The 57671-nt window shown below is 65.1% G+C and carries 47 protein-coding genes and 1 tRNA gene (2 of these 48 only partly in view); 18 read left to right on the forward strand and 30 right to left on the reverse strand.

Going from position 1 to position 57671, the window contains the following annotated elements; genetic code table 11:
• Positions 1-1529, reverse strand: the 5' portion of a protein-coding gene (gene aceF / locus LDZ27_RS09125; protein WP_244813794.1) for a dihydrolipoyllysine-residue acetyltransferase. The gene continues 127 nt to the left of window position 1, outside the view; 1529 of the gene's 1656 nt are visible here — the first part of the coding sequence; the start codon lies at positions 1527-1529; the stop codon falls past the left edge of the window.
• Positions 1530-1608: 79 nt separating this feature from the next.
• Positions 1609-4302 carry a pyruvate dehydrogenase (acetyl-transferring), homodimeric type gene (gene aceE, locus LDZ27_RS09130; protein WP_244813795.1) on the reverse strand — a complete coding sequence of 898 codons (2694 nt, stop codon included), beginning with the start codon at positions 4300-4302 and terminating at the stop codon, positions 1609-1611.
• 280 nt (positions 4303-4582) lie between these two features.
• On the opposite strand from aceE, the gene fixL reads away from it, so the two are divergent.
• The 6 genes from fixL (at position 4583) to LDZ27_RS09160 (ending at position 13741) form a co-directional block, all read left to right on the forward strand.
• Positions 4583-7126 (forward strand): oxygen sensor histidine kinase FixL, encoded by a 2544-nt coding sequence (fixL, locus tag LDZ27_RS09135; RefSeq protein ID WP_244813796.1) that lies wholly within the window; start codon positions 4583-4585, stop codon positions 7124-7126.
• Entirely contained in the window at positions 7123-7761 is a 639-nt protein-coding gene (gene fixJ / locus LDZ27_RS09140) for an oxygen response regulator transcription factor FixJ (RefSeq protein ID WP_244813797.1), read from the forward strand. The genes fixL and fixJ overlap by 4 nt, the downstream gene beginning before the upstream one ends.
• A gap of 394 nt (positions 7762-8155) precedes the next feature.
• Positions 8156-9463, forward strand: coding sequence for a DUF3300 domain-containing protein (locus LDZ27_RS09145; RefSeq protein ID WP_370653287.1), 1308 nt, complete (start codon positions 8156-8158; stop codon positions 9461-9463).
• Positions 9464-9509: 46 nt separating this feature from the next.
• The gene (locus LDZ27_RS09150; RefSeq protein WP_244813798.1) at positions 9510-10406 is read left to right on the forward strand and encodes a DUF2950 domain-containing protein; all 897 of its coding nucleotides are present in this window, start codon (positions 9510-9512) and stop codon (positions 10404-10406) included.
• 197 nt (positions 10407-10603) lie between these two features.
• Positions 10604-11458: a bifunctional methylenetetrahydrofolate dehydrogenase/methenyltetrahydrofolate cyclohydrolase FolD gene (folD, locus tag LDZ27_RS09155; RefSeq protein WP_244813799.1), complete on the forward strand. Its 855-nt coding sequence runs from the start codon at positions 10604-10606 to the stop codon at positions 11456-11458.
• A 159-nt stretch (positions 11459-11617) separates the two neighbouring features.
• The gene (locus LDZ27_RS09160; protein ID WP_244813800.1) at positions 11618-13741 is read left to right on the forward strand and encodes a M3 family metallopeptidase; all 2124 of its coding nucleotides are present in this window, start codon (positions 11618-11620) and stop codon (positions 13739-13741) included.
• A 56-nt stretch (positions 13742-13797) separates the two neighbouring features.
• Here LDZ27_RS09160 and LDZ27_RS09165 read toward each other — a convergent pair whose 3' ends face one another.
• On the reverse strand, positions 13798-15072 hold the full coding sequence (locus LDZ27_RS09165; RefSeq protein WP_244813801.1) for an amidohydrolase family protein: 1275 nt from the start codon (positions 15070-15072) through the stop codon (positions 13798-13800).
• Positions 15073-15562: 490 nt separating this feature from the next.
• On the opposite strand from LDZ27_RS09165, the gene LDZ27_RS09170 reads away from it, so the two are divergent.
• Entirely contained in the window at positions 15563-16948 is a 1386-nt protein-coding gene (locus LDZ27_RS09170; protein WP_244813802.1) for a hypothetical protein, read from the forward strand.
• Here the strand turns inward: LDZ27_RS09170 and LDZ27_RS09175 are convergent.
• The 7 genes from LDZ27_RS09175 to LDZ27_RS09205 all read right to left on the reverse strand — a co-directional run bounded on the left by LDZ27_RS09175 (position 16901) and on the right by LDZ27_RS09205 (position 25698).
• Positions 16901-18133, reverse strand: a complete 1233-nt coding sequence (locus tag LDZ27_RS09175; protein WP_244813803.1) for a glycoside hydrolase family 55 protein — start codon at positions 18131-18133, stop codon at positions 16901-16903. The two genes, LDZ27_RS09170 and LDZ27_RS09175, sit on opposite strands and share 48 nt — an antisense overlap.
• Before the next feature lie 93 nt (positions 18134-18226).
• On the reverse strand, positions 18227-20980 hold the full coding sequence (locus tag LDZ27_RS09180; protein ID WP_244813804.1) for a sensor histidine kinase KdpD: 2754 nt from the start codon (positions 20978-20980) through the stop codon (positions 18227-18229).
• A gap of 39 nt (positions 20981-21019) precedes the next feature.
• Positions 21020-21598: a potassium-transporting ATPase subunit KdpC gene (kdpC, locus tag LDZ27_RS09185; protein WP_244813805.1), complete on the reverse strand. Its 579-nt coding sequence runs from the start codon at positions 21596-21598 to the stop codon at positions 21020-21022.
• Positions 21599-21626: 28 nt separating this feature from the next.
• A complete protein-coding gene (kdpB, locus tag LDZ27_RS09190) occupies positions 21627-23756 on the reverse strand; it encodes a potassium-transporting ATPase subunit KdpB (protein WP_304656712.1) in 2130 nt (709 codons plus the stop codon).
• Positions 23757-23771: 15 nt separating this feature from the next.
• A complete protein-coding gene (gene kdpA, locus LDZ27_RS09195; RefSeq protein WP_244813806.1) occupies positions 23772-25502 on the reverse strand; it encodes a potassium-transporting ATPase subunit KdpA in 1731 nt (576 codons plus the stop codon).
• A complete protein-coding gene (locus tag LDZ27_RS09200) occupies positions 25499-25594 on the reverse strand; it encodes a potassium-transporting ATPase subunit F (RefSeq protein ID WP_244813807.1) in 96 nt (31 codons plus the stop codon). Before LDZ27_RS09200 ends, kdpA begins: the two co-directional genes overlap by 4 nt.
• On the reverse strand, positions 25591-25698 hold the full coding sequence (locus LDZ27_RS09205) for a potassium ABC transporter ATPase (protein WP_244813808.1): 108 nt from the start codon (positions 25696-25698) through the stop codon (positions 25591-25593). Before LDZ27_RS09205 ends, LDZ27_RS09200 begins: the two co-directional genes overlap by 4 nt.
• Positions 25699-25890: 192 nt before the next feature.
• Here LDZ27_RS09205 and xth point away from each other — a divergent pair, with 192 nt between their 5' ends.
• Positions 25891-26670, forward strand: a complete 780-nt coding sequence (gene xth / locus LDZ27_RS09210) for an exodeoxyribonuclease III (RefSeq protein WP_244813809.1) — start codon at positions 25891-25893, stop codon at positions 26668-26670.
• Between the two features lie 21 nt (positions 26671-26691).
• Here the strand turns inward: xth and ntrC are convergent, their stop codons facing one another.
• The 3 genes from ntrC to glnA all read right to left on the reverse strand — a co-directional run bounded on the left by ntrC (position 26692) and on the right by glnA (position 31042).
• Complete coding sequence (gene ntrC / locus LDZ27_RS09215) at positions 26692-28182, reverse strand: nitrogen regulation protein NR(I) (protein WP_244813810.1); 1491 nt, start codon at positions 28180-28182, stop codon at positions 26692-26694.
• 126 nt (positions 28183-28308) lie between these two features.
• Positions 28309-29451 carry a nitrogen regulation protein NR(II) gene (gene glnL / locus LDZ27_RS09220; RefSeq protein WP_244816098.1) on the reverse strand — a complete coding sequence of 381 codons (1143 nt, stop codon included), beginning with the start codon at positions 29449-29451 and terminating at the stop codon, positions 28309-28311.
• Positions 29452-29626: 175 nt separating this feature from the next.
• Positions 29627-31042 (reverse strand): type I glutamate--ammonia ligase, encoded by a 1416-nt coding sequence (gene glnA / locus LDZ27_RS09225; RefSeq protein ID WP_244813811.1) that lies wholly within the window; start codon positions 31040-31042, stop codon positions 29627-29629.
• Positions 31043-31387: 345 nt separating this feature from the next.
• On the opposite strand from glnA, the gene LDZ27_RS09230 reads away from it, so the two are divergent.
• A complete protein-coding gene (locus tag LDZ27_RS09230; protein ID WP_244813812.1) occupies positions 31388-31852 on the forward strand; it encodes a rhodanese-like domain-containing protein in 465 nt (154 codons plus the stop codon).
• 19 nt (positions 31853-31871) lie between these two features.
• Here the strand turns inward: LDZ27_RS09230 and LDZ27_RS09235 are convergent, their stop codons facing one another.
• From LDZ27_RS09235 to hrpA, 6 genes are all read right to left on the reverse strand, one after another.
• Positions 31872-32570: a copper homeostasis protein CutC gene (locus LDZ27_RS09235; protein WP_244813813.1), complete on the reverse strand. Its 699-nt coding sequence runs from the start codon at positions 32568-32570 to the stop codon at positions 31872-31874.
• Positions 32567-33388 carry a molybdopterin-binding protein gene (locus LDZ27_RS09240; protein ID WP_244813814.1) on the reverse strand — a complete coding sequence of 274 codons (822 nt, stop codon included), beginning with the start codon at positions 33386-33388 and terminating at the stop codon, positions 32567-32569. The genes LDZ27_RS09235 and LDZ27_RS09240 overlap by 4 nt, the downstream gene beginning before the upstream one ends.
• 30 nt (positions 33389-33418) lie before the next feature.
• Positions 33419-34255, reverse strand: a complete 837-nt coding sequence (locus LDZ27_RS09245) for an EI24 domain-containing protein (RefSeq protein WP_244813815.1) — start codon at positions 34253-34255, stop codon at positions 33419-33421.
• A gap of 66 nt (positions 34256-34321) precedes the next feature.
• Entirely contained in the window at positions 34322-35338 is a 1017-nt protein-coding gene (locus LDZ27_RS09250) for a sterol desaturase family protein (RefSeq protein ID WP_244813816.1), read from the reverse strand.
• 104 nt (positions 35339-35442) lie between these two features.
• The gene (locus LDZ27_RS09255; protein WP_244813817.1) at positions 35443-36465 is read right to left on the reverse strand and encodes a beta-propeller fold lactonase family protein; all 1023 of its coding nucleotides are present in this window, start codon (positions 36463-36465) and stop codon (positions 35443-35445) included.
• A gap of 177 nt (positions 36466-36642) precedes the next feature.
• The gene (gene hrpA, locus LDZ27_RS09260) at positions 36643-40899 is read right to left on the reverse strand and encodes an ATP-dependent RNA helicase HrpA (RefSeq protein WP_370653289.1); all 4257 of its coding nucleotides are present in this window, start codon (positions 40897-40899) and stop codon (positions 36643-36645) included.
• A 562-nt stretch (positions 40900-41461) separates the two neighbouring features.
• Between hrpA and argA the strand changes: the two genes are divergently transcribed.
• From argA to proP, 3 genes are all read left to right on the forward strand, one after another.
• Positions 41462-42832, forward strand: a complete 1371-nt coding sequence (argA, locus tag LDZ27_RS09265; protein ID WP_244813818.1) for an amino-acid N-acetyltransferase — start codon at positions 41462-41464, stop codon at positions 42830-42832.
• Positions 42833-42884: 52 nt separating this feature from the next.
• Positions 42885-43157: an oxidative damage protection protein gene (locus tag LDZ27_RS09270; RefSeq protein ID WP_061134749.1), complete on the forward strand. Its 273-nt coding sequence runs from the start codon at positions 42885-42887 to the stop codon at positions 43155-43157.
• Between the two features lie 647 nt (positions 43158-43804).
• Positions 43805-45277, forward strand: coding sequence for a glycine betaine/L-proline transporter ProP (gene proP / locus LDZ27_RS09275; RefSeq protein ID WP_244813819.1), 1473 nt, complete (start codon positions 43805-43807; stop codon positions 45275-45277).
• A gap of 60 nt (positions 45278-45337) precedes the next feature.
• On the opposite strand, the gene LDZ27_RS09280 is transcribed toward proP, so the two are convergent.
• Positions 45338-45790: a metallophosphoesterase family protein gene (locus LDZ27_RS09280; protein ID WP_244813820.1), complete on the reverse strand. Its 453-nt coding sequence runs from the start codon at positions 45788-45790 to the stop codon at positions 45338-45340.
• 6 nt (positions 45791-45796) lie between these two features.
• Entirely contained in the window at positions 45797-46381 is a 585-nt protein-coding gene (locus LDZ27_RS09285; RefSeq protein WP_244813821.1) for a TMEM175 family protein, read from the reverse strand.
• A gap of 183 nt (positions 46382-46564) precedes the next feature.
• On the opposite strand from LDZ27_RS09285, the gene LDZ27_RS09290 reads away from it, so the two are divergent.
• The 3 genes from LDZ27_RS09290 (at position 46565) to LDZ27_RS09300 (ending at position 49255) form a co-directional block, all read left to right on the forward strand.
• Positions 46565-46649 (forward strand) — tRNA-Leu (locus LDZ27_RS09290).
• Between the two features lie 74 nt (positions 46650-46723).
• Positions 46724-47749, forward strand: a complete 1026-nt coding sequence (locus tag LDZ27_RS09295; protein ID WP_244813822.1) for a DUF1254 domain-containing protein — start codon at positions 46724-46726, stop codon at positions 47747-47749.
• 75 nt (positions 47750-47824) lie between these two features.
• A complete protein-coding gene (locus tag LDZ27_RS09300; protein WP_244813823.1) occupies positions 47825-49255 on the forward strand; it encodes a DUF1254 domain-containing protein in 1431 nt (476 codons plus the stop codon).
• Positions 49256-49347: 92 nt separating this feature from the next.
• On the opposite strand, the gene LDZ27_RS09305 is transcribed toward LDZ27_RS09300, so the two are convergent.
• Together LDZ27_RS09305 and LDZ27_RS09310 are read right to left on the reverse strand one after the other, a co-directional pair.
• Positions 49348-49560, reverse strand: coding sequence for a hypothetical protein (locus LDZ27_RS09305; protein ID WP_244813824.1), 213 nt, complete (start codon positions 49558-49560; stop codon positions 49348-49350).
• Positions 49561-49715: 155 nt separating this feature from the next.
• Positions 49716-49997: a hypothetical protein gene (locus LDZ27_RS09310; RefSeq protein WP_244813825.1), complete on the reverse strand. Its 282-nt coding sequence runs from the start codon at positions 49995-49997 to the stop codon at positions 49716-49718.
• A 171-nt stretch (positions 49998-50168) separates the two neighbouring features.
• On the opposite strand from LDZ27_RS09310, the gene LDZ27_RS09315 reads away from it, so the two are divergent.
• Positions 50169-51407 (forward strand): MFS transporter, encoded by a 1239-nt coding sequence (locus LDZ27_RS09315; RefSeq protein ID WP_244813826.1) that lies wholly within the window; start codon positions 50169-50171, stop codon positions 51405-51407.
• Positions 51408-51446: 39 nt separating this feature from the next.
• Here LDZ27_RS09315 and LDZ27_RS09320 read toward each other — a convergent pair whose 3' ends face one another.
• The 5 genes from LDZ27_RS09320 to LDZ27_RS09340 form a co-directional block, all read right to left on the reverse strand.
• Entirely contained in the window at positions 51447-51890 is a 444-nt protein-coding gene (locus LDZ27_RS09320) for a response regulator (RefSeq protein ID WP_244813827.1), read from the reverse strand.
• Between the two features lie 22 nt (positions 51891-51912).
• The gene (locus LDZ27_RS09325; protein ID WP_244813828.1) at positions 51913-52545 is read right to left on the reverse strand and encodes a response regulator transcription factor; all 633 of its coding nucleotides are present in this window, start codon (positions 52543-52545) and stop codon (positions 51913-51915) included.
• Positions 52546-52634: 89 nt separating this feature from the next.
• Positions 52635-53210, reverse strand: a complete 576-nt coding sequence (locus LDZ27_RS09330; protein ID WP_244813829.1) for a bacterioferritin — start codon at positions 53208-53210, stop codon at positions 52635-52637.
• Between the two features lie 219 nt (positions 53211-53429).
• Positions 53430-53591: a DUF1328 domain-containing protein gene (locus tag LDZ27_RS09335; RefSeq protein WP_040048814.1), complete on the reverse strand. Its 162-nt coding sequence runs from the start codon at positions 53589-53591 to the stop codon at positions 53430-53432.
• Between the two features lie 117 nt (positions 53592-53708).
• A complete protein-coding gene (locus tag LDZ27_RS09340; protein WP_159835737.1) occupies positions 53709-53885 on the reverse strand; it encodes a DUF1328 domain-containing protein in 177 nt (58 codons plus the stop codon).
• Between the two features lie 168 nt (positions 53886-54053).
• Between LDZ27_RS09340 and LDZ27_RS09345 the strand changes: the two genes are divergently transcribed.
• Both LDZ27_RS09345 and LDZ27_RS09350 read left to right on the forward strand, forming a co-directional pair.
• Positions 54054-55568, forward strand: a complete 1515-nt coding sequence (locus tag LDZ27_RS09345; RefSeq protein ID WP_244813830.1) for a sensor histidine kinase — start codon at positions 54054-54056, stop codon at positions 55566-55568.
• Positions 55569-55737: 169 nt separating this feature from the next.
• Positions 55738-55872 carry an entericidin A/B family lipoprotein gene (locus LDZ27_RS09350; RefSeq protein ID WP_244813831.1) on the forward strand — a complete coding sequence of 45 codons (135 nt, stop codon included), beginning with the start codon at positions 55738-55740 and terminating at the stop codon, positions 55870-55872.
• A gap of 170 nt (positions 55873-56042) precedes the next feature.
• Here the strand turns inward: LDZ27_RS09350 and LDZ27_RS09355 are convergent, their stop codons facing one another.
• Together LDZ27_RS09355 and LDZ27_RS09360 are read right to left on the reverse strand one after the other, a co-directional pair.
• Positions 56043-56825, reverse strand: a complete 783-nt coding sequence (locus LDZ27_RS09355; RefSeq protein WP_244813832.1) for a DUF4397 domain-containing protein — start codon at positions 56823-56825, stop codon at positions 56043-56045.
• A 303-nt stretch (positions 56826-57128) separates the two neighbouring features.
• Positions 57129-57671, reverse strand: the 3' portion of a protein-coding gene (locus LDZ27_RS09360) for an EamA family transporter (RefSeq protein WP_244813833.1). Its footprint extends 396 nt past the window's final position; the window shows 543 of its 939 coding nt (coding positions 397-939); its start codon lies off the right edge, out of view — the gene reads right to left on this strand; the stop codon is at positions 57129-57131.

Genomic DNA, 57671 nt, shown 5'->3' on the forward strand with positions numbered 1-57671 from the left:
AACTGCTTGCCGTCCCACACGGGCTTCTGCTGGCCGCGCGACAGACCGAGGATCGCGACTTCAGGCGCGTTGATGATCGGCGTGAAGTGCGTCCCGCCGATGCCGCCCAGCGACGAAATCGAGAAGCAGCCGCCCTGCATCTGGTCCGGCTTCAGCTTGCCTTCGCGCGCGAGCTTCGACAGGTCCGTCATTTCCTTCGCGATGTCGACGAGGCCCTTCTTGTCCGCGTCGCGAATCACCGGAACGACGAGACCGTTCGGCGTATCGGCCGCGAAACCGACGTGGTAGTACTGCTTGAAGACGAGATTGTCGCCGTCGAGGCTCGCGTTGAAGGTCGGGAACTTCTTCAGCGCCGCGACCACGGCCTTGATGACGAACGCGAGCATCGTGAACTTCACGCCCGCTTTCTCGTGCTCCTTGTTGAGCTTCACGCGCAGCGCCTCGAGGTCCGTGATGTCCGCTTCGTCGTTGTTCGTGACGTGCGGGATCATCACCCAGTTGCGATGCAGGTTCGCGCCCGAAATCTTCTTGATGCGCGACAGCGGCTTCGGATTGACAGGGCCGAACTTCGAGAAGTCGACCTTCGGCCACGGCAGCAGACCCAGCTCGCCGCCGCCACCGCCGGCCGGAGCCGCCGCTGCGGGCGCTGCGCCCTGACCGCTCATCACGCCCTTCACGAACGCGGTGACGTCGCCCTGCGTGATGCGGCCCTTGGGACCCGTGCCCTTGACGCGCGTGACATCGACGCCCAGTTCGCGCGCGAACTTGCGCACCGACGGCGACGCATGGCTCGACGTGCGCGTGCCGTCGCCGGCCGGCATGACGGGCGCCTGCGCGAGCGCGGACGGCGCTTCCTTCGAAGCGGGCGGCGCGGCCTTCGCGGGCGCATCGGGCGGCGCCTGGACAGCCTTCTGCGCTTCCTGCTTCGCGGGCGCCGGGGCGGCAGCCGCGCCGCCGTCGCCGCCTTCGAGCACGAGAATCAGCGATCCTTCGGAGACCGTATCGCCGATCTTGACCTTCAGTTCCTTGACCGTGCCCGCGGCGGGGCTCGGCACATCCATCGTCGCCTTGTCGGATTCCAGCGTGACGAGCGACTGCTCCTTTTCCACCTTGTCGCCGACCTTCACCGCGATCTCGATGATCGGAATGTCCGTGAAGTCGCCGATATCCGGCACCTTTACGTCGACCGATCCGCCGCCGCCCGAGGCTTGCGCGGGCTGCGATTGCGTCTGCGTCTGCGCGGGCGCTTCCTGCTTCGCGGGCGCGGCGGACGACGCCGCGGCGTTCGCGCCGCCTTCCAGCACGACGATCAGCGTGCCTTCCGACACGTTGTCGCCCACCTTGACTTTCACTTCCCTGACCGTGCCCGCTGCCGAACTGGGCACGTCCATCGTCGCCTTGTCGGATTCGAGGGTGACGAGGGATTGTTCCTGCTCAACGACATCGCCGGCCTTGACCAGAACCTCGATCACCGGAATGTCCTTGAAATCGCCGATGTCCGGCACTTTGACTTCGATCGCTTGACTCATTATTAGTGTCTCCTGGGTTGCACACGGCCTCTTTCCGCTTCGGAAAGAGGCCGCGTCACAACGCTCGGGGGCGATGCCTTTAGACGGTCATCGGGTTGGGTTTGGCCGGGTCGAGGTTGTACTTCGCGATCGCGTCCGCGACGACCTTGCGCTCGATCGCGCCTTCGTCGGCGAGCGCGTTGAGCGCCGCGAGCGTCACCCAGTAGCGGTCGACTTCGAAGAAGTGGCGCAGCGCCTCGCGCGTATCCGAGCGGCCGTAGCCGTCGGTGCCGAGCACGACGAACTTGCCCGGCACGTAGCCGCGAATCTGGTCGACGAGCGCGCGGATATAGTCCGTCGATGCGATCACCGGGCCTTGAGCGCCCTTCAGCAGCTTCGTGACGTGCGGCACGCGCCGCTCTTCGGTCGGATGCAGCAGGTTCCAGCGTTCGCAGTCCTGGCCTTCGCGCGCGAGTTCGGTGAAGCTCGGCACGCTCCAGAGGTCCGCGGAAACGCCCCAGTCGTTCTTCAGCAGATCGGCGGCGGCGATGACCTCGTTGAAGATCGTGCCCGCGCCCATCAACTGAACGTGCGCCTTGGCGGGCGCGTCGGCCTTCTTGAACGCGTACATGCCCTTGATGATGTCCGCCGCGACCGATTCGCCTTGCGGGATCGCCGGATGCTCGTAGTTCTCGTTCATCACGGTGACGTAGTAGTACACGTCCTCCTGCTCCGCGACCATGCGGCGCAGGCCGTCCTGCATGATGACGGCGAGTTCGTAGCCGAAGGTCGGGTCGTAGCTCACGCAGTTCGGAATCGACGCGGCCCACATGAGCGAGTGGCCGTCTTCGTGCTGCAGGCCTTCGCCGTTGAGCGTCGTGCGGCCAGCGGTGCCGCCGAGCAGGAAGCCGCGCGAGCGCATGTCGCCCGCGGCCCACGCCAGATCGCCGATGCGCTGGAAGCCGAACATCGAGTAGAAGATGTAGAACGGGATCATGATCTCGCCGTGCGTCGAGTACGACGTCGCCGCCGCGATCCAGTCGCACATGCCGCCCGCTTCGTTGATGCCTTCCTGCAGAATCTGGCCGCTCTCCGTTTCCTTGTAGAACATGAGCTGGTCGGAATCTTCCGGAATGTACTTCTGACCGTCCTGATTCCAGATGCCGATCTGACGGAAGAGCCCTTCCATGCCGAAGGTGCGCGACTCATCCGGGACGATCGGCACGACGCGCTTGCCGAGCGTCTTGTCCTTGAGCAGGATGTTGAGAATCCGCACGAAGGCCATCGTCGTGGAGATTTCGCGGCCTTCGCCCGTGCCCTTCAGCAGCGGCTCGAATGCCGACAGTTCCGGCACCGGCAGCGATTCCGCCTTCTCGCGGCGCGCCGGCAGATAGCCGCCCAGGTCCATGCGCTTCTGGCGCATGTATTCGAGTTCCTTCGAACCTTCCTCGAACGTGAGATACGGCACGTCGGCGATCTGCTCGTCGGTGAGCGGCAGACGGAACTGGTCGCGGAATTTCTTCAGCGTGTCGATCGGCAGCTTCTTCTGCTGGTGCGTGATGTTCATCGCCTGGCCGTGCTCGCCCATGCCATAGCCCTTGATGGTCTTGGCGAGGATGACGGTCGGCGCGCCCTTGGTCCGGGTCGCTGCGTCGAAAGCTGCGTAGATCTTGTGCGGATCGTGGCCGCCGCGGTTCAGGTTCCAGATGTCGTCATCGGACCAGTCGGCGACGAGCGCCTTCAGTTCCGGCGTGTTGAAGAAATGCTCGCGCACGAACGCGCCCGATTCCGACTTGTACGTCTGGTATTCGCCGTCGACGACTTCCATCATGCGGCGCATGAGCGCGCCCGTCTTGTCGCGCGCGAAGAGCGCATCCCAGCGGCTGCCCCACACGACCTTGATGACGTTCCAGCCCGCGCCGCGGAACTCGCTTTCCAGTTCCTGAATGATCTTGCCGTTGCCGCGCACCGGGCCGTCCAGACGCTGCAAATTGCAGTTAATGACGAACACGAGGTTGTCCAGACGCTCGCGGCCGGCCATGCCGATCGCGCCGAGCGATTCCGGCTCGTCCGTTTCGCCGTCGCCGAGGAACGCCCAGACCTTGCGGCCTTCGGTCTTCGCGATGCCGCGCGCCTGCATGTACTTCATGAAGCGCGCCTGGTAGATCGCCATGATCGGGCCGAGGCCCATCGAGACGGTCGGGAATTGCCAGAAGTCGGGCATCAGCCACGGATGCGGATACGACGAAATGCCTTCGCCGCCCACCTCCTGACGGAAATTGTCGAGCTGCTTCTCGGTCAGGCGGCCGAGCAGGAACGCGCGCGAGTACACGCCCGGCGACGAGTGACCCTGCACGAACACGAGATCGCCGCCGTGCTCTTTGGACGGCGCATGCCAGAAGTGGTTGAAGCCGACGTCATACAGTGTCGCGGCCGACGCGAACGACGCGATGTGCCCGCCGACGTTGGTGTCCTTGCCCGCGCGCAGCACCATCGCGATGGCGTTCCAGCGCGTGTACGAGCGGATGCGGTGTTCGACGTCCTGGTCGCCCGGAATCTTCGCCTGCGATGCGACCGGAATCGTGTTGATGTACGGCGTGTTCGCCGAGAACGGCAGGTGCTCGCCGTGCACGCGAGCGAATTCGATCTGTTTCTCGATCAGGTAATGCGCGCGGTTCGGACCGACCGCGGAAATCACGCCATCGAGCGCTTCCAGCCATTCGGCGGTTTCCTGGGGATCGTCGTCCTTGGCATTGGCGACATATTTCAGAACTTCGTCGGGTACAGCGGACATGCTCGTCTCCTGATATGAGGAACGCTCTATGAACAGCCAACACACGCCCGCAGGTGATCGGGCACTGGCCGCGTGCCGGCAATTCTAAAGAGGGTCCAGACCTTGTAGCAAGGAATTTTTCGAATCATGAGACTCGATCTCATGATGTGAAAAAATGCTGCAATGCACCGTCCGATATAGGTTTTGGTTCTGACGTTTCTCCTCCTTTTCCCGCGTTCGAGGCTTCTTCACCGTCTTTTTACGCCAATTAACAATCGGGTGCTGCGTTACAATCGCTCCCATGTTGACTGACCGGCTGATCAAACGCTCGGCGCGAGTCCCCAAGAAGCCGACCGACTCGTCGCCCTCCCGCTGGCACCACGGACCGTGGTGGTCGAACTCCTATTTACTCACGCCGCTCATTTCGATCCTCGTTTTTCTGGTCGTCATGAGCCTGATTTTATGGAGCCTCAACCGGCGCGAACAGCAGCAGCAGGAAGACACGCTCTACCGCAACGTCGCCTGGGCCCAGCAGCAAATCCGTCTTTCGATGACGGGTGCGCAAGAACAAATCCAGGCCCTTTCGCGCGACATCGCCGGCGGCCACGGCGACCCGCAGAACTTCCAGACCGCATCGACCGACATCATGCAGGGGCATCCCGAGATCCTCTACATGAACTGGTATACGAGCGAGCACAAGCCGCGCTGGCCCAATACGCCGCTGCCGGTGCTGGGCTCGCGCCTCGCGAAGCCCAACGACACGCAAATGGACGAAGCCGTGCAGGCGGCCTTCGACGAAGCCCGCACCACGCGCCGTCAGGTGTATTCCCCTCTTCTTTACGACGACCTCGGCAACGGTTACATCACGCTGCAGACGCCGGTGTTTCGCGACCGCGAATTCCTCGGATCGATCGCGGCGGTGTTTTCGATCGAAGGCATTCTGAAGCACGACATTCCGAGCGAACTGTCGGCGAAGTACAAGATCTCCATCACCGATCTGAACAATCGCGAACTCGCGACCACGTCGAGCCGCCCGCGCCTGCCGCGCGACATGTTCTACGACCTGCCGCTCGATCCGCCCGGACAAGGCTTGTCGGTGCGCGTGTACTCGTACCCGCAGCTCACGAATTTCACGAACAACACGCTCGTCTGGCTCGTCGCGGGTTTGTCGTGCTTCGTGCTCTGGAGCCTCTGGAGTCTCTGGAAGCACACGCGCCAGCGCTTCGAGGCGCAGCAGGCGCTCTATGCCGAAGCGTTCTTCCGCCGCGCGATGGAAAACTCGGTGCTGATCGGCATGCGCGTGCTCGACATGCACGGCCGCATCACGCACGTCAATCCGGCGTTCTGCCGCATGACGGGCTGGGACGAAAGCGATCTCGTCGGCAAGAACGCGCCGTTTCCGTATTGGCCGCGCGACGCGTACCCGGAAATGCAGCGCCAGCTCGACATGACGCTGCGCGGCAAGGCGCCCTCGTCCGGATTCGAGCTGCGCGTGCGTCGCAAGGACGGCTCGTTCTTCCACGCGCGCCTGTACGTGTCGCCGCTCATCGACAGTTCGGGGCGTCAGACCGGCTGGATGTCGTCGATGACGGACATCACCGAACCCAAGCGCGCCCGCGAAGAACTCGCCGCCGCGCATGAACGCTTCACCACCGTCCTCGAAAGCCTCGACGCCGCCGTGTCCGTGCTCGCCGCCGACGAAGCCGAGCTGCTCTTCGCGAACCGCTATTACCGGCACCTGTTCGGCATTCGCCCGGACGGCCATTTGCAACTGGCGGGCGCCGCTTTCGAAGGCAGCGCGCAAAGCTCGTCGGACAGCATCGACATGATCGACACCTACGCCGGCCTGCCCACGGCGGCGCTGACCGAAAGCTCGGCGGACGCGCAGGAGGTCTACGTCGAAGGCATCCAGAAGTGGTTCGAAGTGCGCCGCCAGTACATTCAGTGGGTGGACGGCCATCTCGCGCAGATGCAGATCGCAACGGACATCACGCAGCGCAAACAGGCGCAGGAACTCGCGCATCAGCAGGAAGAGAAGCTCCAGTTCACGAGCCGCCTCATGACGATGGGCGAAATGGCTTCGTCGCTCGCTCACGAACTGAATCAGCCGCTCGCCGCGATCAACAACTACTGCTCCGGGTGCGTCGCGCTCGTGAAGTCCGGCCGCATGACGCAGGAAACGCTTCTTCCGGTGCTGGAAAAGACCGCGCAGCAGGCCGTGCGCGCGGGCATGATCATCAAGCGCATCCGCGAGTTCGTGAAGCGCAGCGAGCCCAAGCGCCAGGCGACGCGCGTGGCGGACATCGTCGCGGACGCGGTCGGCCTCGCGGAGATCGAGGCGAGAAAACGAAAGATTCGCATCGTCACCGAAATCCGCTCGCGCATGCCCGTGATCTACGTCGATCCCGTTTTGATCGAACAAGTGTTGGTCAACCTGTTGAAAAACGCGGCAGAAGCGATGCATGATGCGAAACCGAATGCCGTCGATCCCGTGATCCGCGTGGTCGTGCAGCGCACGGACGGCACCTTCGTTTGCATCAGCGTGGTCGATCAAGGCCCGGGCGTGGACGAAGCCACCGCCGAGCGCCTCTTCGAGCCGTTCTACAGCACGAAGTCCGACGGCATGGGCATGGGCCTCAACATCTGCCGCTCGATCATCGAGTCGCATCGCGGGCGCCTGTGGGTGGTGAACAACGTGGAATCCGATGGCCAGGTCACGGGCGCGACCTTCCATTGCAGCCTGCCTATCGGCGAGATGGACGGCTCGTCGGGATCGGGCCCGGCCGCGGAAGCAGACGACGAACACACGAATACGAGACAACAAACAGTTACGGGAGAACTATGAGCAGTCCAGTCACCACCCAGGAAACGGTCTTTGTCGTCGACGATGACGAAGCCGTGCGTGATTCTCTGCGCTGGCTGCTCGAGGCCAACGGCTATCGCGTGCAGTGCTTCTCGAGCGCGGAGTCGTTTCTCGACGTCTACCTGCCGGTCGCGCATTCCGGCGCGATCTCGTGCCTGATTCTCGACGTGCGGATGGCCGGCATGACCGGCCTCGAATTGCAGGAAAAGCTGATCGCGGAAAACTCGGTGTTGCCGATCATTTTCGTGACGGGTCATGGCGACGTGCCGATGGCCGTCTCGACGATGAAGAAAGGCGCGATGGATTTCATCGAAAAGCCGTTCGACGAAGCGGAACTGCGCAAGCTGGTCGAGCGCATGCTTGAGAAGGCACGCAGCGAAAGCACCAGCGTTCAGCAGCAGCGCGCGGCCGCCGAACGCCTCGGCAAGCTGACGGCGCGCGAGCATCAGGTGCTCGAGCGCATCATCGCGGGCCGGCTCAACAAGCAGATTGCGGACGACCTCGGCATCAGCATCAAGACGGTCGAAGCGCACCGCGCGAACATCATGGAGAAGCTCTCGGTGAACACGGTCGCGGACCTTTTGCGTCTCGCGCTCTCGAACAAGCCGCAGCAGTAAAGCATCACGCCGTTTCTCGACGTGGCCGCGCGCAATGCCGGCCACGTTTTTTATTGCTCCGGCCTTTTACGCCGACGTCCCTTCCCTGCCTGCAACTGCGAAACGTGACATTTCGTGTTTCGCGTTGACACCTTTCGCGGCGGCCCCGAAAGTTGATCGTGCCCCAACACTGGAGTCGATCATGCGTGACAAGGCAACCGCTGCCCGCACGGGCAAACGTTCCACTTTCGTGCCCAACGCCGCGCGCACGTCTTCATCGCTTGGCCGTGCAGCCGAACCCCCGGCTTCCTTTCGCAGTTCCGCTCATTCCCGCTCATCCGCCGACGAACCGCCGCAGTCTTTGCACGCTGGCGGCGAAGTCGCGCGCCGAACGCCCGAAACAGGAGACTCAGCCTTGAAAATAACGCCATGCACGCCCCGCGCGGAGCGCTTGCGTGCGGCACGCGTGCTCGCGCTCGCCGCCGCGCTCGCCGCCGCACCGCTTGCCGTGCTTCACGCACCGCCCGCGAAAGCTCAGGCGCAGACCAGCGCAGCCGCCGCGCAGAAACTCTCGGACCAGCAATTGGACGCGCTTCTCGCGCCCATCGCGCTCTATCCGGACGCGCTCCTCGCGCAGGTGCTGATGGCGTCGACCTATCCTCAGGATGTCGAAGCGGCCGCGCAATGGTCGAAGGCGAACGCCAGCGTCAAGGGCGACGACGCCGTAAAAGCGGTCCAGTCGCAGCCGTGGGATCCGAGCGTGCAATCGCTGGTTGCGTTTCCGCAGGCACTTGCAACGATGGCGTCGAAGCCGGACTGGATGACGCAGCTCGGCAACGCGTTCATCGCGCAGTCCGGCGACGTGATGGATTCCGTGCAGCGCCTGCGCCGCTCGGCCCAGAGCGCCGGCAACTTGAAGACGACGGAGCAGCAGAAGGTGGTCGTCGAACAGAGCACGATTCAGATCGTGCCCGCGAATCCGCAAGTGGTCTACGTGCCGACCTACAACCCGACCGTCGTCTACGGCGCGTGGCCGTATCCGGCGTATCCGCCGGTCTACGTTCCCCCGCCGCCCGGCTATGCGATCGCGACCGGCTTTGCCACCGGTCTCGCATTCGGCGCGGGCATTGCGGTGGCGAATTCGCTGTGGGGCAATTGCGACTGGAATCATCACGACGTGAACATTAACGTCAACCGCTACAACAACATCAACGTGAACAACCGCATCAGCGGGAACGGCAACAACGTGCGGTGGAATCGCAACGATCCGCAGTTCAACCGGAACAACTACGCGAACCGGCAGAACGTCGGGAATCAGAACCTCGGCGGGGTGAACCGCGATCAGTTTCGCGGACGCGATCAGGCGCGCGCTCAGGCGGCACAGACGCTGCAGCAGCGCACCGGGCAGAACCTGAACCAATCGGCGAGCCAGCGCGTGCAGAACATCCGGCAGGGCGGCGGAGCGCGCGGCGCGGGCAACGGCGAGCTTCAGCAGCGCGCGCAGAGCGTCAACCGCAACAACGCGCTGCGCGGCGCGGGCGATGGCAATGCGGCGCGTCAGGACATCCAGCGCGGACAAGCGAGCCGGCAAGCATTCGCGAGCGCGCATCCGAACGCCGGCGGCTTCGAGCACGCGGGCGGCGCGCCCGGCATGGGCGGCGGCATGCAGCATCCCGGCCCAGGAGGCGCGGGTCTGCATGGCGGCGGCTTCCATCGCCGATGATCCGCCACCCCCGTTCAGCCCCGCACGCCCGATTCAGGAGCCCGAGATGATTCCATTCAGAACAGTCACCGCAAACCGAACGTTTCTTCTGCGCGCGTCCATTGCCGCCGCGTGCGTAACGCTTTCGCTCGCCGCGCCGCTCACCCGCGCGCAAGCCGTCTACCCGACGCCCGACGCCGCCGCGCAAGCCCTCACCGACGCGATTGCGTCGCAGGACGAGGCCGCGCTCTCGAAGGTGCTCGGCAAGGATCACGCGCATTACGTGCCGACCGGCGACATCGGCGAAGATGACGTCTATCAATACCTCGGCTCGTGGGCCAAGGGACACCGCATCGTCGAAGAGGCTGCTTCGCACGCGGGCGCCAGGCGCGCGCACGTCGAAGTGGGCGACAGCGGCTGGACGCTGCCGATTCCGCTCGTCGATACGGGCAAAGGCTGGCGCTTCGACATGCCCGCCGCGCGCGACGAAGTGCTGACGCGACACATCGGCCGCAACGAGCGTTCGGTGATGCACGTCGCGCTCGCCTACGTGGATGCGCAGAACGACTACCGCAAGCTCATGAACCGCTACGCCGACCGCTTCGTCAGCACGCCCGGCAAGCATGACGGACTGTATTGGGAAACCGCGCCGGGCGAACCCGAAAGCCCGCTCGGTCCGCTCGCGGCCGCGATGCCGAACAAGGCGACGGCCTCGGGCGGGTACTACGGCTACCACTACCGCATGCTCGGCGCGCAAACATCGGGTTCGAAAGACGGCGCTGCCGGTGAAGGGTTCGGGCTGATCGCGTGGCCCGCGAAGTACGGCGAAACAGGCGTGATGTCCTTCATGATCGACCAGCGCGGCCAGCTTTATCAGAAGAACCTCGGGCCGGCGTCGGCGCGCGTGGCGTCGTCGGTCAAGGCGTTCCATCCGGATTCGTCGTGGCAGCCGGTGACGCCATAGACGTCCAGTGAGGAGCGCGTCGGCGAATGCGCCGCCGGACGCCCGAAAGCGCCCGGCGGTATAATCTCGCGCTTCCGACAAGGGCATCAAACGCCCCGGCGACGCCCCCTTTCCGCAGGGTCGGCACCTTCTGCACGCTTCGCTGCCGGCTCGCCGCTCCTCGTCACACGCCCATCCCCGATCCGATCCGATTCGCCATGACTGCCCAACTCATCGACGGCAACGCCCTCTCCAAGACTCTTCGCGCCGATGTCGCCGCGCGCGCGGCCGCCCTCACCGCTCGCGGACACACACCGGGACTCGCCGTCGTGCTGGTCGGCGACAATCCGGCGAGCGAAGTCTATGTGCGCAACAAGGTGAAGGCGTGCCAGGACAACGGCCTGCATTCGGTGTTCGACCGCTTCCCCGCGTCGCTCTCGGAAGACGAACTGCTCGCGCACATCGACACGCTGAACGCCGATCCGTCCATCCACGGCATCCTCGTGCAATTGCCGCTGCCCGCGCACATCGACAGTCACAAGGTCATCGAGGCGATTGCGCCGGAGAAGGACGTCGACGGCTTTCACGTCGCCAATGCGGGCGCGCTCATGACCGGCAAGCCGCTCTTTCGCCCGTGCACGCCGTATGGCGTGATGAAGATGTTCGAAGCGCACGACATCGATCTCAAGGGCGCGAACGCGGTGGTCATCGGCCGCTCGAACATCGTCGGCAAGCCGATGGCGCTCCTGCTGCTCGAAGCCGGCGCGACCGTCACCATCTGTCACAGCAAGACGCGCGATCTCGCGAAGCACACGCGCGACGCGGATGTCGTCGTTGCCGCCGTGGGCCGCCGCAACATCCTGACCGCCGACATGGTCAAGCCGGGCGCAACGGTGATCGATGTCGGCATGAATCGCGACGATGCCGGCAAGCTCTGCGGCGACGTCGATTTCGCGGGCGTGAAGGAAGTCGCGGGCTACATGACGCCGGTGCCGGGCGGCGTCGGCCCGATGACCATCACGATGCTGCTGGTCAATACGATCGAAGCCGCCGAGCGCGCGGCGAACGCGTAAGCGCTTCGCGGGGACGCCAATCGTCCCCTTAAAAACATTCGATTGGATTTTGCCCCTGCCGCCCCAATAATCTCCGAATAGCATCCGGACAACGGCCGGCGCGGGCCTCGACATTGCTGGCCCGTTCCGCGCTTCACTGAACACAGAACTGGGAGAGCCATGAGCGATAACAACGCAGCAACGTCGGCCAACACAGCATCGAATCCGCTGCTCGATTTCTCGGACCTGCCGCGATTCGGCGAGATCAGGCCCGAGCACGTCACGCCGGCGCTCGACGTGCTGCTCGCGTCCGCCAAGAGCGCGGTCGACCGCGCGAGCGCGCCCGAGACGCACGCAACGTGGAAGGACGTCGTCGAGACGGTCGAGCAGGAATCGGAGAAGCTGTCGCGCGCGTGGGGCATCGTCGGGCATCTGAACGCGGTCGCCGACACGCCCGAACTGCGCGCCGCCCATGCCGAAAACCTGCCGCGCGTCACGGAATTTTCCGCGAGCGTCGGCCAGAATCTCGCGCTGTACGAAAAGTACAAGGCCATCGCCGCGGGCGATGAATTCGCCGGCCTTTCGCCCGAGCGCAAGAAGATTCTAGAGAACGCGCTGCGCGACTTCCGCCTGTCCGGTGCGGAACTGCCCGAAGACCGCAAGCCGCGCTTCGCTCAGTTGCAGGAAGAACAGGCCGCGCTTTCCAAGGCGTTTTCGGATCATGTTCTCGATTCGACCAACGCGTATTCCTACGTCGTCACGCAAGAAAGCGATCTCGCGGGCCTGCCCGATGACACGATCGAAGCCGCACGCGAAGCCGCGCAGAAGGAAGGCAAGGACGGCTGGAAGTTCACGCTGCATTTCCCCTCGTATTTTCCCGTGCTGCAGTACGCGCAGCATCGCCCGATGCGCGAAGCCATGTATCGCGCGTATGTCACGCGCGCGTCCGAACTCGGCGCAACCTACGGCAACGGCAAGGCCGAATGGGACAACACGCAGAACATCGTCGAGCATCTGAAGCTGCGTCAGGAAGAAGCGCGCACGCTCGGCTATCAGAACTTCGCGGAAGTGTCGCTCGCGCCGAAGATGGCGGAGTCGCCCGCGCAGGTCATCGCGTTTCTCGAAGACCTCGCTAAACGCGCGCGTCCGTATGCCGAAAACGACTGGATGGAGCTGCGCGCGTTCGCGGCCACCGAACTCGGCATGCCGGAGCTTCAGCCGTGGGACATCGCGTATGCCGCCGAGAAGCTGCGCCAGAAGCGTTATTCGTTCTCCGAGAACGAAGTGAAGCAATACTTCCCGCAGGAAGCGGTGTTGAAGGGCCTGTTCAAGGTCACCGAAACCTTGTTCAACGTCACGATCCGCCGCGACGAAGCCGCCGTCTGGAACCCCGACGTGCGCTTTTTCCGCGTCGAGAACAAGGACGGCACGCTCGTCGCGCAGTTCTATCTCGATCTCTACGCGCGCGAAGGCAAGCGCGGCGGCGCGTGGATGGACGACGCCCGCGCCCGTCACAAGCGCAGCGAAGGCGGCGTGCAGACGCCGGTCGCGTATCTCACCTGCAATTTCTCCGCGCCTGTGGGCGGCAAGCCCGCGCTCTTCACGCACGACGAAGTCATCACGCTGTTCCACGAATTCGGGCACGGCCTGCATCACATGCTCACGCGCGTGGAGGAACTCGGCGTGTCGGGCATCAACGGCGTCGAATGGGATGCGGTCGAGCTGCCGTCGCAGTTCATGGAGAACTTCTGCTGGGAGTGGGACGTGCTCACCGACATGTCCGCGCACGTCGAAACCGGCGCGCCGCTGCCGCGCGCGCTCTTCGACAAGATGCTCGCCGCGAAGAACTTCCAGAGCGGTCTCGGCACGCTGCGCCAGATCGTCTTCTCGATGTTCGACATGGTGCTGCACACGTCCTACGATCCGAACGGCGCGCAGAACGTGAACGACCTCGCGCGCGAGATCAACGAGAAGTTCCATGTGATTCCGCAGGCGCCGTTCTCGCGCTGGCCGAACACCTTCAGCCATATCTTCGCGGGCGGCTACGCGGCGGGCTACTACAGCTACAAGTGGGCCGAAGTGCTTTCCGCCGATGCCTACGCCGCGTTCGAGGAAGCGGCGAAGTCGGCGAACGGCTCCGTGCTGGATGCGCAGACGGGCATCCGCTATCGCCGGGAGATTCTCGAAGTCGGCGGCAGCCGTCCCGCGATGGATTCGTTCAAGGCGTTCCGCGGACGCGAGCCGAACATCGACGCCCTTTTGCGTCATAACGGCATGAGCGGCCAGACCGACACGCTGCACTGACGCACAAAGTCGTTCAAGCGCTCGAAGCCCCGGCCCGACAGCCGGGGCTTTTTACTTCAACGTCTGATTCTGAAATCCACTTCGGCGGGCCGGCCTTCGAGCGCGAGCGTCGCGCGCACGGCCGGACTGCGGCTGATCACCTTCCCTGCCCGGATGACCGCCGTGCGCGACGCGCGCAGGCGGATCGCTTCGACGGGATCGCGCGCGTCGAGCACGACGCAATCCGCGCGGCAGCCCGCTTCCACGCCATAGCCTTCCAGCCCGACAATGCGCGCGGGCGTGCTCGTCACGGCGTCGAAGCACGCGCGCATCGCATCGATCCCTGTCATCTGCGCGACGTGCAGGCCCATGTGCGCGACTTCCAGCATGTCGCCGGAGCCGAGGCTGTACCACGGATCCATCGCGCAGTCGTGGCCGAACGCCACGTCGATGCCCGCCGCCATCAGTTCGGGCACGCGCGTCATGCCGCGCCGCTTCGGGTAAGTGTCCGAGCGTCCCTGCAACGTGATGTTGATGAGCGGATTCGCAATCGCGGCGACGCCCGCCTCGCGCATCAGCGGAATCAGCTTGCTCACGTAGTAGTTGTCCATCGAATGCATCGACGTGAGATGGGAGCCTGTCACGCGGCCGTGCAATCCCAGCCGATGCGTCTCGGCCGCGAGCGTTTCGATGTGACGCGACATCGGATCGTCGGATTCGTCGCAGTGCATGTCCACGCGCAAACCGTGCTCCGCCGCGTATTCGCACAGCAGCGTCACGGACGCGGCGCCATCGGCCATCGTGCGCTCGAAGTGCGGAATGCCGCCGACGACATCGACGCCGAGCGCAATCGCGCGCTTCAGATTCTCGAAGGCGCCTGCGCTTCGCAATACGCCGTCCTGTGGAAACGCGACGAGTTGCAGATCCAGATACGGCTTCACGCGGCGCTTCACTTCGACGAGCGCTTCGGCAGCCAAAAGACGCGAATCGCAGACATCGACGTGCGAGCGGATCGCAAGCAGGCCGCGCGCGACGGCCCAGTCGCAATATTGCAGCGCGCGCTCGACGATGGCTTCCTGTGTAAGCACAGGCTTCAGTTCGCCCCACAGCGCAATGCCTTCGAGCAGCGTGCCGGACGCGTTCACGCGCGGCAGGCCGTAGGACAGCGTCGCGTCCATGTGGAAATGCGCGTCGACGAACGGCGCGCTCACGAGCGAGCCGTTCGCGTCGATCTCTTCGCGCGCAGTGGCGAAAAGATGCGGCTCGATGGCGGCAAAACGCCCCGCCTCGATGCCGATATCGACGAGCGCCGGCGAACGAACGAGCGCCGCGCGGCGAATGATGAGATCCATATGCGAGCCCTCGGCGTGGATGTTGGCCGATTGTAGCGGGACATAAAACCGCCGACGCGCCGCCTTCCGGCAACGCGCATGTGGGACGAAACGTTTGCATTCCCGACTTGGCCGAAACGCATGAGCGTTTGGCGGCTTGCCGACGATCACGTCTTTACAATCGCTGGCAACCTGCTGATGTCCCGCTGCCGTATCGCCTCACCATTTCGCACTGCTGTTTTCCACACGAGCCTCAAGGATGAACGTGACCGGCGTCGCATGCACGCGCCTCGCTCACGCGCTCGCGGATTCACCGAGCCGGCATCCCGAAGACTTCCCCGCCTCAATCGTTTGCGTCCCCTGTCCGATGGGCCGTGCGCGCAGGCGACCGTCCGATCCATAGCGACGCATCCGTTCCGGACGCGCGCCGCGCCCCGGCGCTGCCGCCGTCCGCTGCATTCTCAAGCGTCGCCAAAAAAAACAATGACCGACAAACATGCAGAGAACAACGATGCATTTCATCCGAACCTTCTTTTCAGTCCGCAGCCTCTTAAGCCTCGGACTCGTGCTGAATCTCTTCATCATGCGGCCTTCGGCGCTCGGGGAGCGCTATACGGCCATCGGCGTGCTGATCGCGCCGATCCTGACGGGCATGTACCTCTTTCACACGCATCGGCAGAAGCGCTACACGACGCCGCGTCTTCGCGCGGAGACGGCGTGCCTGCTCGCGCTGATGGCGGCGTACTGGATCTACGTCGCGCCCATTTCGATCGTGAACGAACGCTCGCAGCTCGAATGGACGCTCGGCGAACTGGTGACGACCGGCGTGATCGCGCTGTCCTACAGCGCCTTTTTGCTCGACGTGAACGCGAACCGTCTTTTCTTCCGGCAGCTTTGCACGGTGGTCGCGCTTCTCGGCCTGTCGAGCGTAGTCACTGAACTGCTCACGTTCTGGCTCGGCAGCAAGGACAGTCTCTATCTCTTCAGCCTTCCCGTGAAAGGCTACGCGGACTACACCGCCGACCCGCGCGCCGCGACCGGCGCAATCTACTTTCCGTTCTCGATGCTCTACAGCGACTTCGCATCCGGCACGGTGAAGTTCGACCGCTATTGCGCGTTCTTCCGCGAGGCGGGCATCTATCAGGCGATCGCGTGCTTCTGCCTCATCTACGAAGCGCTCACGCGCCGCTCAAGGCTCTTGATGGCGTGCATGATGGGCGGCGTCGTCTGCGCGTTCTCGACGCTCGGCATCGCGCTGCTCGCGATGTCGCTCGGGCTGCTCTTCATGCTCTCGGGACGCTCGCGCAAGACGCTGCTGCCGCGGCTCATCCTCACCGCGACGCTGGTGGCGATGGCGTGGCCCGTCGCGCTCTATACGCCTTACATCGGCATCAAGGACAAGGCGCGCACGCACGGCGAATCGATCAGCGACCGCGAGCGCTCGGTCGACCGCGCGCTCGCGAACTTCGCGGCGCGCCCGCTCGGCGTCGGGCTTTTCAGCGGCAAGGAAGCGAACGACGGCATTTCGCTGCTCGCGCAGATCGGCATGATCGGCCTCTTCGGATTCGCGTGTCAGGTGGTGATGCTCTCGGCGTGGCGGCCCGGAACGCGGCCGAATTGGCCGAAGATCGGTGCGTGCGCGCCGCTTTTGATCACCGCGCTATTCGCGCAGCCGATTGCCGGCGCGCCCACGGTCTACGTGATCCTGCTCGCGTATCTGCCGAGCCTGCGTCAGCAATCGGAGCGGCGCGGCAAACGGCGGCGCAAGACCGCGCGGAGGATGGCGCCGGCGCACGCGCAATACGGCCCCGCGCCGATGCCCACGCCCATGCCCGCGCTGATGACGCTTTCAGGCGATCAGATTGCCGGCTTGAACGCTGTCGCGCGTAACGCGTAGCGGCGTGCGGCATGCCGTGATGACGTTTCCCTGAACGAGACAGCGCGAGACGACCGTGATGCCTTCGGCGAAGCGGTCGATCGCGTTGTTCGCGATGACCGTGTCGATGGTCTCGGCATCCGGGATCAGAATGCCGGCGCTATCGGCTGCGGCGCCGCTTCCCTCGATGTGATTCGCGCTGATGACGACCTTGCGCTTCTCTCGCGCGTCGCCGCTCACGCTCGGGCGCGTGCCGACCTGAATGCCGTTATTGCGCGCGAGCACGCTCACGACGTTGCCGCTGATCGTAATCGCGCCGGTCGCGTCTTCGACGTGCAGCGTGCCGTTCGCGCTCGACGCGTTCGACGCCACCGTGTTGCCGACGACCGCGATGTCGGTGACGTGCGCGATATTGAGCGGCAAATCCATGACGAGCCTCTGCGCGGTGATCGTGTTGCCCTGAACGATGACGTTCGAGCAGCCGATATGCGGCGTGTTCACGCCGATCGACGCATCGATGCACACGTTCCCCGCGATATGAATGTGCGACGACGCGCGTCCGAGCGGCGCGCGTCGCACGTCGCCGGTCATGCCGGCCTGGTTGTTGATCTGCACGCCATACGTGCACGCTTCGAACTGGTTGTTGGTGACGAAAAGCCCGGTCAGGCCCGTGCCCATGAACCACGCGCCGAAGATGTTCGACTGTCGCGGCGTCGCGCCGATGGTGCGCGCCACGATGCAGTTGTTCTCGAACCGCTGGTTGCGCGCGTTGTCGACGACGTTGAGCACGCCCTGCATGTCGGCCTTGCTGGTGTTCGACAAATCGAAGGTGAGGTCGCGCACGAAACTGCCGTTGCCGCCCCACTCGAACGCCGCGCCGCCGCGCGCGGCATCGACGGTGGCTACGATCGTCGCGCCCTCGCCTTGCGTCGAAACCCCGCGCGCGTAGATGCCCGCCGTCACGCGATACGTCGCGCCGCAGAGCGACACGGCCGGCGCGCGACGCTGCCGCGCATGTTCATACGCGGCGTTGAGCGCGGCGGTATCGTCGGCGCGGCCATCGCCTTTCGCGCCGAACGCGAACGGCGTGATGGCGTCGAAGCTGGCGCGCGGCGCGGCGGACCACGCGGAGGCGATCGCGTCGAATGCGCCGAGGCCGACGCCTGCTTGCAACAGGAAACGTCGGCGGCTCTTGAGAGATGGCATGGGCAGGCACGCGTGAGCGTATGAAGGCCGGGGGCCTTGAATCTAACGTCACGCCCGCCTTCGCGACAGTGCGTGAGCGCGCATGCCCCGCGCTCAGTCGATGTCCGGCGGCGGATCGGCGGGTGGATCGGCGGGTGGATTCTCGCTGACCGGCAGCGTGAACCAGAAGCGCGCGCCGCACGCGCGCCCGTTCGCATCGACGCGATTCTCCGCGCCGATCCGCCCGCCGTGCGCCTCGACGATCGCGCGGCAGATCGCCAGCCCGAGCCCGATGCCCGGTTGCGCCGATTCCTTCTCGCCGCGCGTGAACTTGTCGAAGAGCCGGCTTTCCATGCCGGGCGGCACGCCGGGACCGTCATCGTCGATAAAGACGCGCACGAAGCGCGCATCGGCCTCATGCGTCTCTTCAGCGCCGATGCGGATCGGCGTGTTCGCGGGCGTGTACTTCGCGGCGTTTTCCAGCAGGTTCGCGAAGAGGCGCTCCATCAGCACGGCATCGAGCTGAAGAAGCGGCAGTTGCGGCGGCACGCGCACGGTCACGGACCGGCCGGCGAGCGTGCGCCTGAGGGTGCCGAGCGCCGCGCCGATGGTCTCCTCGAGCATCGACCACTGGCGGTTCAGCCGGATCGCGCCGGCTTGCAGACGCGCCATGTCGAGCAGATTCGTGACCAGGCCGCTCATGCGCAGCGCTTCCTCGTGAATCGCATGGACGAGTTCCTGCGACTGCGTGGCGAGGCTCGCGCCGCGCACGTCTTCCTCCAGCACCGACGCAAAGCCGACGATCGACGTCAACGGCGTGCGCAGGTCGTGCGAGATCGCGGACAAAAGCGAGTTGCGCAGCCGCTCGGACTCCATGTTGACGAGCGCGTCCTGCGCGATCTCGACGTAATGCACGCGTTCGAGCGCAATCGCGATCTGCGCCGCGAACGTTTCGATCATGCGGCGCTGCTCGGGCACCGCGAGTTCGCCCTCGCGCGCGACGACGAGCGCGAGCACGCCGCGCGTTCGCATCGGCGCGCGCAGCGGCAGATAGAGCGCATCGGCCGAGGGCAAGGTGTCGGTGCCGCGGCCAGCGGGCTTCTGCTGGTCGTAGACCCACTGCGCGACATCGAGATCGATACGCGCGGCGTCGAGCATCGCGCCGGCGTTCGGGTCGTCGACTTTCTGGCGCACGCGCTCGGAACCATCGGGCAACAGCATCGCGACTTGCGCCTGAAAGACCTCGGCCACATGCCGCGTGCCGATCTCGACGATCTGGCCCGTCATCAGCGCGGCGGCGAGTTCCTTCGTCATCGCGTACATCGCGCTCGTGCGCCGCTCGCGCTGCCTTGCGATGCGCGCCTCGCGCCGCAAGCTCGACGTGAGATGGCTGATCGTGAGCGACGTCGCGAGCATCACGCCGAAGGTGAGCAGATATTGCGTGTCGGTGACGGAGAACGACAGCGCGGGCGGCACGAAGAAGAAGTCGAACGCGGCGACGGACACGAACGAGAGCATCGCGCCGGGGCCGCGTCCGAGCCGCGCAGCGGCGAAGATCACGCCGAGCAGATACAGCATCACGAGATTGGCGAGCGCGATATGGCGCGCGGCCAGCATGCTCGCGATGAGCGTGATCGCCGCGCCGATCGCGAGCGCATACGCATACGCGCGCGGCGGCGAATGCGCGGGCGCGAGCCACGCGCCGAGCGCTTGCGCTTGCGCGTGCGCGTCGTCGCGCGAGCCGGTCGCGACGAGCGTCACGCCGATATCGGATGCACGCCGGATCATGCGCTCCGTCAGCGGCCTTCGAAACGCGCGCAGCCGCCCTCGCGCAGCCGGCGCACCCGCGACGAGCTTCGACACGTTGCGCATGCGCGCGTAATCGACGAGCGTGGCGGCGGCATCGGCGCCGTCGAGCGTGACGGTTTCCGCGCCGAGTCCGGCCGCGAGTTCGAGCGCGTCGAGCGTGCGCTTGCGCATAGCGGCGGAAAGGCGCTGGAGCTTCGGCGTTTCGACGTAGACCGCGAGCCAGTCCGCCCTGAGCGCCGCCGCGAGCCGCGCCGCCGCGCGCACGAGCGCCGCGCTTTCCGGCCCCGGCCCGACGCACGCGATCAGCCGCTCGCGCGCGCGCCAGATGCGCCCGATGGACTGATCCGCCCGATACTCGCGCATCTGCGCATCCACGCGATCGGCGGTGCGCCGCAGCGCCAGTTCGCGCAGCGCGATCAGATTGCCCTTGCGAAAGAAGTTGCGCACCGCGTGCTCGGCCTGCTGCGGCAGATAGACCTTGCCCTCGCGCAGGCGGTCGAGCAGTTCCTCGGGCGGCAGATCGACGAGCGTCACTTCGTCGGCGAGATCGAACACGCGGTCGGGCACCGTCTCGCGCACGCGAATGCCGGTGATGCGCCCGACGATATCGTTGAGGCTTTCGAGGTGCTGCACGTTGACGGTCGTGTACACGTCGATGCCCGCGTCGAGCAGTTCGTGCACGTCCTGCCAGCGCTTCGCATGCCGCGAGCCGGGCACGTTGGAATGCGCGAGTTCATCGACGAGAACGAGTTGCGGCTTGCGCGCGAGCGCCGCGTCGAGAGCGAATTCGTCGAGCGTGCGGCCGCGATAGCCGACATGCGCGGCGGGCAGCGTCTCGAGCGCGTCGCAGAGCGCCTCGGTTTCCCTGCGCCCATGCGTCTGCACGACGCCGATCGCGACATCAATGCCTTCGTCCCGCCGGCGGCGCGCGGCCTGCAGCATCGCGAACGTCTTGCCCACGCCCGCCGACGCGCCGAAGAACACCTTCAGCCGGCCGCGCCGGCGTTTCTCTTCGTCTCGTTGCAGCTTGTCGAGCAGTTCGTCGGGAGTTGGGCGCATGGCTCCTGTGCCGGTGTTTCCGCTACGCGATGGACGCGTTCAGCGAACGTTCGCCCGATCCAGCGCGAGGTTCAATTTAAGCACATTCACCGTGGGTTCCCCGAGCACGCCGAGTTGTCGCGCCGATGCCGCCTGCGCGACGAGCGCCTCGACCTGCGCAATCGGCATGTGCCGCGCCCGCGCGACGCGCGATGCCTGATATGCCGCCGCCGCGAGGCTGATGCCGGGATCGAGCCCGCTGCCGGATGCCGTGACGAGATCGACGGGCACGGGCGCATCGTTGGCGGGATCGGCTGCGCGCAGCGCGGCGATGCGCGACTTCACGGCATCGGCGAGCGCGGGGTTCGTCGGACCGAGGTTCGATCCGCCGGAGTTGCCCGCGTCATACGGATGCGGCGTCGTCGCGGACGGACGGCCCCAGAAATAGCGCGGCGCATCGAACGGCTGGCCGATGAGTTCGGAGCCGACCGCCTTGCCGTCGCGCTCGACGAGACTGCCGTTCGCCTGATGCCTGAACGCGGCCTGCGCGATCGCCGTCACCACGGCGGGATAGACGATACCCGTCACAACCGTCAGCGCGACGAACAGCACGGCGGCCGGGCGCAACATGTTCTTCATGATGTCTTTGCCTCGATTGAAGACGCGCTCAGTTCCAGCCGAGCGCGGTGATCGTCATGTCGATCAGCTTGATGGCCGGAAACGGCAACACGATGCCGCCAAGCCCGTACACGAGCAGATTGCGCCTGAGCAACGCAGCCGCGCCGAGAGCGCGATACGTCACGCCCTTCAACGCGAGCGGAATCAGGAACACGATGATGAGCGCGTTGAAGACGACCGCCGACAGGATCGCCGACGATGGCGACGCGAGATGCATCACGTCCAGCACGCGCAGTTGCGGATACGTCGTCGCGAACGCGGCGGGGATGATCGCGAAGTACTTGGCGACGTCGTTGGCGATGGAAAACGTCGTGAGCGAGCCGCGCGTCATCAGCATCTGCTTGCCGATCTCGACGATCTCGATGAGCTTCGTCGGATTCGAATCCAGATCGACCATGTTGCCCGCTTCCTTCGCGGCCTGCGTGCCGGTATTCATCGCGACCGCGACATCCGCCTGCGCGAGCGCGGGGGCGTCGTTGGTGCCGTCGCCCGTCATCGCGACGAGGCGCCCTTCTGCCTGATGCGCGCGGATGGTCGTGAGTTTCGTCTCCGGCGTCGCTTCGGCGAGAAAGTCGTCCACGCCCGCTTCCGCCGCGATCGCGGCAGCGGTGAGCCGGTTGTCGCCCGTGACCATCACCGTCTTGATGCCCATTCTGCGCAGTTCCGCGAAGCGTTCCCGGATGCCGCCCTTCACGATGTCCTTCAGTTCGATCACGCCGAGCGCGCGCGCCTCTTGCGCACCGCTTTCGGCGACGACGAGCGGCGTGCCGCCGCGCCGCGCGATATCGTCCACCGCGTGCTGCACGTCCTGCGGGAAGCGCCCGCCGCGTTCCTCGACATACTTGCGCAGCGCATCGGCGGCGCCCTTGCGGATCTCGCGCTTGCCCACGTCCACGCCGCTCATGCGCGTGTGCGCGCTGAACGCGAGAAAGGTCGCGCCGAGCGTGGCCATGTCGCGCTCGCGCATGCCGAAGCGCTGCTTCGCCAGCACGACGATGCTGCGCCCTTCCGGCGTCTCGTCGGCGAGCGAGGCAAGCTGCGCGGCATCGGCGAGATCGCGTTCTTCGACGCCCGGCGCCGGCACGAACGACGACGCCTGCCGGTTGCCGAGCGTGATCGTGCCGGTCTTGTCGAGCAGCAGCACGTCGACATCGCCGGCGGCTTCGACCGCGCGGCCCGAAGTCGCGATCACGTTCGCCTGCATCATGCGGCTCATGCCCGCGACGCCGATGGCGGACAGCAGACCGCCGATGGTCGTCGGGATGAGGCAGACGAGAAGCGCGACGAGCGCGGTCATCGTGACGACGTGTCCGGCTTTCGCGGCCTCGACCGCGAACATCGAGAACGGCAGCAGCGTCGCGGTCGCGAGCAGCAGGACGAGCGTGAGCGCGACGAGCAGGATCGTCAGCGCAACTTCGTTCGGCGTCTTCTGGCGCCTGGCGCCTTCGACCATCGCGATCATGCGGTCGAGAAACGCCTCGCCGGGGTCCGCGCTCACGCGCACGACGATCCAGTCGGACAGCACGCGCGTGCCGCCCGTCACCGACGAGAAATCGCCGCCCGACTCGCGAATGACCGGCGCGGATTCTCCGGTGATCGCGGATTCGTCGACGGATGCGACGCCTTCGATGACTTCGCCATCGGCGGGAACGGCGTCGCCGGCTTCGATCAGCACGACGTCGCCCCGGCGCAGGTCGCTCGACGCGACGATGCGAATGGGCAACTTCGGATGCGGCGCGTTGAGCTTTTTCGCCATGACGTTGTGCTTCGCGCTGCGCAGCGACGCCGCCTGCGCCTTCGAGCGGCCTTCCGCGAGCGCTTCCGCGAAATTCGCGAAGAGCACGGTGAACCACAGCCACAGCGCAATGGCAGCGATGAAGCCCGCAGGCGCTTCCGCCTGTCCCGCGAGCGCGGCGATCCACAACACCGTCGTCAGGATGCTGCCGACGTACACGCAGAACATCACCGGATTGCGAAGCTGCGTGCGCGGCGCGAGCTTGGCGAAGGCATCGGCGATGGCGGGTTTGACGAGCGCGGGATCGAACATCGAGCGCGCCGCCGTGCGCGCCTGCCCGAGATTGTCCGGACGATGCAGCGGCGCGTGATTCGATTCGTTCATTCTGTTCTCCGAAAGTCAGTGCGGCGCGATCATGCCGAGATGCTCGACGACAGGCCCGAGCGCGAGCGCGGGCACATAGGTCAGCGCGCCGACGAGCAACAGCGTGCCGAGCAGCAGCACCACGAAGAGCGGCCCGTGCGTCGGCAAGGTGCCCGCCGTGACCGCGAGGCGCTTTTTCGCGGCAAGCGAGCCGGCTATCGCGAGCACCGGCACGATCGATCCGAAGCGCCCGAACCACATCGCGACGCCGAGCAGGACGTTGTAAAACGGCGTGTTCACCGAAAGCCCCGCGAACGCGCTGCCGTTGTTGTTCGCGGCGGAGCTGAACGCATAAAGCACCTCCGAGAAGCCATGCGCGCCCGGATTGGCGATGCCCGCCTTGCCCGACGCCGCGAGCACCGCGACCGACGTGCCGGCGAGCACGATCAGCGGCGTGAGCAGGATCGCGATGGACACCATCTTCATTTCGAACGATTCGATCTTCTTGCCCGCGTATTCGGGCGTGCGGCCGATCATCAGCCCCGCGACGAACACGGCGAGCAGCGCGAACACGAGCATGCCGTACAGCCCCGAGCCGACGCCGCCGAAGACCACTTCGCCGAGCTGGATCAGAAGCATCGGGATGAGGCCGCCCAAAGGCGTAAGCGAGTCGTGCATGGCGTCGACAGCGCCGCACGACGCGGCTGTCGTCGCGACCGTGAAGATGCCGGACTGCGCGATGCCAAAGCGCGTCTCCTTGCCTTCCATGTTGCCGCCCGCCTGCAACGCGGACGCGTGGCTGTCGACATGGAGCGCTGCAAGGAGCGGATTGCCCGCCTGCTCCGCCGATATCTCGCCGACGCATGCAGCGGCGAACGCGATCGTCATCGCCGCGAGTACGGCATGACCTTGCCGCCTGTCGCCGATCATGCGGCCGAACATGACGCAGAGCGCGGCCGGAATGACGAGCATCGCGATCATCTGCATGAGGTTGGAAAGCGGCGTCGGGTTCTCGTACGGATGCGCCGAGTTCGCGTTGAAGAAGCCGCCGCCGTTGGTGCCGAGCATCTTGATCGCTTCCTGCGAGGCGACGGGGCCCATCGGCAAGGTTTGCGCCGCTGTCGTCGCCGTGGCCTGGAGCGTCGAAACGTCCTGATACGGCCTGAAGTTCTGAATCACGCCCTGGCTCACGAAAAGGAGCGCGAGCACGACCGCGAGCGGCGCGAGCACGTACAGCGTCGTGCGCGTGAGATCGACCCAGAAGTTGCCGATGGTCCGCGCGCTGTGCCGCGTGAAGCCGCGAATCAGCGCGACGACGACCGCGATGCCCGTCGCCGCCGACAGGAAGTTCTGCACCGTGAGGCCGAGCATCTGCGCGAGATAGCCGAGCGTGCTTTCGCCGGCATAGTCCTGCCAGTTCGTATTGGTGACGAAGCTGAGCGCCGTGTTGAACGCGGCGTCGGGCGGCATCGCGGCCATGTGTTGCGGGTTCACCGGCAGCACGGGTTGCAATCGCAGAAGCGCATAGAGGACGAGCGCGCCCAGCGCATTGAAAAGCAGCACGGCGAGCGCGTAATGCTTCCACGACATCTCGGCGTTCGCATCGACGCCCGCTGCGCGATAGAGCGCCGTCTCGATGCGCCTCATCTTGCGCACGGCGATCGAGGAGCCGTCGAACACCGCGCTCATGTATCGGCCGAGCGGAAAGGCAAGCGCGAGCAGCACGGCGATGAAAAGCGCCGTCTGCGTGAAGGTGTTCGCGTTCATTCGAGATCCTCCGCGCGCAGAAGCGCGTAGACGAGATACGCGAAGAGCAGCAGCGCCGATGCGCCCGCGAGCGCGATCATCCAGGCGGTCATGAGCGCGCTCCCGACGAGCGGCGGCGCAGGCGCTCGCAGCCTTGCGTCAGCGCGACGCAAACGCCCGTAAAGGCCGCGATGCCGGCGAGGTAAAGCAGGTCCATTTCCGTTCTTCCTCTTGGGGGCTTCGTATGAGAGGAAGGTTAGGGAAACGGGTGTTAAGGGCGTGGAAAGAGTGATATGCGGCGCGTAAAAATGCCGTATACGCGCGCTTCGGCGATGAAGGGCGCTTGCGCAAGCAGCCGGGCGGTATCATTCGAGGTTCCGTCGACCGTCAGACAAGCACTCGCCGTCCAATGAAAATCGCCACCTGGAACGTCAACTCCCTGAAAGTCCGTCTTCAACACGTCATCCAGTGGTTGCAGCTCTCGCAGGTCGATGTCCTGTGCCTTCAGGAACTCAAGCTGCCCGACGAGAAATTTCCCCGCGCCGAACTCGAAGCGGCCGGCTACAAAAGCTGGTTCGCCGGACAGAAGACGTATAACGGCGTCGGCATTCTCGTGCGCGACGGCATCGAAGTGCACGACGCCACCGTCGTGCGGAACATTCCCGGTTTCGAGGACTTGCAGCAGCGCGTGATCGCGGCGACCGTGAACGGCACCCGCGTGGTGTCCGCGTACTTTCCGAACGGACAGGCGCCCGGCAGCGACAAGTTCGCGTACAAGATGCGCTGGCTGGATGCGCTGCGCGAATGGCTGCGCGAAGAGATGACGCAGCATCCGAAGCTCGCGCTGCTCGGCGACTACAACATCGCGCCCGAAGACCGCGACGTGCACGACCCGAAAGCGTGGGAAGGACAGAACCTCGTCTCGCCCGACGAGCGCGCGCACTTCATGCAGCTCGTCGGACTCGGCCTCACGGATGCATTCCGCAAGTTCGAGCAGCCGGAGAAGCTCTTCACATGGTGGGATTACCGGATGATGGCGTTCCGCCGCAATGCGGGTCTGCGCATCGATCACATTCTGCTGTCGTCGGAACTCGCGGCGCTTTGCACGTCATGCGAAGTCGACAAGGTGCCGCGCAAGTGGGATCAGCCGTCAGATCACGCGCCCGTCGTCGCGACCATTGGCTGCTGATCCCTCACCTTGCTCGTGCGCTCACGCGTCGAGATGCAGCTCCTGAATCTTGCGCGTGATCGTATTGCGGCCGATGCCCAGCCGCTCGGCCGCTTCGACCTTGCGTCCGCGCGTGAAGTCGAGCGCCTCGCGGATCACGGCCGCTTCGAAACGGCGGGCGAGTTCGTCCATCACGTCGGCGGAATTCTCGCGTAGCAGACGGGCCACTTCCGTTCGCAAGCCGCTCTCCCAGACGCTCACCGGCACGCCCGCCGGCGCCATGACGCCCGCCGTTGCGCCCCCCGCAGGCAGCGACGCGCCGTTCGGCGCGACCGCGCCATCCGTCGATACGGCGATGCTTTCCGGCGACGCGTCCTGACGCGGCGTGAGGTCCGGCGGCAAATCCTTTCGCTCGATGACCTGCGCGGGCGCCATCACCGTGAGCCAGTTGCATAGATTCTCCAGTTGCCGCACGTTGCCCGGAAACGGCAGCGACGCGAGATACGCGAGCGCATCGTCGGATACGCGCTTCGGCTCCACGCCGAGATCGCGCGCGCTCTTTTGCAGGAAGTGCCGCGTGAGCAACGGAATGTCCTCGCTGCGCTCGCGCAATGCGGGCAGGCGCAGGCGAATCACGTTCAGACGATGGTACAAGTCCTCGCGGAACATGCCTTGCCGCACGCGCGAATCCAGATTCTGATGCGTCGCCGCGATCACGCGCACGTTGGCGCGCAGCGGATTGTGCCCGCCCACGCGATAGAACTGCCCGTCCGACAGCACGCGCAACAGGCGCGTTTGCAGATCGAACGGCATGTCGCCGATCTCATCGAGGAAAAGCGTGCCGTTCTCCGCCTGCTCGAAGCGGCCCTGGCGCATGGCCTGCGCGCCCGTGAACGCGCCGCGCTCGTGACCGAATAGTTCGGACTCCAGCAGGTCTTTCGGAATCGCCGCCGTGTTGAGCGCGATGAACGGCCCGTTCGCGCGCGGGCTATGCCGGTGCAACGCGCGCGCGACAAGCTCCTTTCCGGTGCCCGATTCGCCCGTGATGAGCACGGTCGCCGCCGAATGCGACAAGCGGCCGATCGCGCGGAACATGTCCTGCATCGCGGGCGCCTGGCCGAGCATCTCGGGCGTCTCGGTCACGCGCTCGTCGTAGGCGGCTTGGCCGCGCATGCTTTCGTCGACGGCGCGGCGAATCAGCTCGACGGCCTTGTCGATGTCGAATGGCTTCGCCAGATATTCGAATGCGCCGCCCTGGAACGCGGCCACGGCGCTATCGAGATCGGAGAACGCCGTCATGATGATGACCGGCAAGCCCGGCAGCCGGTCGCGCACGGTTTGCAGCAGTTCGAGCCCCGAGCCGCCCGGCATGCGGATATCGGAAACCAGCACTTGCGGGCTTTCGGTTTCGAGCGCGGCGAGCGCGTCGCGCACGCCGGAGAAACTGCGCGTCGTGAAGTTCTCTCGTGCGAGCGCTTTTTCGAGCACCCAGCGGATGGATTGGTCGTCGTCTACTATCCAGATCGGCTTCATATCGTTCGGCGAGAAGTCTTCGTGTGGTCGGTATGTGCCCGTCGAAACGCTCAGGCTTCACCGCTCGCGCGGCGGTGCCTGTGGGGAGTCGGTCGTGCGTGTCGGTCGATGGCAGGCTCCTGCCCTTCAGTTTCCGAAAGGCAGCAGGATGGCGAATTCGGTGCAGCCCGGCCTGCTTTCCACTTCGATGAGTCCGTCATGCTGCTGCACGAAGGACTGCGCGAGCGTGAGACCGAGACCGCTGCCATCTTCCCGGCCCGACACGAGCGGAAAAAAGATGCGGTCGCGTATCTCGCTGGCGATGCCGGGACCGTTATCGGTGATATGCAAGTCCAGTGCCAGTTTGTGCAGGCGCTTGCCGATCGTCACCTTGCGCGCGATGCGCGTGCGCAGTTCGATCTTCGCGTCGCCCTGCGAGATGCGCTCCTTGAGCGCTTCGGCCGCATTGCGCACGATGTTGAGCAGCGCCTGAATCAGTTGTTCCTTGTCGCCGCGCAGATCGGGCACGCTCACGTCGTAGTCGCGCTCGATCGTGAGGCCGCGCGGAAACTCCGCGAGAATGACCGCGCGCACGCGCTCGCAGACTTCGTGGATGTTCACGTCGCCGACGATATGCGGATGCCGGTGCGGCTCCAGCAGGCGATCGACGAGCGTCTGCAGACGATCGGACTCCTTGATGATGACCTGCGTGTATTCGCGCAACTCGTCGCGTTCGCGCGCGCCGAGTTCGAGCTCCAGCAGTTGCGCGGCGCCACGAATGCCGCCGAGCGGGTTCTTGATTTCATGCGCGAGGTTGCGGATCAACTGCTTGTTGACCGCCGTGAGATCGTGAATGCGCTCCTCGCGGTCCGTGCGCAAGTGGCGCTCGTTCTCGATGAGTTCGAGCAGCACGTAATCGGTGGCCGCTTCGAGATACGCGACGATCGCATGCACATGAACCGCCTCGCGCCCGGCGCGCTCGAGCACGGCATCGAGCCGCGTCGCGTTGAAGCGGTTCTCCGCGATCGACGCGATGGTCGTCGCGAGTTCGTCGGCGTTGGCGAAAAGCTCGGGCCAGTGCGTCTGCGTGAGCTGCTTGCGCGACATCTCCAGCATCGACTCCGCCGACGGATTCGCATACGCGATTTCGAGCGTGCGCTTGTCCAGCACGAGCACGACGGTCGGCAGCGCTTCGAGTCCGGGCAACAGGCCGGTCGCGGCGAGCTGCGTGTCGTCGGAAAGCGCGTCGGCGTGGCCCTTTCTCGCCTTGATCAGATTCTTGAGCACCATCGTGCAGTCAGTGAGGTCGTTCGTGACACCGATCTTCTTCTCGTTGCCCAAGCGCGCGAGCGATTAAAAAAGGGACGGCGCACCGTCCCTCGCGCCGTCCCTTTTCCATCGCAGCGAACATGTGCGGCGCGCTTCATCGAACGGGATTCAACGAAGCGCGCACGCGTCATGTGTCTTACAGCGAGTAGTACATCTCGAACTCGATCGGATGCACCGACTGACGATAACGCTGCAACTCTTGCGTCTTCAGTTCGATGTAGGCGTCGAGCATCGAGTCCGTGAACACGCCGCCGCGCGTCAGAAACTCGCGATCCGCGTCGAGTGCGTCGAGTGCCTGGTCCAGGCCGGCGCACACGGTCGGGATCTTCTTGTCTTCTTCCGGCGGCAGGTCGTACAGATTCTTGTCCGCGGCTTCGCCCGGATGAATCTTGTTCTGCACGCCGTCGAGACCCGCCATCATCAGCGCGGAGAAGCACAGGTACGGATTCGCGAGCGGATCCGGGAAGCGCGTTTCGATACGGCGGCCCTTCGGGTTCGACACGTGCGGAATGCGGATCGACGCCGAACGGTTGCGCGCCGAGTAAGCCAGCTTCACGGGCGCTTCGAAGTGCGGCACGAGACGCTTGTACGAGTTCGTGCCGGGGTTCGTGATCGCGTTGAGCGCGCGCGCATGCTTGATGATGCCGCCGATATAGAACAGCGCGAATTCCGACAGGCCCGCGTAGCCGTTGCCCGCGAACAGGTTCTGGCCGTCCTTCCAGATCGACTGGTGAACGTGCATGCCCGAACCGTTATCGCCGACGATCGGCTTCGGCATGAACGTCGCCGTCTTGCCGTAGGTATGCGCGACGTTGTGGATGATGTACTTCATCTGCTGCAGCCAGTCCGCGCGCTGCACGAGCGTCGAGAACTTGGTGCCGATTTCGTTCTGGCCCTGGCCCGCGACTTCGTGGTGATGCACTTCGACCGGAATGCCGATCTGCTCGAGCAGCAAGCACATTTCCGAGCGGATGTCCTGGAACGTGTCCACGGGCGCTACCGGGAAGTAGCCGCCCTTCGTGCCCGGACGGTGGCCGGTGTTGCCGCCTTCGAATTCCTTCGCCGACGACCACGGCGCTTCTTCCGAACCGATCTTCAGGAACGTGCCCGACTGATCCGTGTTCCATTGCACCGAGTCGAAAATGAAGAATTCCGGCTCCGGACCGAAGAAGGCGGTGTCGCCGAGGCCCGAGCTTTTCAGATACGCTTCCGCGCGCTTCGCGAGCGAACGCGGGTCGCGCTCGTAGCCCTTGCCGTCGGCCGGCTCGACGACGTCGCAGGTCAGCACGAGCGTGGATTCTTCGTAGAACGGGTCGATGAAGGCGGTATCCGCGTCCGGGACGAGCAGCATGTCCGACGCTTCGATGCCCTTCCAGCCGGCGATGGACGAACCGTCGAAAGCGTGGCCGCTTTCAAATTTGTCTTCGTCGAATGCCGAGACCGGCACGGAAACGTGTTGTTCTTTGCCGCGCGTGTCGGTGAAGCGGAAATCGACAAACTTGACGTCCTCGTCCTTGACGAGTTGCATGACGTCGGCCACGGATTTACTCATTACCTATCTCCTGATTAACAAAAGTCGGCGAATCGCTCCGCCGCCTCGACCAATTCTGCACTTCCGTTTCAATCGAGGATCAAAAAGCAGCTTCCGTGCCAAGCGTTTATGTTTCCCGCCAAGTCACTGAAGCAGCGAGGGTTTTTGCTGACGCGGCTCACGCTGGGTAAGCCGGATGCCGATCCGCTTCGCGCTGCGCGCCCAAAATCGGTGCATGTACCTTGTGCGCCATGATTGGCCGCACTAAATCAGTGCATGGCGCGTTACCTGCACCGAACCGATGCATCGCCCGCCTTCGCGTGCCGACGCTAGAATCGAAGTTTCGACTCGACGGAGACACGCGCCATGAGCACGCTCGAACAACTTTACGGCAAGGCCGCGGGCCGCGCCGCCGAAAACAGTCTGACTTACGCGGGCGCCCTGCTTCCCGCCGAGGCGTTCGAACTGCTGCAGCTCGAACCGCGCACCCGCCTCGTCGATGTCCGCACGCGCGCCGAACTGGACTGGGTTGGCCGTCCGGCGATCAACGGGGAACAGTACGCGCATATCGAGTGGATCCGCTATCCCGGCTCGGTGCCGAACGCCGAGTTTATCCAACAATTACGACAAATCGCCACCGACGATACACCGCTCGTCTTCCTGTGCCGAAGCGCCGCGCGCTCGAAGCTCGCTGCCGTCGCCGCGCAAAAGGAAGGTTTCGCACACGCCTACGATCTGCTGGAAGGCTTCGAGGGCGACAAGGACGGCCAGGGACATCGCAAGACGGTGTCGGGATGGTGCTTTCGCGGGCTGCCTTGGATGGGAGCCTAAGCCGCCCACCACGCGCCGATCACTCTTGCACTGTATCCAGCAGCGCCCGCACGCGCCTCACCCGCGCTTCGTCGACCGGTGCGAGCGCCTTGCCGTCGACGCGCACGCCCGAGCCGAAGTGCACCGCGCTGACGCCGGTGCGCGCGACGAACGGCGCCACCGCGTTCACCGTCAGGCCCGCGCCGGCGAGCACGGTGCAGCGCGTGCCTGACGAAAGCGCGACCAGCCCGGCGATGGCCGATTCCGCCTCCAGCACCGACGCCGCGCCGCCGGAAGTCAGCACGTTCGTCACCGCATCGAAGCGCAGCAGCGTATCGAACGCCTGACACAGATCGCGCGCCTCGTCGATTGCGCGATGAAACGTAAGCGGCAGACCATCGGCGGCTTCGATGATGCGCGAAAGACCGTCCGTGTCGATATCGCCGTCCGACCGCAGCATGCCGACGACGATCGCACTGGCGCGCGTTTTCGCGATCGCGCGGACGTCGCGCAGCATGACGGCGTAGTCGTCGGCGTCGTAGACGAAGGAACGGCTGTGCGGCCGCACGATCACGTTCACCGGAATCGCGACCGCCTGCGCCACCGATTCGATCAGCCCGATGCTCGGCGTGAGGCCGCCCTCGCCCATCGCCGTGACCAGTTCGATGCGGTTCGCCCCGCCGCGCTCGGCGGCGCGCGCGTCGGCGACAGTCGTCGCGATGACTTCGAGCAAAATCACGCCGCCTGCTCCGGCGGCACTTCGACCACTTCGCCGCCCAGCGCGATCACGCCCTCGCGCAATGCCTCGAATGCCGCGTTCGCGCGCTCGGGGTCGCCCTTCACGCCGAGATCGATATGCGAACGCGCGTAGAGCGCGCCGCGCGCCGCATCGCCGACGCTCGGCAGGCTGAACGCGCGCACGCCTTCGAAATCGCGCTCGATCGCGATCATCAGCGGCGTGATGCGCGATTCCGGCAATCCGAAGACGAGCAGCGAACGCTCGACGTAAGGCGTCGCGTGATGCAGATGCGCGTACTTCGTGTCGAGCACCCATTCGATCATCGGCCAGGCCATCACCGGAAAGCCCGGCACGAAATGATGATCGCGCACTGTGAAGCCAGGAATCTTGTTGAAGCTGTTCGGAATGATCTCAGCGCCCTTCGGAAACATGCCCATATTCAGGCGATGCAGGTTTTCCGGGGAATCGAGATCGACGGGCTTGTCCTGCGCCTGGGCCGCCATGTCGCGGATGCGCGCGCGGATCAGCTCGGCCGCTTCCGGATGCAGTTCCAGCGGCACGCCGAGCGCCCTGGCCGCGCACTGGCGCGTGTGATCGTCGGGCGTCGCGCCGATGCCGCCGGTCGAGAACACGATATCGCCCGATGCGAACGTGCGCGCGAGCGTCGCCGTGATGCGCGCGGGGTCGTCGCCGACGTATTCAGCCCAGTCGAGCGCCAGCCCGCGCGCGCCGAGCAATTCGATGACCTTCGGCAGATGCTTGTCGGTGCGCCGCCCGGACAGGATTTCGTCGCCGATGATGATGACGCCAATGCCCATGAATCCCTCTTCGTTATCTGATTGACCGCGTCAGGATTGCGCGGTGATGGCCGGATAGCGCGGTTCGCTCGCGCGCAGGCGCTCGAGCGCGTGCAGGCAGAAATGCGCGAACCAGAGCGCCGAAAACACGAGGATGAACGCATACGCCCAGATCGTCGCGGCGGCGACGACCGGGAAAAGCGGCAGCAGCCAGACGGACCACGCCCACAGCATCGTCGGAACGGAACTCAGCAGTCCGCTCACGATGCCGATGGCGAGCAGCGGCCAGCGCGAAGCGCGCACGATGGCGCGCCGCTCGTCGGGACTCGCGTGGAGTGCGAGCGCGTCGTAAGTCATCACGCGATACGTGAGCCAGCCCCAAAGAAGCGGCGGAATTAGCGCGAAAAACGGGGGAATCAGCCACAGCGGCAAGGTGACGACGAGCGCGATCAGGCACACGATCGTCGTCACGACCGAATGTCCGAGACTGCCGTACCACGAGCCGCCGCGCCGCGCTTCGAGCGATGCGTAGTGGCCTTTCGGACGGCGCGTGAGCAGTTGGATCACGCCCGGCATCGACAACGTCGCGATCAGGAGCAGCACCGTCACGACGATCAGCGGAATCGTCACGATCACGACGAGAAACGGCGCAATGACCGCATGCAGCGACGAAAAGCCGACCGCGTCGAAGAGACGGTACATCGCGGAGGTGAGCGCCCAGCCCGCGAGCCAGCCGTTCGCGGCGCCGGTGAGCGTCTGCCAGAAGAACCAGAGGATTGCGCCCCACACGGCGGTGGCGAGGCCGAACGGCATGAGCGTGAGCCACAGCATGCGCGGGTGAAAGACGTTCGCAAGCGCGCGCACGAACGAACGCAGCAGATCATTCATGCGTGATTCGTCGAAAGAGAAGGAAACGACAGGATAAACCAGCGCGCGAAGGGCGCGCCGGAAGGGTCAAAGCGCGGCCTGGCGCTTGTCGGAAGCGGCCGCGCGGCGCGCCGCGAGACGCGCGCCGATGCGCCTGAACGCGAGCCAGTGCTGCTCGACGAAACCGTCGCCGTAGTTCACGGGCGCGACGCCGGGCGTGCCGAACTGGTCGCGGATGCCGGTCGGCTCGACGGTGCGGTCGAACGACGCGGAGCGAAAGAGAATGTCCCAGAACGAGAACAGCACGCCGAAATTGCAGCCGTAAGCGGTGCCTTCGTGTCCGTAGCCGATTGCATGATGACGCCGGTGAAACGCCGGGCTCACGAGAAGCCGCTCGCCGAGCCAGCCGTAGTGCAGGCGGATGTTCGCGTGCTGCAGGCTCTGCATCAGATTCGTGATCGCGACGAGCACGACGAACTGCGACGGCTCCACGCCGATCACGAGCGCCATCGCCGCGAAGAAACTGGATTGCAGGACGTCGTCGAGCAGGTGATTGCGGTCGTCGGACCACAGCGACATCTTCTGCTGGCTGTGATGCACCGCGTGCAGTTCCCACCAGATGCCGAAACGATGCTCCAGCCGGTGATACCAGTATCCCGCGAAATCCAGCAGAACGAGATAGATGCCGAAGGTAACGAGCGGCTGCGTGGTCACGCCGGGCCACAGATTGTCGATCTCGAGCGTCGGCACGCTGTGCATTCGCAGCCAGCTTTGCAGCGAATCGAAGATGGGCTGGAACGTGAAGAAGAAAAAGAGATTGAGGATGCCGAGCTTCACGATCCACGTGTAGAGCACGTCCACGCGCACGCCCTTGCGGTCCTGCCAGGGTTCCGCCGGCCGCAATGCTTCGAGCGGGCGCAGGACCGCGTACATGGCGAACACTTCGAGCACGCCCACGATGACCCAGTAGAGCGCGTCGTAGGTGTCCTCGTCGTAGTCCATCATGCCGATCTTGAAGAGCAGCGGCTGAACCGCATCCACGTACAACGTGGTTTGCAGCGAAGACACGATGCTGTCGAGAGACGCGAGAATGGAATGAAACATGGTGCTCCGTGGAACTCGAAACCGGTCCGGTGAGACGGCCCTGACTCAATCTCAATCGTAGTACAGCGCGGCGCCGCGCGCCCTGTCGCTACGCGTCGCCGGGCTCACGCGCCGTTCGGGGCGGTGACCGGCGCGCGATTCTGGAAATAGATGCCGTGCGGCGAACGTCCCACCGCGATCGTCTGGATGAGCTTGCGGCTTGCAAGGTCGATCACGCCGACATGCTTCGCGAAGCGGAACGTCACCCAGAGATACTTCTTGTCGGCGGAAAGTTCCATGTCGTCCGGTCCCGGCAGCAGACCGGTGATGTCGCCGACATTCGTGAGCGTCTCTTCGTCGATGATGCTGATGGTGTTCGCGACCCGATTCGACACGAGCACGTGCCGGCCGTCCACGAGGGAGCGGAAGTTGTGCGCGCCCTTGCCCGTGGTGATGGTTTTGACGACCTTCTGGTTGCGCCAGTCCACCACGGCGACGTAATCCGCGCCCGTCATGCCGACGAGCAGGAACTTGTCGCCCGGCGTGAGCCACACGCCCGCCGGCACCTTGCCGACCTTCATCTTCCATTTGACCGTCTGCGTCGGCAGGTCGATGGCCGCGATTTCACCCGATACCTGCAACGAAATGAACGCCGTCGTGCTGTCGTTGCTGAACGCGATGTGACTCGGCATCGTCGCGAGCGGCAGGCGCTTCGCGATGCTCAGGTTCCTGCCGTCATAGTGATAGATGTCGAGCCGGTCGAGCCGCAGGCCGGTCGAGACGAACCACTTGCGGTCGGGCGAGAAGCCGATCTGGTACGGATCCTCGATGTCCTGCACCCAGCGCTGCATCGCGCCGGTTTTAGGATCGACGAACATCAGATTGTTCGACACCGAATTCGCGACGATCAGCGACGAGTTGTCGGGCGTCGGCATCAGATGGTGCGGCTCCTTGCCGGTCGGCACCGTGCCGACGACCTGGTGCGTGTTCTCGTCGATGAGGCTCAGCGTGGCTTCCGCCGAGTTGAGCACGATGACGTTGTTGGCGAATGCCGCGGTGGCGGTAAGCGCGGCGGCAGCGGGAACCGCGAGGCGCGCGGCGCGCGCGGCGGCAGCGCGCAGGCGGCCGGAAAAAGAAGGAAAGCGCATGAAAAGTAGGCGTCGGAAAGCAGGCGTCATTGTAGAACGTTTGCCTGCCCCGGCGCGTTGACGACGCGGCTCTTTTCGCGCAATACGCTGCGCATGCGCAAGAAATGCCGCCTCTTGCATGGGCGTTAGGCGGCGTTGCGTCGCAATCGTGCGAAACAGCGCGCAAAACACCGCGTGTTAACGCTGCATCGATTCCCAGACTTTGTGGAGGCGCTTCACCGAAACAGGCATCGGCGTGCGCAGTTCCTGCGCGAACAGCGAAACGCGCAATTCCTCGAGCAGCCAGCGATATTCCCCGAGCCGCGCATCCGCGACGCCGCCGCGCTGCGCGAGCGCGCGCTGATACTGCTGCGCGAGCGGCTGAAAGTCGGCGAAAAGCCGCGCGTCGCGGGCGGGATCGGCTTTCAGCTTGTCGATGCGCAGCGCGATTCCTTTCAGATAGCGCGGAAAGTGCGCCAGTTGCGCGTAAGGCGTATCGAGCACGAAGCGCTTGCTGATCAGCGCGCTCAGTTGCGCCTGAATGTCGGCGTGAGCGGCGGGAAACGGCTTCGCCTGCGCGAGTTTTTTCGCGAGCGCGGCGTATTCCGCGAGGATCGTCCCGGCGAGCCGCGCGATTTCGTTCGCGAGCAGCGTGAGACGGCCTTTGGCGGCGTCGCGGCGGGCGTGGAAGCTCGCGTCGTCGTCGGGCAGCGGGTCTTGCAGGCAGGCGCGATCCAGCGCCGTTTCCACGATCTGATCGCGCAATTCGTCGGCGGTGCCGAGCGCCATGAACTGCATCGACATTTCGCGCAGCCCCGGCAGGTTCTTCTCCAGATAACGGATCGGCTCGCGCAACTGCAGCGCGAACAGCCGCCGCAAACCCGCGCGATGAATGCGCGCCGCCTCTTCCGGGGAATCGAATACTTCGACGTCGCAGTGCGTGAGCCGGTCCACGAGCGCCGGATAGCCGAAAAGCGTCTGCCCGCGCCGGCCGATTTCGAGCAACTCGGGCAGCTTGCCGAAGTTCCACGTCGTCAGGTTTTCGTAGAGCGCCGTGCTTTCGCCGGTCGGCGTCTGCGCCTGCGCCGCGACGGGCGGCGCGCCCGACTCGGACAACGCGTCGAGTGCCGCCACCGCCGTCAGCTTCTGGAAATGCTGCTGCGCCTGCCCGCCCAGTTCGGCGCGCAACTGCGCAAGATTGCGGCCCATCGCGAGTTGACGGCCGTGCTCGTCGATCACCTTGAAGTTCATGAAAAGGTGCGCGGGCAACGTCTCGAGCTTGAAGTCGGTGCTTTTCACGGCGATCTGCGTCTCGTCACGAATATCGGCGATGAGCGCGTCGATAAGACCGCCCGCGCCGAACTTCGGCCCCGCGTGACGCCCGGCGAATCCCGCCGCGTACTCCGGCAGCGGCACGACATGGCGGCGCAGTTTCTGCGGCAGCGACTTGAGCAGAAGCTGCGTCTTTTCCTTGATCATGCCCGGCACGAGCCATTCGACGCGGCGCGCATCGATCTGATTCAGCCCGTAGAGCGGCACCGTCAGCGTGACGCCGTCGCGCGCCGCGCCCGGCTCGAAGTGATACGCGAGCGTCATTTCGATGCCCGACATCGTCATGCGCTTCGGGAAGAGATCGGTCGTGACGCCGGCGGCCTCATGGCGCATCAGGTCGTCGCGCGAGAGGAACAGCAGGCGCTCGTTGCCCGCCTTCTTCTGTTCGTCGCGATACCAGCGTTCGAACGCGGCGCCCGTCCAGATGTCATCGGGAAGGATTGAATCGTAGAAGCCGTAGATGAGTTCGTCGTCGACGAGCACGTCCTGGCGGCGCGACTTGTGTTCGAGTTGCTCGATGTCCGCAACCAGCTTGCGGTTGTGCGCGAAGAAAGGCAGGCGCGTCTCGAATTCGCCTTCGACGAGCGCGCCGCGAATGAACAGCTCGCGCGCGTATTTCGCGTCCTGCTTGCCGTAACTCACGCGCCGCCGCGCATAGACCGTGAGGCCGTAGAGCGTCGCGCGCTCGAACGCGACGACCTGCGCCGCCTTCTTCTCCCAATGCGCATCCGAGAGCGATTTCTTTAGCAGATGCGAACCGACGGTTTCCAGCCACTGCGGTTCGATCTTCGCGATCGTGCGCGCGTAAAGCCGGCTCGTCTCGACGAGTTCGCCCGCCATCACCCAGCGCCCCGCTTTCTTCAGCAGCGCGGAACCCGGCCACAGATAAAACTTGATGCCGCGCGCGCCGAGATAATGGGGTTCGTCGTCGGCCTTCATGCCGATGTTGCCGAGCAAGCCCGTCAAGAGCGACAGATGAATCTGCTCGAACGTGGCATCGGATTCGTTCAGACGCCAGCCCTGCTCGCGCACGACCGTGAGCAGTTGCGAATGCACGTCGCGCCATTCGCGCAGCCGCAGATGCGACAGGAAGTTCGCGCGGCACGCTTCGGCGAGCTGCTTGTTCGACTTCTTGTGCGCGACGGCTTCCTCGAACCACTTCCAGATGCGCGTCCATTGCAAGAATTCGGAGCGCTCGTCGACGAATTGCCGATGCTTTTCGTCCGCCTGCTCCTGCGCCTCGATCGGCCGGTCGCGCGGATCCTGCACGGACAGCGCGGAGGCGATCACGAGCACTTCGGTGAGCGCGTGATGATCGCGCGCGGCGAGAATCATGCGGCCGACGCGCGGATCGAGCGGCAGGCGCGCGAGCTCGCGGCCGAGACTCGTCAACGCATTGTCGTCGTCGACGGCGCCAAGTTCGTTCAGCAGTTGATAGCCGTCCGCGACGGCGCGTCCCGGCGGCGGCTCGATGAACGGGAAGGTTTCGATGGCCGTCAGATGCAGCGACTTCATCCGCAGAATGACCGCTGCCAGCGACGAGCGCAGGATTTCCGGATCGGTGAAGCGCACTCGCGCCTGAAAATCGGCTTCGTCGTAGAGACGGATGCACACGCCGTCCGCGACGCGCCCGCAGCGCCCCGCACGCTGATTCGCCGCCGACTGCGACACCGGCTCGATCTGCAACTGCTCCACTTTGTTGCGATACGAATAGCGCTTCACGCGCGCCGTGCCCGTATCGACGACATAGCGAATCCCCGGCACCGTCAACGACGTTTCCGCGACGTTGGTCGCGAGCACGATGCGCCGCGCGTTCGACGGCTTGAAGACGCGCTCCTGCTCCTGCGCGGACAGCCGGGCGAAAAGCGGCAGGATTTCGGTATGCGGCGGATGGTGTTTTCTGAGCGCTTCGGCGGCGTCGCGAATCTCGCGCTCGCCCGGCAGGAACACGAGCACGTCGCCGGGACCGACGCGGCACAGTTCGTCGACGGCATCGACGATGCCTTCCATCAGGTCGCGGTCGGCCTTGCGGTCGTTCCGCTTCGGCGCGGTGCCCTGCGCGTTTTTGATCGCTTCGCTTTCCTCTTCGATCGGCCGATAGCGGATTTCCACCGGATAGAGCCGCCCGCTCACTTCGATCACCGGCGCGGGCTTTTCTTCGCTGCCGAAATGGCGCGCGAAACGTTCCGCGTCGATGGTGGCGGAGGTGACGATCAGTTTCAGATCCGGCCTTTTCGGCAGGATTTCCTTTAGATAGCCGAGCAGGAAGTCGATGTTGAGGCTGCGCTCGTGCGCCTCGTCGATGATGATCGTGTCGTAGGCTTTCAGCAGCGGATCGGTCTGCGTCTCGGCGAGCAGGATACCGTCCGTCATCAGCTTGACGGACGCGCCCGGCGCGAGGTTGTCGGTGAAACGCACCTTGTAGCCGACGACTTCGCCGAAGGGCGTGGCGAGTTCCTCCGCGATGCGTCGCCCGGTCGCCGACGCCGCGATGCGCCGCGGCTGCGTGTGGCCGATCAGACCCGCGCCGCCCGGGCCGAGACCGCGCCCGAGCGCGAGGCAGATTTTCGGAAGCTGCGTCGTCTTGCCCGAGCCGGTTTCGCCGCTCACGATCACGACCTGATTCGCTGCAATCGCGCGCGCGATTTCCTCGCGGCGACCGGAAACGGGCAGCGCTTCGGGGAAGGTGATCGGCGGAATCGGGTTCGGCGTGACGATGCGCGATTCGCGCGGCTCGCGGGTTTTGCGCGGGCGTAGGCCGTTTGCTTGCGATGCAGCGGTTGAGTCACTTGCGGCGCGCGCTTTTTCACGCTCGGTCTGGGCATCGTTCCGTGGCCGGTGGCCGGTGGGACGAATCGCGTCGTTGCGATCGGAATGTGGGCGTTCGGCGCGCGCTTTCGCGGCGCCGCCGTTTTCTTGCGATGCCGCGCGGCCTTGGTCAGCGATTGGACCGGATGAAGAACGCCGATTCTCCGACGCCTGCGCGCGCTCGCCCTGCGCGACCGTTGTGCGGTCTGGCCCGGCTGTACGCGGCATCGTCGGCGCGCGCTCGGGGCGCTCTTTCGCCGAGGCTTCGCCCGAACGAACCGGCGCCGCATCGCCATGCGCTGTGGGGCGATTCACACGCGGCGCCGTTTTGTCGGGGCGATCTGCGGCGCGCGCCGGCTGGCCCGCGCCGCGTTTGCTGTCTGCCGAATTCGGCGATGCAGGCTCCGCGGGACGCGCCGCCGCATTCGGCTGTGCGCTTCCGGCTTTCGCCTTCGCGCGCGGCTGCGGTTCCGCGCGGGACGTCCGCTGTCCCGAAGAAGCCGAACCGCCGCTGGATGCTCGCGGCGTCTGCGCCTTCGCCGGAGCATCGGCGGCAATGCCAGACGTCGCGCCCTGCGTTCCGGCAAAAGAAGCGGAACCGCCGCCGGAAGCGCGCGGCGTCTGAGCCTTCGCCGAACCATCGGCGGCAACGCCAGACGTCGCGCCCCGAGTTCCGGCAAAGCGCCGCGCCGCCAGTTCCTTCTTGCTCAACCCTTCTGCCTCGTCCGCCGTTCCCTGCTTCGCTTCGCGCAACAAATTCTCGCGCAGCTTTTTCAGCTGGTCATGCGTGTCGAGGGAGGGATCGTCGGCGTGCGGCTTGCCCGGCTGGGCGGGGCGTCTGGAAACATTCGGCATAGCGTCGCATTATAATCCCGGGATGAATTCCCAATCCGACCTCACCCTCGCGTCGCAGCCGGCCGCAAGCGAAGCCGATGCGCCGAATCCCCTCGCCCAGTTCGTCGACTGGATGCGCTCCGTCGCGCCTTATATCCACGCGTTCCGCAACAAGACGTTCGTCGTCGCGTTCGGCGGGGAACTGGTGCAGGAAGGACGGCTCAACGCGCTAGTGCAGGACGTCGGTCTGCTGCACGCAATGGGCATTCAGATCGTGCTCGTGCACGGCTCGCGTCCGCAGCTCGACGAGCAGTTGAGCCTGCACGGCGTCGAATCGTCGTTCTCGCATGGACTGCGCATAACCGATGCCCGCGCGCTCGAATCCGCGAAGGAAGCCGCCGGCGAAGTGCGTCTCGACATCGAGGCGGCGATCAGCCAAGGCTTGCCGAATACGCCGATGGCGCACGCGCACATCAGCGTCGTCTCCGGCAACTTCGTGACCGCGCGGCCGGTCGGCATTCTGGATGGCGTCGACTTCCAGCACACCGGCGTCGTGCGCAAGATCGACGGCGATTCCGTGCGCCAGTCGCTCGCGAGCAACAAGATCGTGCTCCTGTCCTCGCTCGGATTCTCGCCGACGGGCGAAGCCTTCAACCTGTCGATGGAGGACGTCGCGTCCGCCGCCGCCATCGCGCTGCGCGCCGACAAGATCATCTTCGTGACGGAGATTCCCGGCCTCGTCGATCAGGAAGGCGAACTCGTGCGCGAAATGTCGCTCGACGACGCCTACCGCCTGCACGAATCCGGCGAATTGCAGGGCGACACCGCGTTCTATCTGAAGCACGCGATCCGTGCGTGCCGCGGCGGCGTCGCGCGGGCGCACATCATCCCTTACGCGCTCGACGGCAGCGTCCTGCTCGAACTCTTCCTGCACGACGGCGTCGGCACGATGATCTCGTATGAGAACCTCGAAAGCCTGCGCGAAGCCACGCCGGACGACGTCGGCGGCATCCTCACGCTGATCGAGCCGCTCGAAAGCGACGGCACGCTCGTGCGGCGCGGGCGGCATCAGATCGAACGGGACATCGACCACTTTTCGGTCATCGAGCACGACGGCGTGCTCTTCGGCTGCGCGGCGCTCTATCCGTACACGCAGGAACGCATCGGCGAGATGGCATGCCTCACCGTCGCGCCGGAAGCGCAAGGCTCGGGCGACGGCGAACGGCTTCTGAAGCGCATCGAGCAGCGCGCTCGCGCCCGCGGCCTGACGCGCATCTTCGTCCTCACCACGCGCACGGAGCACTGGTTCCTCAAGCGCGGCTTCGTGAAAGTGACCGTCGACGATCTGCCCGAAGACCGCCGCCGCCTCTACAACTGGCAGCGCAAATCGCTCGTTCTCATGAAACAGCTCTGAGGGGGCGTCGCACACGCGCCCCGCTACCCCCTACAGGAAGGAGAAACACACGATGGCCCGAATGGTTCAATGCGCAAAGCTCGGCAAGGAAGCCGAGGGACTCGACTTTCCGCCGCTGCCGGGCGAACTCGGCAAGCGTATTTACGAGACGGTCTCGAAGGAAGCATGGCAAGGCTGGCTCAAGCAGCAGACCATGCTCATCAACGAGAATCGGCTCAACATGGCCGATCCGCGCGCGCGCCAGTATCTGATCAAGCAGACGGAGAAATACTTCTTCGGCGAAGGCGCCGATACGGCGTCCGGCTACGTGCCGCCGCAAAGCTGATTGCGGCTTTCGCATCATCGAGAAACCGACCCGCGTGGTCGGTTTTTTATTGCCTGAATCGCAGCAAAGCGACTTCGGAAACCTAGGACACAAATCAGCGCAATCCTAAGCCCGACAAGGGCTACAGACGATCCCGACCGCCCGGCTAAACCGACCGGTTTGCACATCGTCTGTCATCGTGATAACATCTTGCTCGTTATCAACAGTAATTCACCATCATTCACGCGCAGCAATCTGCCCAGAAAGTCTTTCGGGCTACGCGCGGTAGTGACAGTTTTTATACAAAGAGGCTTGTCGGTTCAGCAGCACGCCGGCCTTTTTCGTTCCAAGCCTTGGTTTTCGCCGACGTAGCGGTTCCACCCGCGGCAGCCTCCCGGTTCGCCGTCCGCACGTCAAATTCGTTTGTTTCATCCGAGTGCAATTTCGCGACTTTCGCCGCGAGGCACCGGCACCGCGTTTTCCATTCGATCTTTCAGCTTCGGGCTTCCGGTCCGGCGCTGCGGGAAGCCGTTCGCCTTGCGTTCGGACGCTTCGAATGCGCTGCGGCGCCGTCACGAAACTGCACTATCCGGCAATACGCCGCTCATGCGGCGCGCTCGACGCCTCCTGTGAAGCGTCGGGCACCTGAAAACGGAGTCTATCGACCTATGACCGCCCTCAACGACGGCCTTTGGCGCAAGCATCAACCTTCGCAATCGCCTGACCTCTCGCTCGACGACATCACCATCGTCGATCAATCCCTTCTCAAGCGCGCAGTCGGCGCCATGGCCATCGGCAACGCGATGGAATGGTTCGATTTCGGCGTGTACAGCTACATCGCCGTGACGCTCGGCAAGGTGTTCTTTCCGTCGTCGAGCCCGGCCGCGCAGTTGCTCGCGACCTTCGGCACGTTCGCGGCGGCCTTTCTCGTGCGTCCGCTCGGCGGCATGGTGTTCGGCCCGCTCGGCGACCGCATCGGCAGAAAGCGCGTTCTCGCGATGACGATGATCATGATGGCCATCGGCACGTTCTGCATCGGCCTCATTCCGAGCTACGCGACGATCGGCGTGGCGGCGCCCGTGCTGCTGCTCGCCGCGCGTCTGGTGCAAGGTTTTTCGACCGGCGGCGAGTACGGCGGCGCGGCGACGTTCATCGCCGAATTCTCGCCGGACAAGAAGCGCGGCTTCATGTCGAGCTTTCTGGAATGCGGCACGCTCGTCGGCTATGTGCTCGGCGCGGGCGTGGTCGCGGTGCTGACGGGCGCGCTGTCGCAGGATGCGCTGCTCAACTGGGGCTGGCGCATTCCGTTTCTCGTTGCGGGTCCGCTCGGCCTCATCGGTCTCTATATCCGCATGAAGCTCGAAGAAACGCCCGCGTTCCAGCGCGAAGCCGACAAGATGGAAGCGGCCGCGCACGAAACGACCAAGGCGCAGTTCCGCGAAACGCTCGTGCAGCAGTGGAAGCCGCTTTTGCAGTGCGTGGGCCTCGTGCTGATCTTCAACGTGACGGACTACATGGCGCTGTCGTATCTGCCGAGCTATCTGTCCGCGACGCTCAAGTTCAACGAGACGCACGGCCTGTTCATCGTGCTGATCGTGATGGTGCTGATGATTCCGCTCACGCTTTTCGCGGGCCGTCTGTCGGACAAGATCGGCCGCAAGCCGGTGATGCTCGCGGGGTGCGTCGGCTTGCTGGTGCTGTCGATTCCGGCGCTTTCGCTGATCCGCGTCGGCAGCTTCGCGTCGATCTTCGCGGGCATGATGATCCTGGGCGCGCTCCTCTCGACCTTCACCGGCGTGATGCCTTCGTCGCTGCCGGCGCTCTTCCCGACGAAGATCCGCTACGGCGCGCTCGCGATCGGCTTCAACGTGTCGGTGTCGCTCTTCGGCGGCACGACGCCGCTAGTGACGGCGTGGCTCGTCGACAAGACCGGCAATCTGATGATGCCCGCGTACTACCTGATGGGCGCGTCGCTCATCGGCATCGTGTCGGTGCTCGCGCTGCATGAGACGGCGAAAAAGCCGCTCAAGGGCTCGCCGCCCGCGGTGGCGTCGCACTCGGAAGCGCACGCGATTTTGCGCGGCCATCGCGAAGCCGCCGAAATGGACGACGGATTCCCGGAAGGCACGGTTCGCGCGTAAGCGAAAACGTGTAGCGGTGAAAGACGAAGGGCCGGCGCGGCAAAGCGCCGGCCCTTTTTTTCATGCGATCAGCGTGACGATGCGCGCGTCGATGCCGCCCGCGCCGACCTCGAGCAGGCCGACAGTCACCGGCAACTTGAACCGGCGCGGCCCCGCGCTGCCCGGATTGACGAAGAGCACGCCGTCGCGCCGCGCGACGGCCGGCTTGTGCGAGTGCCCGGTCACGACGACATCGACGCCTTCGAGCGGCGCGGGTACGTCCGCGATATCGTGCACGACGTGAATCGTCGCGCCGCCCAGTTCGATGCGCGCGTGCTCCGGCAACGCCGCCACGCTCTCGGCCACGTCGTTGTTGCCGCGCACGACGGTGAGCGGCGCGAGTTGCGCGAGCGCATCGAGCACGTCGCGCCGGCAGATGTCGCCCGCATGGATGATGTGATCGCAGCCGGCGAGCGCGTCGAGCGCTTCGGCGCGCACGAGATTGTGGGTGTCGGAGATGAGGCCGATCTTCATCGCGGCTCAGTGCTCCTCGTTCAGCAAAATGCGCTCGATGCGGCGGTCCGGCACGAGCCACACGGCGGCAACGAGCGCATACATGACGGCCGCGAGCCACGGCTGCCAGAACGAGGCGGCGATGGCGGCGAGATACAGCAGCACGGACAACTTGCCCTTGCGATCCGCGCCGAGCGCGCGTTCGAGCGGCGAGTTCTCGCCGTGCATGGCGATCAGCGCGCGCGTGAGGATGTAATACGCGACGGCCGTCATGAAGAGCACAAAGCCGTAGGCGGCGGTCGGCACGGGACTGAGATGGCTTTCGCCCATCCAGTTCGTCGTGAACGGAAAGAGCGACAGCCAGAACAGCAGATGCAGGTTGGCCCAGAGCACCGAGCCGTTCACGCGCCCGATGGCGTGCAGCAGATGATGGTGATTGCTCCAGTAGATGCCGACGTAGACGAAGCTCAGCACATACGCGCTCAGCACGGGAACGAGCGGCGCGAGCGCGTCGAGCTCGTGGCCGTGCGGCACTTTGAGTTCCAGCACCATGATCGTGATGATGATGGCGATGACGCCATCGCTGAAGGCTTCGAGCCGGGTTTTGCCCATCCTGTGTCCTCGCGCTATGCCGATGCCGGAGCGCTGCACCGTGCATGCGGCTTGCGAGCGGCGGTCCGTCGCCGATTATGCGTGAGGGGCGCGGGCTTGTCATGCGCGCGGGGGCCCGCTTCCCACTTAGCCCCGCTCCGTTTCGGCACGCCACGGCGCAATGGTAGAATCGCGTCCGCCCCCGCCGGGGTGATGAAATTGGTAAACATAGCGGACTTAAAATCCGCCGCCTAACGGCTTGCCGGTTCGAGTCCGGTCCCCGGCACCAGCGCTTTGCCCGTCGCTTGTCGGTTGCCGCATTTCATGGCGGCGGAGCGCGGCCGTCCACACCAGGGAACAGTCATGCATAAAAAAATTCGGTCGATCGCAGCGCTCTTTTCATTAGGCATACTAAGTCTCGCACGCGTGGGAGAAGCGTCCGAACTCGTCACGGCAGACAATTTCAACCGCGCCGAAAGCGATCTCTATTTCAGCCAGACAGTGCAGCGCGCAGGAGGGCTCGGCAAGTTCTCTCATCGCCGCGAGCTTGCGTCGGTCGCATCGCAAGCGGTCGTTCGCACCAATCGGGACACGCTCTATTCAGCGGCCGTTTTCGATCTCGACGCCGGTCCGGTCACCGTCACCATGCCCGATGCGGGCAAGCGGTTCATGTCGCTCATCGCCATCGACGAGGACCAGTACGCGGCGGGCGTCCATTACGGCGCGGGCCGCTACACGTTCGACCGCGCGCACGTCGGCACGCGCTATCTGCTGCTCGGCGTGCGCGTTTTCGTCGATCCGAACACCCCGGCGGACCTCGCCCAGGCGCATGCGCTGCAGGACGCGATCCGTATCGAACAGCCGAACTCCGGCACGTTCGAAGTCCCCGACTGGGACCCTGCAAGCCAGAAAAAGGTGCGTGAGGCCCTGCTCACGCTGGCATCGACGCTGCCCGACACGCGCGGCATGTTCGGCGCGCGCGGCGAAGTGGACCCGGTGCGCCATCTGATTTCGACGGCGTCCGGCTGGGGCGGCAATCCCGAGAAGGACGCGACCTATGTGACCGTGACGCCGCCCGGAAACGACGGCAAAACGGTGTTCAGGCTCACCGTGAAAGACGTGCCGGTCGACGCGTTCTGGTCGATCACCATGTACAACGCGCAGGGCTATCTCGAGAAGAATGCCTACGACGCCTATTCGGTCAACAACATCACGGCGAAGAAGAATGCGGATGGCTCGGTGACGGTCCAGTTCGGCGGCTGCGACGGCGTGGTTCCGAACTGCCTGCCCACCCCGCCCAACTGGACTTACTGGGTGCGTCTCTACCGCCCGCGCGCCGAGATTCTGAGTGGTGCGTGGCGGTTCCCGGAACCGCAGCCCGTTCGTTAGACGGAAAACGGTTGTTTCGAGCCCAACCGCCGCCACATCGAGGCGGGAAGCCTGCCACAACAAGCTGGAGCGGACGTGCAATTCAAACGTTTCAAAATGAGCGCCGCCGCCGCGATCCTCGGCTGCACGATGACCGCGATAACAGCGACAGCCAGCGCCGCGGTCATGGACCTGCAGGTGCGCGTCATCGAGCGCCGCGGCTTCGAGGCGGTGGTCTGGGGCATGTCCGCCGTCAACTTCGACCTGATGGTTCAGGCGATGGCCCGTCTCGCGGGCGGCGACACCAGCAGCAACAAGATCGTGTACTGGTCGCGGCCGTCGAGCTGGAAAAATCAGACGCTCACGCCGAACCCCGACACCATCTATCTGATGCCGTTCTTCGATACGAGCAAGGTCGGCCCGGTCGTGCTGGAAATTCCGCCGGAAGGCGCGGGCACGATCGTCGGCTCGATCGACGACGCCTGGCAGACGGCGCTCGAAGACGTCGGACCCGCTGGCGCGGACAAGGGCAAAGGCGGCCGCTATCTGATTCTTCCGCCGGGCTACGACGGCGAAGTGCCGGGTGGATACATCGTGCTGCGCGCGAACACGTACAGCGGCTTCGCGCTCCTGCGCTCCAATCTGAAGGGCCGCACCGACGCCGAGATCGCGAACGCCGTCGAATACGGCAAGCGCGTCAAGCTGTATCCGCTGAAAGACGCCGCCGCGCCGGGACGAACGATGTTTCTGGACGCGAACGACACGCTCTTCGATTCGACCATTCCCTACGACGCGCGCATCTTCGAGTCGCTTGACCGCGTCGTGCAGAGGGAACCGTGGCTCACGCGCGACAAGGTCATGATCGACATGCTGAAGACCATCGGCATCGAGAAGGGACAGCCGTTCCGCCCGGACGACGACACGCAGGCCGCCCTGCGCAGCGCTGCGAAGGAAGCGCACCAATGGCTCGACAAGCAGTACGAGGCACAGTTCGCGCAGCCGTACTACGGGGGCACGCACTGGGCGCTGCCGGTTTCCGCCGCGCTCGTGCAGGGCCTCGGCGACAACTTCGCCGATCCGAACCGGTATCCGGTGGACGCGCGAGGCATGACCTACACGATCGGCTTTTTCAGCGCGAAGAAGCTCGGCACCGGCCAGTTCTATCTCGCGACGACGCGCGACGGCGCGGGCGGCATGCTCGACGGCGCGCGGACCTACCGGCTGCGCGTGCCGGCGCAAGCGCCCGTGCGCCAGTACTGGTCCGCGACCGTCTATGACCGCGCGACGCATACGCTCGTGCGCGACACCGCGTGGTCGAGCCGCGCATCCAACGATCCGAACGTCCAGAAGAACGCGGACGGCTCCGTCGACCTGTACTTCAGCCCGCAGGCCCCGGCAGGCAAGGAATCCAACTGGATACCCACGCGCGCCAACGGCCAATTCGAGATCCTGTTGCGCTTCTACGGCCCGGAAAAGCCGCTATTCGACAAGACCTGGCGCCTGCCCGATCTCGAACAGGCGTCCTGACCGACGGCATCGCCGCCACGAGCCAGCGCGTCGTAGCCACGGCGCGCTTTATTGAAACCCGGCGCCGCGAAGCGCGACGCATATCGCCGCGCTCAAACCGCATCGAGCAGGCGCTCCGCATCCCTGACCGCGTCGAACAGCGCTTCGATGGGCGAATCGCGGTCCAGCACGCAGACGTGCTCGATATCGAACGGCAGCGCGTCCACGCCGACGAACCGCACCGTACCGCCGAAGCAGTCGCGCGCCCGCCCCTTGCGGACTGACTCGATGTACCGAGGCGTGACATAGAGCGCAACGGGCAGCATGGGACCCTCCGTGGCCGGCTTCGACGGGACGTGCGCCGCCCGGCGGCATCGGACGGTGAGGCAAGTGTAGTCACGCGGGCGTGGCCCCGGCACCCTCGTCCGCAGGGGCCGCACTCCCCTCTTTCGACACCTGCCGCCCGGTGCGCGGTGCGCCCTCAGACGCCATGCCCCAGCACGCGCGCGACGTAGTGCCGGCCCCACGCCTCGCCGTGCGCGAGCGCCTCCGCGACGGTCTGGAACGGACCGTGAGCGCCGGCCATCTCGTCGGACTCGGCTGCGAGCGTCGCGCCGTGCAGCGGCCGCTTGTCGAGACGCGTCACGCGCACCTTCACCGCATGCCCTTCGGCCTCTTCCTGCGCTTGCCCCTCGACGCGGCGCGGCTTCGGCACCGTGTCGAGCGCGAGCAAGTAGTCGCCTGCTTCGATGTCCTTTCGCATGGCAGCCGCCTCCGTCATCGGATTGTGCTCCGGCGCGAAGGCGTCGAAAAGAATGCATTTCGCTTGGCCGCGTCGAGCGGCGCCGACCAAAGCCCGCGCCAGCAGAGCTTGCGCGTCTCCAGTATCATCGGCGCTCCCCGCCAGCCCGTCCGCCCGTCCCCGAAAAGAACCATGTCCGCGTCATCGCACGAGTCGCCGCAATCGTCACACGATCACACGTCAGGCCGCCATCCCCACTACTCGCGCGGGACGCTGTGGCTGCTCGCGACCATCGCGGGCGTGTCGGTCGCGAACATCTATTTCAATCAGCCGCTGCTCGGCGACTTTCGCGCGTCGTTTCCCGGCAGCGCGTATCTGATCGGCGCGGTGCCCGCCGCCACGCAACTCGGCTACGCGCTCGGCATGCTCGTGCTCGCGCCGCTCGGCGACCGCTTCGACCGGCGCATGCTGATCCTGCTGCAGCTCGCGGCGCTGGGCGTGGCGCTCGTCGTCGCGGCCACCGCGCCGACGCTCGCCGTGCTGATCGCGGCGAGCCTCGCGATCGGCGTCGTCTCGACCATCGCGCAACAGGCCGTGCCGTTCTCCGCCGAACTCGCGCCGGCAGCGGAGCGCGGCCACGCGGTCGGCACGGTGATGAGCGGTCTGCTGCTCGGCATCCTGCTGGCGCGCACGGTCTCCGGCTTCGTCGCGCAGTACTTCGGCTGGCGCGCGGTGTTCGGCGCATCGGTGGCGGCGACCATCGCGCTCGCGGTGATCGTCGTCATGCGGCTGCCGAAGAGCCGCCCGACTTCGACGCTTTCCTACGGTAAGCTGCTCGTCTCGATGTGGCATCTGACTGCCGAAAACCCCGGCCTGCGCGAGGCGGCGCTCACGGGCGGCGCGCTCTTCGCCGGCTTCAGCGCGTTCTGGTCGCTGCTGACGCTGCTTCTCGCCGGCGAGCCGTTTCATCTTGGCCCGCAAGCGGCGGGACTCTTCGGCATCGTCGGGGCGGCGGGCGCGCTCGCCGCGCCGCTCGCGGGCAAATCCGCGGACAGGCGCGGGCCGCGCGCGGTCATTTCGCTGTCGATCGCGCTCGTGGCCGCGTCGTTCGTCGTTTTCGCGCTGTCGGCGCGCAGCATCGCGGGACTCGTGGTCGGCGTGATCGTGCTCGATATCGGCGTGCAGGCCGCGCAGATCTCGAATCAGTCGCGCATCTATGCGCTCAAGCCCGAGGCGCGCAGCCGCGTGAACACGGTGTACATGGTGGGATATTTCATCGGCGGCGCGGCGGGATCGGCGCTGGCCTCGCTCGCCTGGCACGCGATGGGCTGGAGCGGCGTGTGCATCGTCGGGCTGGCGACGACCGGACTCGCCGGCTTCAGTCATTGGCGAGGCCGCGAGCGGCGGCTTATCGCGCCCGGCGGACGCTGAGTCGGCCATCGGCGCTAAGTCACGGATCAAAGACAGACGTCAGACGCGCTCGCGCGCGTAGTCGCAGAGCGCGTCGAGCACGCGATCGAATTCCAGCGACTTGTCGAAGAAATGGCGCACGCCGTATTGCAGGCATCGCTCGCGATACGCCGGCAGCGCGTGATTCGTGAGCACGACGACGAACGCCGTCTCCGCCACGCCCGATGTATCCGCGTGCCTGAGCCACGCCAGCACGTCGATGCCCGAGCCGCGCTTCAGTTGCAGATCGACGATAACCGCATCGAAACGCTGCGTCGATAAAAGCGCGATGGCGTCGTCGGGCGCATCCGCGAAAGCGCTCACGCGCCACGGGCCGAGCGCGTCGATCGCCTCGGTGAGACTGCGCCGGATCAGCGGCGAATCCTCGATCAGGAGCACCGCGAGCGGCGCGCCGCGCGGCTTGTCCTGTCGAGTCGTATCGTCGGTGATGATGTCGTCGCCCACGGCGGGCATCCTCCGTCAAGCGCTACTCGATCAACCCGTTCTTGATCGCGTAGTAAGTGAGGTCGGCGTTGTTGGAAAGCCGCATCTTCTCCAGCACGCGCGCGCGATACGTGCTCACCGTCTTCACCGACAAATGCAGTTCCTGCGCGATCTCGGTCGGAATGCGCCCGCCCGCGAGCTTGCAGAAAATCTGGAACTCGCGCTCGGACAGCATTTCGTGCGGCCGCTCGGTCGCGGGCTTATCGAGCTTGTCGGCGAGCGCATCGGCGATGAACTCGGACAGATACCGATGCCCGCGCGCCACCGTGCGAATGGCGCGCACGATCTCGTCAGGCGCGGCGTCCTTGTTCAGATAGCCGTTCGCGCCCGCCTTGAGCAGGTTGATCGCGTACTGGCTCTCGGGAAAGCCCGAGAGCATCAGCACGCCCTGTTGCGGCCGGAGCTGCTTGATGACGCGCAACGTGTCCACGCCATTCTTGTCCGGCATCGCGATGTCGAGCAGCACGACATCGAACGCCTGCTCGCGCACGAGCGCGATGGTTTCATCGCCCGTCGAGGCTTCCGCCGCCACTTCCATGTCGGGCTCGTCCGCGACGAACTGCCTGAACCCGCTGCGCACGATCGCGTGATCGTCGGCTATCAAGACTCGAATCATTCAGGCCATCCGCGCTTGGTCGAAGTCACAGTGCTTTCGGGCGATACGCGGCGCGCGTCGCGGCGCGCATCGCTTCGCGAAGGCATCGCTCAACCGTTGCGGCCTTCGAGCAGGTCGGCCATGTCGTCGGCATGCTCTTCCTCGACGGCGAGAATCTCCTCGAAGATGCGGCGCGTGGTGACGTCCTTGTCGCCGAGATAGCGAATGATTTCGCGGTACGTATCGATCGCGATGCGCTCGGCGATCAGATTCTCGCGAATCATGTCGATGAGGTCGGCGCCTTCCTTGTACTCGGAATGCGAACGCGACTTGAGGCTGTCCGGCGCGAAATTCGGCGCGCCGCCCAACTGGACGATGCGTTCCGCGAGCATGTCGGCGTGTTCCTGCTCCTCGGTCGCGTGTTCGGCGAATTCCCTCGCGACCGCTTCCGAATGGATGCCCTTCGCCATGAAATAGTGGCGCTTGTAGCGCAGCGTGCAGACCCACTCGGTCGCGAGCGCGTCGTTGAGCAGCTTGAGCACGGTCTCGCGGTCCGCGCCGTAGGTCGACGTGACGGGGCCCTCGTCCATGTGCTGCCGCGCGTCGTTGCGAATCTTCTCCACATCGAGAACGAAAGCGTCCGAAGACTGGCCCGGCGTGTTCGATACAGCAGACGAATTGGACATTTGATTTGCTCCTGTGGATTGGGTGAGTGACGGCTGCGATTAACGGATGCGTGAGCAGGCCCGCGCGTGCGGTTTCATAGAGGCCCGCTATCCGATCAACGCGTCCGATGCACGCGGCATGCCCGCTCGCCGAAAACATCGAACGAGAAGCACGCGAGCGCACCGGCGGGCCTCGTTACGACGACGGCGGCCGGTGCGGGAACAGCCAAGCGGCGCGCGTCAGGTCCTGAACACGCCGAGCAACAGCGTAACCACGAACACGACGAGAAAAATATAAAACAGGATCTTCGCGATTTCAGCGGCGCCGGCCGCGATGCCCGTGAATCCGAACACGGCCGCGATAATTGCGATGACGAAAAATACGGCTGCGTAATGAAGCATGGGACCCTCCTCGTTGATTGTTCTCAGGTCGGGCCGGGCCGCTTCCGCTCTCGCTCTCGCTGCGAGGCCCGGCGATGCTTGGCGCCCAGCGTCTTGCGTTTTGCGTCCGAAAGGCCGCTAATCGACCGCTTTTTTCGTAATCACGAAACCCAGCACCAGAAACACAACGCACAGAATCAGGAACAGCACGAACAGAAATTTCGCGATCGTGGCCGCGCCCGCGGCGATGCCCGTGAAGCCGAGAAGCCCGGCAATCACCGCGACGATCGCAAAGAACAATGCCCATCTCAGCATGATCGTTCCCCGTAGAAGTGGATGACGAGCACCATGCTAGTCGCGGGTTTCGTCACGCGCACTCGGGCTGGCTCCTTTTTTGCTGTGAGAATCCACCGACATATGCTTTCAATCGGCTGCGCGGGCGAGTCATCCGCTCGCCAAAGCGCCGAGCCGACGAACGACGCCATGAGCCACACGCCACCCGCCACGCTGTCCACGCTTCCCGAGCTTTGCGCCGTTGCGCATGACGCCGCGCCGCCTTCGCCCGAGACCGCCCGCGCGAAAACCAGCGGCTTCTCGCGCATCAACGAATGGATGCACCGCTATAGCTGGGCGGTCGCGATGACCGTTGCCATCGTCATCACGGTCGGCGGGCTCGTGATACTGGAGTCGGGGCGCATGCGCATCGCCGCCGAATACGAGACCGCGCTCGACGCGAAAAGCGCCACCGCGCAGCTTTCCGCGCTCGCCGCCGATATCGGAACACTCACCGCCCAGCGCGACGCCTTCGCGATCAAGCCGGAAGCGGCGCACCGCGCGCAATTCGAGCAGACGGTCGCCCATGTGCGCCGAGCGCTTGCCACGCTCGATGCCTATTACCGGCGCATCGGCGACGACACCGCGCTTGCGAGCTTCGCGCAGATCAGCGCGGCATCGAGCGATGCGATCGGCCGCGCGACGGCGGCTTCCTCGGGCGTGTCGAACGCGTCGAACGCGCCGGCTGACAACGACGCCACGCTCGATGCCGCCCTTTCGCTGCTGCGCCTGAACGAGGAGCAGCGCGCGCAACACGCGCTCGATGCGAGCCGCGCCGATCAGCGCATCTCGACGCTGTGCGTCGGCGCGTTGTGCGCGCTAAACATCGTGTTGTTTCTGCTTCTGTTTCGCAATCTCGGCATTCAGCTCGACAAGCAGGATCGCGTGCAAAAGAAACTCATCACGCAGCAGGAAGAACTGGATCAGCTCGTCTTCGAGCGCACGCGGCAACTGGAAGCGCTCGCGTGGCATCTTCAGTCGGTGAGCGAAAACGAGAAGACGGAACTCGCGCGCGAACTCCACGACGAACTCGGCTCCATCCTGACCGCGAGCAAGATGGATGTCGCGTGGGTGCGCGGCAAGCTGAAGACGAGTGAGCCCGCGATGGCCGAGAAGCTCTCGCGCGCCATCGGCAATCTGGATCAGGGCATTGCACTCAAGCGCCGCATCATCGAGGACATGCGGCCGACGGTGCTCGCGAACTTCGGCCTCGTGACGGCGTTGCGCTCGCTCGCCGACGAAGCCGCGCAGCGCAACGGCTGGACCGTTCAGTTCGATTTGCCTGGCGAGGACGTCAAGCTCGGCGAAGCGATCGAGATCGCGCTCTTCCGGGTCGCTCAGGAAACGCTCACGAACGCGGCGAAGTACGCGCGCGCGAGTTGCATCGGTATCGCGCTGACGATGGACGCGGCGAACGTTTCGCTGCACATCACGGACGACGGCATCGGCATCAGGCCGCAAGACCTGAAGCGCACGCAGACGCACGGACTCGTCGGCATGCGCCAGCGCGTGTCGGCGCGCGGCGGGCGCTTCGAGATCGAGCGGGCGAAGCCGCATGGCACGAGCATCCGCGTGTCGATGCCGCGCGAACGCGCAGCGGATGCCGCATCGGTCGCGCTCGCCGCGAGCGATTTCGCCGACGCCCGCGCGCGCCCGGCCGCGTAGGACGATGCCGACGCGAAATGCGGAACGTGCCGACATCAAAAACCCAGCGGTGCCTACAGCCGGCGCTCGCGCACTTTTTTAAGATTGTTCACACCGGTGAGGCCTATCGAGCGATGCGGCCGAGCCATACAGAATCAACCGACGCCACTCACTTAAAGGGAAATGGAACATGACTCGAATCATCGCTTTGCTGCTGATCGCCGGCACCGCTGCGCTCGCGGGCTGCAACACCGTCTCGGGCGCAGGCCAGGACATCTCGAAGGGCGGGCACGCGATCACGAATTCCGCCGAAGAACACAAGTAAGCCCGGTTTCTGACACGACACAAAGCGTAAGTTCAGCGCGTATTTCCTGTCTCCCCGCCGCCAGAATGCGGCGGGATTTTTTTTGCCTGATGAGCGGCGACATGAAAAAACCCGCCCGGTCGCCCGGGCGGGTTTCGTCGCTGCGCCTTCGGAACGCGGCGTCGGACGGCTTATTGCGTGTTGGGCAGCTCGATGGCCGGCTGTTGCGTATTGCCGCCTTGCGCCACCAGCACGCGAATGCTGTTCGGCACCACTTGCGAGAGCGCATTGCCCGCGGGCAGCGTCGTCACGAGCCAGTCGGCATTGTTCGCGAGATCGAACGACGCCGACTTGTACACCGGCGTCTTCGAACCCGGCAGCGTCGCGATGAGTTGATAGGTGCCGCCCGAGACGTAGATCGAGTCCTGCGTCGTCGCGGGCACCGCGTTCTTGAACGCGACGCTCGCCATCGTCGGATTGACGGCGCCGATGTCCGCGCCCGGCGCGACCAGATACAGATCGAGGTTCTGCGCATTCGCCGATGCATTGAACCCGCGCACGCGCGCGCTGCCCGAAAGCAGCCCCTTGTCGAACGGATCGTCGATGACGGCGATCGACGGCAGGAAGCCCGCGTCGGGCAGCGCGATCACCGTGTACTCGTGACCCTTCGCGGCATCGCTGATGCTGCTGTCGCTCGCGAGCGTCGTCGCCGTATCCACGGCCGCATACGAGAAGTTGTGCTGGCCGGTGCCGATGTTCGCGAAGTTGGTCACGGCCTTGTAGCCGAGGTTCGGCTGCAGCACCTTGCCGTTATCGTAGAAGTCGACGTTCGGGCCGCTCGGAATGGCGTGGATGAAATGGACCTGCGGCTGCGTGAGGCCGAGTTCCTTGCCGACGTCGTCCGAGCTTCCGCCGCAAGCGGACACGAGCGCGGCGACGGCGGCAAGCGCCGTAACGGTGCGAATGATCTTCATGTGCCACCTTCCTTTTTCTGATCGTTGGGCTTGGGTCTCGAGGACGCGCGAGAAGCGCGCTCGCCGCCTCGTTTCTGGCTGCTGAAGCCCGCGTCGATGGAACGTCGCGGGGCGCCGGAAACGAGCAACGTCCGTGCCCCGTTGCGGTGCGCGCAAGGCGTCGAATGGCTGCGAAGCCTTGTCCGGAAAGGCTTCCCGAATCATTAGAGGAATTGCTCGGGATGCGGGGAAACGCAAGCTCGCAGCAGCAGCGCGTATGACGCCACGCGCGGCGAACGGCGGTTCTTACAAACGCAGGAAGAATCAGACGAGCCCGCGCCGCCGGTAATCGAACCAGAGCGACAGCGCGACACTCGACAGAATGACGGCCGTCGCGATGACGGTCCAGCGCGTGATGGCTTCGCCGAGCAAGAGCGCGCCGAGCAGCACCGCGACCACCGGATTCACGTACAGGCAACTCGTCGCGACGATCGTGCTCGTCTGCCGGATCAGGAAGTTGTACGCGACGTAGGCGGCCATCGAACCGATCAGCATCAGATACAGGAACGACACGCCCGCGCCGAAGCCGACGTGCGTGAGCCGCTCGCCGGAGAGCAGCGCGATGGTCGTCGCGATCAGCCCGCCCAGCCCGATCTGAAGCGCGGTGGACATCAGCAGGTCGGACGGCTGCGACAGGCGGCTCGCGAGATGCGCGCCGCCCGCCCAGAAGACCGCCGCGCACAGAATGGCGAGCGTGCCGTAAGTCGAACTCGACGACGGATCGCCGTGATTGAGCAGCACGATGCCGACGAGCCCCAGCCCCACCGCGCTCCACTCGCCCTTGCTGACGCCGCGACCCGCGAGCGC

The sequence above is a fragment of the Caballeronia sp. Lep1P3 genome (assembly GCF_022879595.1).
Taxonomy (GTDB): domain Bacteria; phylum Pseudomonadota; class Gammaproteobacteria; order Burkholderiales; family Burkholderiaceae; genus Caballeronia.

Bases quoted from the DNA above. Each gene is read 5' to 3' on its own strand.
- aceE (WP_244813795.1), bottom strand. From the start codon at position 4,302: ATGTCCGCTGTACCCGACGAAGTTCTGAAATATGTCGCCAATGCCAAG.
- fixL (WP_244813796.1), top strand. From the start codon at position 4,583: ATGTTGACTGACCGGCTGATCAAACGCTCGGCGCGAGTCCCCAAGAAG.
- fixJ (WP_244813797.1), top strand. From the start codon at position 7,123: ATGAGCAGTCCAGTCACCACCCAGGAAACGGTCTTTGTCGTCGACGAT.
- LDZ27_RS09150 (WP_244813798.1), top strand. From the start codon at position 9,510: ATGATTCCATTCAGAACAGTCACCGCAAACCGAACGTTTCTTCTGCGC.
- folD (WP_244813799.1), top strand. From the start codon at position 10,604: ATGACTGCCCAACTCATCGACGGCAACGCCCTCTCCAAGACTCTTCGC.
- LDZ27_RS09160 (WP_244813800.1), top strand. From the start codon at position 11,618: ATGAGCGATAACAACGCAGCAACGTCGGCCAACACAGCATCGAATCCG.
- LDZ27_RS09165 (WP_244813801.1), bottom strand. From the start codon at position 15,072: ATGGATCTCATCATTCGCCGCGCGGCGCTCGTTCGTTCGCCGGCGCTC.
- LDZ27_RS09170 (WP_244813802.1), top strand. From the start codon at position 15,563: ATGCATTTCATCCGAACCTTCTTTTCAGTCCGCAGCCTCTTAAGCCTC.
- LDZ27_RS09175 (WP_244813803.1), bottom strand. From the start codon at position 18,133: ATGCCATCTCTCAAGAGCCGCCGACGTTTCCTGTTGCAAGCAGGCGTC.
- LDZ27_RS09180 (WP_244813804.1), bottom strand. From the start codon at position 20,980: ATGCGCCCAACTCCCGACGAACTGCTCGACAAGCTGCAACGAGACGAA.
- kdpC (WP_244813805.1), bottom strand. From the start codon at position 21,598: ATGAAGAACATGTTGCGCCCGGCCGCCGTGCTGTTCGTCGCGCTGACG.
- kdpB (WP_304656712.1), bottom strand. From the start codon at position 23,756: ATGAACGAATCGAATCACGCGCCGCTGCATCGTCCGGACAATCTCGGG.
- kdpA (WP_244813806.1), bottom strand. From the start codon at position 25,502: ATGAACGCGAACACCTTCACGCAGACGGCGCTTTTCATCGCCGTGCTG.
- LDZ27_RS09200 (WP_244813807.1), bottom strand. From the start codon at position 25,594: ATGACCGCCTGGATGATCGCGCTCGCGGGCGCATCGGCGCTGCTGCTC.
- LDZ27_RS09205 (WP_244813808.1), bottom strand. From the start codon at position 25,698: ATGGACCTGCTTTACCTCGCCGGCATCGCGGCCTTTACGGGCGTTTGC.
- xth (WP_244813809.1), top strand. From the start codon at position 25,891: ATGAAAATCGCCACCTGGAACGTCAACTCCCTGAAAGTCCGTCTTCAA.
- ntrC (WP_244813810.1), bottom strand. From the start codon at position 28,182: ATGAAGCCGATCTGGATAGTAGACGACGACCAATCCATCCGCTGGGTG.
- glnL (WP_244816098.1), bottom strand. From the start codon at position 29,451: ATGGTGCTCAAGAATCTGATCAAGGCGAGAAAGGGCCACGCCGACGCG.
- glnA (WP_244813811.1), bottom strand. From the start codon at position 31,042: ATGAGTAAATCCGTGGCCGACGTCATGCAACTCGTCAAGGACGAGGAC.
- LDZ27_RS09230 (WP_244813812.1), top strand. From the start codon at position 31,388: ATGAGCACGCTCGAACAACTTTACGGCAAGGCCGCGGGCCGCGCCGCC.
- LDZ27_RS09240 (WP_244813814.1), bottom strand. From the start codon at position 33,388: ATGGGCATTGGCGTCATCATCATCGGCGACGAAATCCTGTCCGGGCGG.
- LDZ27_RS09245 (WP_244813815.1), bottom strand. From the start codon at position 34,255: ATGAATGATCTGCTGCGTTCGTTCGTGCGCGCGCTTGCGAACGTCTTT.
- LDZ27_RS09250 (WP_244813816.1), bottom strand. From the start codon at position 35,338: ATGTTTCATTCCATTCTCGCGTCTCTCGACAGCATCGTGTCTTCGCTG.
- LDZ27_RS09255 (WP_244813817.1), bottom strand. From the start codon at position 36,465: ATGCGCTTTCCTTCTTTTTCCGGCCGCCTGCGCGCTGCCGCCGCGCGC.
- argA (WP_244813818.1), top strand. From the start codon at position 41,462: ATGAATTCCCAATCCGACCTCACCCTCGCGTCGCAGCCGGCCGCAAGC.
- LDZ27_RS09270 (WP_061134749.1), top strand. From the start codon at position 42,885: ATGGCCCGAATGGTTCAATGCGCAAAGCTCGGCAAGGAAGCCGAGGGA.
- proP (WP_244813819.1), top strand. From the start codon at position 43,805: ATGACCGCCCTCAACGACGGCCTTTGGCGCAAGCATCAACCTTCGCAA.
- LDZ27_RS09280 (WP_244813820.1), bottom strand. From the start codon at position 45,790: ATGAAGATCGGCCTCATCTCCGACACCCACAATCTCGTGCGCGCCGAA.
- LDZ27_RS09285 (WP_244813821.1), bottom strand. From the start codon at position 46,381: ATGGGCAAAACCCGGCTCGAAGCCTTCAGCGATGGCGTCATCGCCATC.
- LDZ27_RS09295 (WP_244813822.1), top strand. From the start codon at position 46,724: ATGCATAAAAAAATTCGGTCGATCGCAGCGCTCTTTTCATTAGGCATA.
- LDZ27_RS09305 (WP_244813824.1), bottom strand. From the start codon at position 49,560: ATGCTGCCCGTTGCGCTCTATGTCACGCCTCGGTACATCGAGTCAGTC.
- LDZ27_RS09310 (WP_244813825.1), bottom strand. From the start codon at position 49,997: ATGCGAAAGGACATCGAAGCAGGCGACTACTTGCTCGCGCTCGACACG.
- LDZ27_RS09315 (WP_244813826.1), top strand. From the start codon at position 50,169: ATGTCCGCGTCATCGCACGAGTCGCCGCAATCGTCACACGATCACACG.
- LDZ27_RS09325 (WP_244813828.1), bottom strand. From the start codon at position 52,545: ATGATTCGAGTCTTGATAGCCGACGATCACGCGATCGTGCGCAGCGGG.
- LDZ27_RS09330 (WP_244813829.1), bottom strand. From the start codon at position 53,210: ATGTCCAATTCGTCTGCTGTATCGAACACGCCGGGCCAGTCTTCGGAC.
- LDZ27_RS09335 (WP_040048814.1), bottom strand. From the start codon at position 53,591: ATGCTTCATTACGCAGCCGTATTTTTCGTCATCGCAATTATCGCGGCC.
- LDZ27_RS09340 (WP_159835737.1), bottom strand. From the start codon at position 53,885: ATGCTGAGATGGGCATTGTTCTTTGCGATCGTCGCGGTGATTGCCGGG.
- LDZ27_RS09345 (WP_244813830.1), top strand. From the start codon at position 54,054: ATGAGCCACACGCCACCCGCCACGCTGTCCACGCTTCCCGAGCTTTGC.
- LDZ27_RS09350 (WP_244813831.1), top strand. From the start codon at position 55,738: ATGACTCGAATCATCGCTTTGCTGCTGATCGCCGGCACCGCTGCGCTC.
- LDZ27_RS09355 (WP_244813832.1), bottom strand. From the start codon at position 56,825: ATGAAGATCATTCGCACCGTTACGGCGCTTGCCGCCGTCGCCGCGCTC.